Annotated in this window: 52 protein-coding genes and 2 pseudogenes (1 of these 54 running past the window's edge); 23 read left to right on the top strand and 31 right to left on the bottom strand. The window is 64.2% G+C overall.

All coding sequences use genetic code 11. From position 1 onward, the window contains the following. On the top strand, window positions 1–28 hold the 3' portion of the coding sequence (locus NBY65_RS33225; RefSeq protein ID WP_150043387.1) for a hypothetical protein. Its footprint begins 443 nt before the window's first position; the window shows 28 of its 471 coding nt (coding positions 444–471); its start codon lies off the left edge, out of view; it ends in the stop codon at window positions 26–28. A 190-nt stretch (window positions 29–218) separates the two neighbouring features. On the opposite strand, the gene NBY65_RS33220 is transcribed toward NBY65_RS33225, so the two are convergent. After that, a complete protein-coding gene (locus NBY65_RS33220) occupies window positions 219–482 on the bottom strand; it encodes a hypothetical protein (RefSeq protein WP_150043385.1) in 264 nt (87 codons plus the stop codon). Here NBY65_RS33220 and NBY65_RS33215 point away from each other — a divergent pair. After that, complete coding sequence (locus NBY65_RS33215; protein ID WP_150043383.1) at window positions 481–771, top strand: type II toxin-antitoxin system TacA family antitoxin; 291 nt, start codon at window positions 481–483, stop codon at window positions 769–771. The genes NBY65_RS33220 and NBY65_RS33215 overlap by 2 nt on opposite strands. Then, window positions 768–1,271: a GNAT family N-acetyltransferase gene (locus NBY65_RS33210; protein WP_150043381.1), complete on the top strand. Its 504-nt coding sequence runs from the start codon at window positions 768–770 to the stop codon at window positions 1,269–1,271. Before NBY65_RS33215 ends, NBY65_RS33210 begins: the two co-directional genes overlap by 4 nt. Window positions 1,272–1,559: 288 nt before the next feature. On the opposite strand, the gene NBY65_RS33205 is transcribed toward NBY65_RS33210, so the two are convergent. After that, window positions 1,560–2,879, bottom strand: a complete 1,320-nt coding sequence (locus NBY65_RS33205; RefSeq protein ID WP_150043379.1) for a hypothetical protein — start codon at window positions 2,877–2,879, stop codon at window positions 1,560–1,562. A gap of 224 nt (window positions 2,880–3,103) precedes the next feature. Between NBY65_RS33205 and NBY65_RS33200 the strand changes: the two genes are divergently transcribed. The 4 genes from NBY65_RS33200 to NBY65_RS33185 all read left to right on the top strand — a co-directional run bounded on the left by NBY65_RS33200 (window position 3,104) and on the right by NBY65_RS33185 (window position 6,922). After that, complete coding sequence (locus NBY65_RS33200; protein ID WP_150043377.1) at window positions 3,104–3,319, top strand: hypothetical protein; 216 nt, start codon at window positions 3,104–3,106, stop codon at window positions 3,317–3,319. A gap of 470 nt (window positions 3,320–3,789) precedes the next feature. Next, a complete protein-coding gene (locus NBY65_RS33195; RefSeq protein WP_162530766.1) occupies window positions 3,790–4,164 on the top strand; it encodes a DUF6876 family protein in 375 nt (124 codons plus the stop codon). Window positions 4,165–4,232: 68 nt separating this feature from the next. Then, on the top strand, window positions 4,233–5,591 hold the full coding sequence (locus NBY65_RS33190; RefSeq protein WP_162530765.1) for a ParB/RepB/Spo0J family partition protein: 1,359 nt from the start codon (window positions 4,233–4,235) through the stop codon (window positions 5,589–5,591). A gap of 62 nt (window positions 5,592–5,653) precedes the next feature. Continuing rightward, a complete protein-coding gene (locus NBY65_RS33185; protein WP_250266064.1) occupies window positions 5,654–6,922 on the top strand; it encodes an IS256 family transposase in 1,269 nt (422 codons plus the stop codon). A 127-nt stretch (window positions 6,923–7,049) separates the two neighbouring features. Here the strand turns inward: NBY65_RS33185 and NBY65_RS33180 are convergent, their stop codons facing one another. Together NBY65_RS33180 and NBY65_RS33175 are read right to left on the bottom strand one after the other, a co-directional pair. Beyond that, window positions 7,050–7,328 (bottom strand): hypothetical protein, encoded by a 279-nt coding sequence (locus NBY65_RS33180; RefSeq protein WP_150043371.1) that lies wholly within the window; start codon window positions 7,326–7,328, stop codon window positions 7,050–7,052. After that, the gene (locus tag NBY65_RS33175; protein WP_150043369.1) at window positions 7,329–7,970 is read right to left on the bottom strand and encodes a ParA family protein; all 642 of its coding nucleotides are present in this window, start codon (window positions 7,968–7,970) and stop codon (window positions 7,329–7,331) included. A 1,338-nt stretch (window positions 7,971–9,308) separates the two neighbouring features. On the opposite strand from NBY65_RS33175, the gene NBY65_RS33170 reads away from it, so the two are divergent. The 4 genes and pseudogenes from NBY65_RS33170 to NBY65_RS34245 form a co-directional block, all read left to right on the top strand. Then, window positions 9,309–9,656 carry a plasmid mobilization protein gene (locus NBY65_RS33170; RefSeq protein ID WP_150043368.1) on the top strand — a complete coding sequence of 116 codons (348 nt, stop codon included), beginning with the start codon at window positions 9,309–9,311 and terminating at the stop codon, window positions 9,654–9,656. A gap of 120 nt (window positions 9,657–9,776) precedes the next feature. Further along, window positions 9,777–12,491, top strand: a complete 2,715-nt coding sequence (locus tag NBY65_RS33165) for an AAA family ATPase (RefSeq protein ID WP_162530764.1) — start codon at window positions 9,777–9,779, stop codon at window positions 12,489–12,491. A gap of 18 nt (window positions 12,492–12,509) precedes the next feature. Next, window positions 12,510–12,764 (top strand): hypothetical protein, encoded by a 255-nt coding sequence (locus NBY65_RS33160; protein WP_150043364.1) that lies wholly within the window; start codon window positions 12,510–12,512, stop codon window positions 12,762–12,764. A gap of 585 nt (window positions 12,765–13,349) precedes the next feature. Next, window positions 13,350–13,499 (top strand): annotated as a pseudogene (locus tag NBY65_RS34245) (IS256 family transposase); the annotation flags it as partial. Between the two features lie 14 nt (window positions 13,500–13,513). Here NBY65_RS34245 and NBY65_RS33155 read toward each other — a convergent pair. From NBY65_RS33155 to NBY65_RS33145, 4 genes and pseudogenes are all read right to left on the bottom strand, one after another. Continuing rightward, a complete protein-coding gene (locus NBY65_RS33155; RefSeq protein ID WP_162530763.1) occupies window positions 13,514–15,637 on the bottom strand; it encodes a DEAD/DEAH box helicase in 2,124 nt (707 codons plus the stop codon). A 10-nt stretch (window positions 15,638–15,647) separates the two neighbouring features. Beyond that, window positions 15,648–16,499, bottom strand: coding sequence for a HamA C-terminal domain-containing protein (locus tag NBY65_RS33150; protein ID WP_162530762.1), 852 nt, complete (start codon window positions 16,497–16,499; stop codon window positions 15,648–15,650). A gap of 47 nt (window positions 16,500–16,546) precedes the next feature. Then, window positions 16,547–16,678, bottom strand: a complete 132-nt coding sequence (locus NBY65_RS33990) for a hypothetical protein (protein WP_275266330.1) — start codon at window positions 16,676–16,678, stop codon at window positions 16,547–16,549. A gap of 46 nt (window positions 16,679–16,724) precedes the next feature. Beyond that, window positions 16,725–17,126 (bottom strand): annotated as a pseudogene (locus NBY65_RS33145) (IS66 family transposase); the annotation flags it as partial. A gap of 227 nt (window positions 17,127–17,353) precedes the next feature. Between NBY65_RS33145 and NBY65_RS33140 the strand changes: the two are divergent. Then, window positions 17,354–18,622, top strand: a complete 1,269-nt coding sequence (locus tag NBY65_RS33140; RefSeq protein ID WP_250266062.1) for an IS256 family transposase — start codon at window positions 17,354–17,356, stop codon at window positions 18,620–18,622. 221 nt (window positions 18,623–18,843) lie between these two features. On the opposite strand, the gene NBY65_RS33135 is transcribed toward NBY65_RS33140, so the two are convergent. Both NBY65_RS33135 and NBY65_RS33130 read right to left on the bottom strand, forming a co-directional pair. Next, complete coding sequence (locus tag NBY65_RS33135; protein ID WP_162530936.1) at window positions 18,844–19,854, bottom strand: DUF3883 domain-containing protein; 1,011 nt, start codon at window positions 19,852–19,854, stop codon at window positions 18,844–18,846. A 165-nt stretch (window positions 19,855–20,019) separates the two neighbouring features. Beyond that, a complete protein-coding gene (locus NBY65_RS33130) occupies window positions 20,020–21,036 on the bottom strand; it encodes a hypothetical protein (protein ID WP_150045816.1) in 1,017 nt (338 codons plus the stop codon). A 105-nt stretch (window positions 21,037–21,141) separates the two neighbouring features. On the opposite strand from NBY65_RS33130, the gene NBY65_RS33125 reads away from it, so the two are divergent. The 3 genes from NBY65_RS33125 to NBY65_RS33115 all read left to right on the top strand — a co-directional run bounded on the left by NBY65_RS33125 (window position 21,142) and on the right by NBY65_RS33115 (window position 23,377). Then, a complete protein-coding gene (locus NBY65_RS33125; RefSeq protein ID WP_150045815.1) occupies window positions 21,142–21,603 on the top strand; it encodes a mobile mystery protein A in 462 nt (153 codons plus the stop codon). After that, window positions 21,600–22,226, top strand: a complete 627-nt coding sequence (locus tag NBY65_RS33120) for a mobile mystery protein B (protein ID WP_150045814.1) — start codon at window positions 21,600–21,602, stop codon at window positions 22,224–22,226. Before NBY65_RS33125 ends, NBY65_RS33120 begins: the two co-directional genes overlap by 4 nt. 87 nt (window positions 22,227–22,313) lie before the next feature. Next, a protein-coding gene (locus NBY65_RS33115; protein WP_250266060.1) for an IS630 family transposase occupies window positions 22,314–23,377 on the top strand; the annotation gives its coding sequence in 2 pieces (ribosomal slippage) (window positions 22,314–22,806 and window positions 22,806–23,377; 1,065 coding nt in all). 224 nt (window positions 23,378–23,601) lie between these two features. Here the strand turns inward: NBY65_RS33115 and NBY65_RS33110 are convergent. From NBY65_RS33110 to NBY65_RS33100, 3 genes are all read right to left on the bottom strand, one after another. Beyond that, a complete protein-coding gene (locus NBY65_RS33110) occupies window positions 23,602–27,141 on the bottom strand; it encodes a DEAD/DEAH box helicase (protein ID WP_150043448.1) in 3,540 nt (1,179 codons plus the stop codon). Then, window positions 27,125–27,901, bottom strand: a complete 777-nt coding sequence (locus tag NBY65_RS33105) for a Hachiman antiphage defense system protein HamA (protein ID WP_150043446.1) — start codon at window positions 27,899–27,901, stop codon at window positions 27,125–27,127. The genes NBY65_RS33110 and NBY65_RS33105 overlap by 17 nt, the downstream gene beginning before the upstream one ends. 602 nt (window positions 27,902–28,503) lie before the next feature. Further along, window positions 28,504–29,376 (bottom strand): hypothetical protein, encoded by an 873-nt coding sequence (locus tag NBY65_RS33100; protein ID WP_150043444.1) that lies wholly within the window; start codon window positions 29,374–29,376, stop codon window positions 28,504–28,506. 415 nt (window positions 29,377–29,791) lie between these two features. Here NBY65_RS33100 and NBY65_RS33095 point away from each other — a divergent pair, with 415 nt between their 5' ends. Together NBY65_RS33095 and NBY65_RS33090 are read left to right on the top strand one after the other, a co-directional pair. Next, window positions 29,792–30,706 (top strand): replication protein RepA, encoded by a 915-nt coding sequence (locus NBY65_RS33095; protein ID WP_150043442.1) that lies wholly within the window; start codon window positions 29,792–29,794, stop codon window positions 30,704–30,706. Between the two features lie 138 nt (window positions 30,707–30,844). Next, a complete protein-coding gene (locus NBY65_RS33090; protein ID WP_162530772.1) occupies window positions 30,845–31,003 on the top strand; it encodes a hypothetical protein in 159 nt (52 codons plus the stop codon). Between the two features lie 246 nt (window positions 31,004–31,249). Here NBY65_RS33090 and NBY65_RS33085 read toward each other — a convergent pair whose 3' ends face one another. From NBY65_RS33085 to NBY65_RS33070, 4 genes are all read right to left on the bottom strand, one after another. After that, on the bottom strand, window positions 31,250–31,954 hold the full coding sequence (locus NBY65_RS33085; RefSeq protein ID WP_150043440.1) for a hypothetical protein: 705 nt from the start codon (window positions 31,952–31,954) through the stop codon (window positions 31,250–31,252). A 403-nt stretch (window positions 31,955–32,357) separates the two neighbouring features. Next, window positions 32,358–32,906: a hypothetical protein gene (locus NBY65_RS33080; protein WP_150043438.1), complete on the bottom strand. Its 549-nt coding sequence runs from the start codon at window positions 32,904–32,906 to the stop codon at window positions 32,358–32,360. Beyond that, window positions 32,903–33,745 (bottom strand): hypothetical protein, encoded by an 843-nt coding sequence (locus NBY65_RS33075; RefSeq protein ID WP_150043436.1) that lies wholly within the window; start codon window positions 33,743–33,745, stop codon window positions 32,903–32,905. The genes NBY65_RS33080 and NBY65_RS33075 overlap by 4 nt, the downstream gene beginning before the upstream one ends. An 11-nt stretch (window positions 33,746–33,756) precedes the next feature. Continuing rightward, entirely contained in the window at window positions 33,757–34,143 is a 387-nt protein-coding gene (locus NBY65_RS33070; protein WP_150043435.1) for a hypothetical protein, read from the bottom strand. A gap of 259 nt (window positions 34,144–34,402) precedes the next feature. Between NBY65_RS33070 and NBY65_RS33065 the strand changes: the two genes are divergently transcribed. Continuing rightward, a complete protein-coding gene (locus NBY65_RS33065) occupies window positions 34,403–34,804 on the top strand; it encodes a hypothetical protein (protein ID WP_250266059.1) in 402 nt (133 codons plus the stop codon). Further along, entirely contained in the window at window positions 34,801–38,940 is a 4,140-nt protein-coding gene (gene mobF, locus NBY65_RS33060) for a MobF family relaxase (RefSeq protein ID WP_150043431.1), read from the top strand. Before NBY65_RS33065 ends, mobF begins: the two co-directional genes overlap by 4 nt. Before the next feature lie 59 nt (window positions 38,941–38,999). Here the strand turns inward: mobF and NBY65_RS33055 are convergent, their stop codons facing one another. The 13 genes from NBY65_RS33055 to NBY65_RS32995 form a co-directional block, all read right to left on the bottom strand. After that, window positions 39,000–41,198 (bottom strand): type IV secretory system conjugative DNA transfer family protein, encoded by a 2,199-nt coding sequence (locus NBY65_RS33055; protein WP_250266058.1) that lies wholly within the window; start codon window positions 41,196–41,198, stop codon window positions 39,000–39,002. 3 nt (window positions 41,199–41,201) lie between these two features. Then, window positions 41,202–42,239 carry an ATPase, T2SS/T4P/T4SS family gene (locus NBY65_RS33050; protein ID WP_150043427.1) on the bottom strand — a complete coding sequence of 346 codons (1,038 nt, stop codon included), beginning with the start codon at window positions 42,237–42,239 and terminating at the stop codon, window positions 41,202–41,204. Further along, on the bottom strand, window positions 42,236–43,330 hold the full coding sequence (locus tag NBY65_RS33045) for a TrbI/VirB10 family protein (protein ID WP_150043425.1): 1,095 nt from the start codon (window positions 43,328–43,330) through the stop codon (window positions 42,236–42,238). The genes NBY65_RS33050 and NBY65_RS33045 overlap by 4 nt, the downstream gene beginning before the upstream one ends. Beyond that, on the bottom strand, window positions 43,320–44,282 hold the full coding sequence (locus tag NBY65_RS33040) for a TrbG/VirB9 family P-type conjugative transfer protein (RefSeq protein ID WP_239002988.1): 963 nt from the start codon (window positions 44,280–44,282) through the stop codon (window positions 43,320–43,322). The genes NBY65_RS33045 and NBY65_RS33040 overlap by 11 nt, the downstream gene beginning before the upstream one ends. Window positions 44,283–44,329: 47 nt before the next feature. Next, window positions 44,330–45,091: a VirB8/TrbF family protein gene (locus NBY65_RS33035; RefSeq protein WP_162530770.1), complete on the bottom strand. Its 762-nt coding sequence runs from the start codon at window positions 45,089–45,091 to the stop codon at window positions 44,330–44,332. Window positions 45,092–45,232: 141 nt separating this feature from the next. Then, window positions 45,233–46,129 carry a type IV secretion system protein gene (locus NBY65_RS33030; RefSeq protein ID WP_150043419.1) on the bottom strand — a complete coding sequence of 299 codons (897 nt, stop codon included), beginning with the start codon at window positions 46,127–46,129 and terminating at the stop codon, window positions 45,233–45,235. 43 nt (window positions 46,130–46,172) lie between these two features. Then, complete coding sequence (locus tag NBY65_RS33025; protein ID WP_150043417.1) at window positions 46,173–46,889, bottom strand: type IV secretion system protein; 717 nt, start codon at window positions 46,887–46,889, stop codon at window positions 46,173–46,175. Continuing rightward, window positions 46,886–49,273, bottom strand: a complete 2,388-nt coding sequence (locus NBY65_RS33020; protein WP_162530769.1) for a VirB4 family type IV secretion/conjugal transfer ATPase — start codon at window positions 49,271–49,273, stop codon at window positions 46,886–46,888. Before NBY65_RS33020 ends, NBY65_RS33025 begins: the two co-directional genes overlap by 4 nt. Continuing rightward, window positions 49,263–49,583, bottom strand: coding sequence for a VirB3 family type IV secretion system protein (locus tag NBY65_RS33015; protein WP_162530768.1), 321 nt, complete (start codon window positions 49,581–49,583; stop codon window positions 49,263–49,265). Before NBY65_RS33015 ends, NBY65_RS33020 begins: the two co-directional genes overlap by 11 nt. A gap of 44 nt (window positions 49,584–49,627) precedes the next feature. Beyond that, entirely contained in the window at window positions 49,628–49,813 is a 186-nt protein-coding gene (locus tag NBY65_RS33010) for a hypothetical protein (RefSeq protein ID WP_150043412.1), read from the bottom strand. A 2-nt stretch (window positions 49,814–49,815) separates the two neighbouring features. Further along, window positions 49,816–50,385, bottom strand: a complete 570-nt coding sequence (locus tag NBY65_RS33005) for a lytic transglycosylase domain-containing protein (protein WP_250266057.1) — start codon at window positions 50,383–50,385, stop codon at window positions 49,816–49,818. Window positions 50,386–50,728: 343 nt separating this feature from the next. Continuing rightward, the gene (locus NBY65_RS33000) at window positions 50,729–52,330 is read right to left on the bottom strand and encodes a hypothetical protein (protein WP_150043408.1); all 1,602 of its coding nucleotides are present in this window, start codon (window positions 52,328–52,330) and stop codon (window positions 50,729–50,731) included. Window positions 52,331–52,518: 188 nt separating this feature from the next. Then, window positions 52,519–53,097, bottom strand: a complete 579-nt coding sequence (locus NBY65_RS32995; protein WP_150043406.1) for a DUF551 domain-containing protein — start codon at window positions 53,095–53,097, stop codon at window positions 52,519–52,521. A gap of 63 nt (window positions 53,098–53,160) precedes the next feature. Here NBY65_RS32995 and NBY65_RS32990 point away from each other — a divergent pair, with 63 nt between their 5' ends. After that, complete coding sequence (locus NBY65_RS32990; RefSeq protein WP_150043404.1) at window positions 53,161–53,442, top strand: hypothetical protein; 282 nt, start codon at window positions 53,161–53,163, stop codon at window positions 53,440–53,442. Window positions 53,443–53,779: 337 nt separating this feature from the next. Here the strand turns inward: NBY65_RS32990 and NBY65_RS32985 are convergent, their stop codons facing one another. Continuing rightward, window positions 53,780–54,343 carry a 3'-5' exonuclease gene (locus NBY65_RS32985; protein WP_150043402.1) on the bottom strand — a complete coding sequence of 188 codons (564 nt, stop codon included), beginning with the start codon at window positions 54,341–54,343 and terminating at the stop codon, window positions 53,780–53,782. A 660-nt stretch (window positions 54,344–55,003) separates the two neighbouring features. Here NBY65_RS32985 and NBY65_RS32980 point away from each other — a divergent pair. The 3 genes from NBY65_RS32980 to NBY65_RS32970 all read left to right on the top strand — a co-directional run. Next, window positions 55,004–55,672: a DUF4062 domain-containing protein gene (locus tag NBY65_RS32980; protein ID WP_150043400.1), complete on the top strand. Its 669-nt coding sequence runs from the start codon at window positions 55,004–55,006 to the stop codon at window positions 55,670–55,672. Then, a complete protein-coding gene (locus NBY65_RS32975) occupies window positions 55,673–56,317 on the top strand; it encodes a uracil phosphoribosyltransferase (protein ID WP_150043399.1) in 645 nt (214 codons plus the stop codon). A gap of 23 nt (window positions 56,318–56,340) precedes the next feature. After that, window positions 56,341–56,510 (top strand): DUF1653 domain-containing protein (locus NBY65_RS32970; RefSeq protein WP_250266066.1); only part of this gene is annotated, 170 nt, incomplete at its 3' end.

Below are 56,510 nucleotides of genomic sequence, written 5' to 3'. Positions count from 1 at the left end.
TTTCAGGGACGGCGAAGACGGAGAATAACCGTCACGCGTCAGGAACCTGAGGAACGGTCCTGTCGATGCGTCAGGCGCTGCGTAGAGAGGTTTGCGGGAAAGAAAGCGGCAAAAGCCACTCAGCGGGCTGCCCAAAGGCCGCAGCGAAGGATCGCCCTCCCCTGCCCCATCATCCCTACGCGTGCTCAGGCCGCAAGGGCTTCAAAACACAAGCTCCGCTAGGCGGCTCCGCCGCCAAGCTCCGCGTAGCGTTTCGGTCCCTTGCGGCCTTCCGCGCGCTTCGGGCAGTCAAAAGCAGGAACGGGACGAGGAACAGGGCCCTTTTCGGTCCGAACAAGGAACATGGTTAAGAAGAGGCCCACAACGTCCGCGCTTCCGCCGTTGGGGCGGAAAATCGCCGGCCACGTGAACACCGACACGCGATTTTTGTCATGACATTGTCTGGCAAATGGTGTATCATTTTCGAGATTGGAGGGTTTCATGGCGTCGAATCCGCCCCGCACCAGCAAGCTCGATCTCCGGCTTTCGCCCGAAGCGAAGGCGCGGCTGAACGCCGCCGCGCACGCGCGGCACCAGACCGTCAGCCAGTTCGTGCTGGAAAGCGCCCTTGTCCGCGCCGACGAGACGCTTGCCGAGCGGCAGCGCTTCACGCTCGACGCGGCCCGGTGGACCGCGTTCATGACGGCGCTCGACGCGCCGCCGCGCGCGCTGCCGCGCCTTGAGCGCCTGTTCCGCGAAGCCGGGCCTTTCGATCCGCCCGAACCCGGATGACACGAGGTTTCCGGATCGAGAAGCTGCGTCGCGACCATGCTGTCGATGGCTTCAGCTGCGGACGCGAGGAACTGGATCGGTTTCTGACCCGCTACGCCTTCGCCAACCAGCAGGCGAACGCTTCGCAAACCTATCTCGGCCTTCACGAAGACGCGATCGTCGGCTTTTACAGCCTGGTCGTGGGCGAGGTTGCCTATGACGACGCGCCCGAACGCCTGACCAAGGGCCTGGCCAGGCATCCGGTGCCGCTCATGCTGCTCGCGCGCCTGGCGGTCGGCCTCGCCTGGCAAGGCCGGGGGATCGGCGCGGGGCTGCTGAAGGACGCGATCCGTCGCACCCTGCAAGCGGGCGACATCGCCGGAATCCGCGCTTTCGCGGTGCATGCGAAGGACGCCCCCGCCCGCCGCTTCTACGAGCATTTCGGGTTCGTGCCGTCACCGACAGACCCGCTCCATCTATTTCTGTTGACCAAGGATCTTCGGCGCCTGGTCTCCGGCTGAAACCGGCCGGCCCCCAGCAAAAGCAGGAGCGAAGCAGCGCTTTGAATTTGTGGCGTTGTGAATAGAGGTTGCGATGAAAGTCACATTCACGGCGTTTCAGCAGAATGTCGGGCGCTCTCCTCGCGGGTGGATCAGTCTCTAGCTAGAATAGCCTCAGTCAAATGAGTTACACCTATAAATAATACCAATGCCCGTTGACCAGAACCGATCGATGACTTGGGGTGCGCTGCTCTCGACATCTGCACTCCGGAGCGCCGGTTCCGATCTCTGAGCATTGGTATTAATTGGTCAAAAATTTGTCTTTTTATGGACAGTAATATAATCTTTTTCCTTCGTTTTATAATTATTAATGGCGTTGTTCAGCGCATCCCAATCTCCTTTGATATCGGCAGGCGCCGACCCATTGGTGGACGACACACCGCATTGCTTGCGGAAATTGATCACTCCGTTATCCGGTAAGCTAACTTTCTGTATCAGGCCAGGATCGGGAAGGGTGCCGAGCTTGTAGCTGCGCGTTGCCACCTGATAGTTGAATTTAAAATCTCTTAGATTTTTCCACCAGATGATTTGTAAGATAGCGCCCGGACGGCATAGCGACGCCGGAAACATATTGCCTTCAATTTGCTTATCTGGCGACTTACCCGAGAGTGCATCCTCAGCCGTGGGCGCATTGCCAGTTTCGTCTGGAGTATCATCAGAATGTACAAAGACAATTCTATAAAACCAACCGTCGCCTTTTTCCGGCTTGCGAGGCTCAACAGGGACAGCACCTCCTAATTGGGCTAGGCTTAAGGATGCCGTTGAGGACGAGGTGGAGAGCATATTCGGCACAAGATGCCAGCACACTGACGTAGGACTATTCGGGTATACTGCATGTAATGCGGGGTCTGGATCCGCTGCATAGAGATTTTTGCTTGTAATTGTATTTCTAATATCAGGTAAATTTTTTGGGAGAATAATAATTGGTAAACCAATGTGAGGCTGATTGCCGATTTCTTCTAATTTTTCTAAGTCGATAATTTCCCTGTCCTCCTGGCATATTTTTTCTTTGAATGGAACTGGTGGTCTGAATGTCATTTTATTTTCTGCCGCACCGATAATAGCACCAACTCCCGCTCCGGCCAATCCGCCTGCGAGGCCCCCTATCGAGACGCCTGTTGCGGCACCGGCTCCCGCCGTGGCGATGATATTTTTCGTGTTATCTATGTAATTTATTGTCACTTGCTTGTACAGGAATTCGCTACCTTCAACAGGCGTGCCACCGATTTTAGTTGTTCCAAAAATCCAACGTGGAAAAGAATTGTTTGGAATCGCTAGCCATCTTCCACCATCGTCCTCCGCAACAGAGGATACTACTGGAACAACATTCTCAAGGCATTTATAGACGTCTTTCTCTGTCACGCCTCGGCAGGAGTCCTGAGGCTTCACTATATCACCGTTACTCTTCTTTATTTCTAAGGAGGCGTCGGCAAGTAGGATTGCAGGCGCTTGCAACGAGAACCTGAGTGAGTTTGCCTGATCAGGCCCGGATTTTACAGGAGTGTAAGACAAACTGGGTGAGCAGGCTGCCAAGGCGGCTAAGGCCAGCACAGGCTTCAAAGCTTTCAAGAAAACCTCCCGGAAGAAAACAGACATTATATTACCATATAAGAATATCATGCGCTTGTGCAGTGGCAATGGTGGTTCGGCAGCAAGGGTAATACCAATGCCTGTGGATGACGACGCATGCGGGGGTTGCCCGACGCGGGTGAGATCGGATTGCCGAGCAAATCGGAGAGGCTTGCCGTGCTGCTCTCTGAACCAACCACCCCAGGGGGCGCATGTGGCGGCTGATGATGACGAACGCGGCCTGCGAATGGGTGGAGGCGGGCACCTTCGAGAGCGTGACGGCGGCCGCGCGACGCATCCGCGAGATTGAAGGCATTTCCGGCAATCTGTTCCTGCAAATGCTGATCGAACCGGACTTCGGCACCGACGCCGAGGCCTTCGCGCATCTCGAATACACCGGCAAGCAAGCCCTGTATGTGATCAAGCGGCGGGTGAACTGACGACCGCGCAGCCCTCGTCCTTTCCCGCTCTGCGCGTCGATGATCCCGGCGCTGATCGCCGCCGCCAACAGGACGACGCGGCGCTTTCCGAAATTCTCCAGCGCCACCCTCCGCAACCTTGATCTGGACGCCATAACCGTGGCGAACGGGGCGTGTCCCCCCGCAAGGGGGGGCCGGGCTCTAGGCTTCGCCCCGAGCCCCTGCGGGTCTCGGCCCTGCGGGTCACGATCCCTCACGTGCCTCATGCGGGCCGCAGACGCGGCCCCTGCTTAGGGGCCAGCCCCTCGGCGCACTCCAAGGGCCTTCCGCCGGAAAAAGACAGACGGCGTTTCGCGCAAGGGCGCGCAGACGCCGTTGCTTTTGCCGGTCTCCCGAGAAGGCCCTTTCCGTTTGCACACCCCGATCTCGCCGATGGGCAAGGGTTGCAGCAGCAGCTGCAACCCCAAAACCAACCAAGAAAGGAAACGGCCATGAACGACGCACACGGCAAGACGTTCCGCAGAGCGGACCTTATGCAGTTTACCGGCACCACATGCTGGTACCGCCATCCGCTTGTCCCCGCCATCCTCATCACCGACGGGGCCAAGTATGTCGCAGACACCGCCGAAGCCTATTGGCTCTTGGACGAGATCGCCCTCGCCAACCGGTTTGTGGCGGCGGTGAAGAAAGAGGATTTCCAGTTCTGGAAACTCGTGGTGCGGCCCGACCAGACCGCCACCCTCACCTGCGAGGACGGCAACGGGGGGGTCGTGCTTTCCAAAGAAATCCCGTTCACCGACTTCCCCGCCGAAGGCGTGAACCTCTACTGCACCAACAACACGATCCTTGTGCCCAGCGAATACTGAACGCGAACGGGCGGCCGTTACTGGCCGCCCGTTTTTCTTTCCCTCTTCAACACACAGGAGTTTCAGCCATGACGATCAAGACCATTCCTCTTTCACAGCTTGTGCCTTCCCCGGCCAATGTGCGGAAAACCGGGGCCGCTTCCGGCCTTGGCGAACTCGCCGCCAGCATCGAGGCGCACGGCCTCTTGCAGAACTTGCAGGTCCGCCCAACAGAGAGCGGCAGGTTCGAGGTGGTCGCCGGCGGCCGCCGCCTTGCCGCCCTGAAGCTGCTGGCGAAGCGCAAAGCCCTCGCCAAGGACGCGCCGATTCCCTGCCACGTTCTGACCGGCGAGACGGCCAGCGAGATCAGCCTCGCCGAGAACGAAATGCGGCAGGCGATGCATCCCGCCGACCAGTTCGTCGCCTTTAAGGCGCTGGTCGACGGCGGCCACGGGCCGGACGAAATCGCAGCCCGTTTCGGCGTGACGGCCCACGCGGTGCGGCAACGGCTCAAGCTCGCCGCCGTCAGCCCCACGCTGTTCGCGCTCTACCGCGAAGGGGCCATGACCCTCGACCAGTTGATGGCTTTCACCGTCAGCGACGATCACGCGGCGCAGGAAGCCGCGTGGTTCGAAGCGCCGGACTGGCAGCGCAGCGCCCCTGCCCTCCGCAAGCGCCTGACAGCGGCGCATGTGCCTGCCAGCGACCGGCGGGCGCAGTTCGTGACCGTCGAAGCCTATGTCGCGGCGGGCGGCGCGGTCGTGAACGACCTTTTCCAGACCCAGAGCTACCTGACCGATCCGGCCCTGCTCGACCGGCTGGTCAGCGAAAAGCTGGCGCGCGAAGCGGCGGCCGTCCGCGCGGAAGGCTGGCAATGGGTCACCGTCGCGCCCGAGATCGATTTCGATCTCTTGCGCGGCTTCGAGGAACTGCGCGGCAAGCGCCAGCCTTTGCCCCCCGCGCAGGCCAAGGCCCTCGCCAAGGCGCAGCGGGAGCGGGAGCGGCTTGCCGAACAGGAGTCGCTCACCGACGCGGAATGGGCGCGGTGCGACGCGCTCGACGCCGCGATCGCCGCGCTGTCCGCCGCCGCTTTCGTGTTCAGCGACCGGCAGAAGGCCCGCGGCGGCGCGTTCGTCGGCATCCGGCCCGACGGCGCCCTCGCCGTTGTGCGCGGCCTTGTGCGCCCCGCCAAGAGGCCGGAACCGTCCGCCGCCGATGCCGCCACCGGCGCGGAAGACGGGCCATCCGGGCCAGCGCCGCGCCTCTCCGGCGCGGTCGCGGCGGACCTTGTCGCGCAGCGGACGGCGGCGCTGCGGGCCTTGCTGGCCGACCGGCCGGACGTGGCGCTGGCCGCGCTTGTGCACGCGCTGGCGCAAGCGGTGTTCTACGAAGGCGGCGACAGCCCCCTCGCCTTGAGCTATGGGGGAAACTGGGTGACGACGGCCTGAGTGAGGCGGCGTATCGAGGCGGGTGACGAGCCTGCCAGAACCTCCCGAAGGAGCGATACGCCATGACGAGCGATACCAGAGTTGTTGCCCTGCGTCAGCCCGATGAGATGGATGACCCGCTGACAGCGGTGCTGAGGAACGGCGCCCGGCGGCTGCTGGCGCAGGCGGTGGAAGCGGAAGCCGAGGCGTTCCTGGCGGAAATGCGCGGCTTGCGCCTGCCGGACGGACGCGAGCGGCTGGTGCGACACGGGCACGGCCCGGAGCGCCTGGTGCAGACCGGCATCGGGCCGGTTCCGGTGCGGCGGGTGAAGCTGCGCGATCGCGGCGCCCCGTCCGAAGCGGAGCGGATCCGCTTCACCTCGGCGCTGCTGCCGCGCTGGGCGCGGCGGACGCGCAGCCTGGATGCGCTGTTGCCGATCCTCTACCTGCGTGGGGTCTCGATGGGCGATTTCCAGGAGGCGCTGAAGGCGCTGCTCGGCCCGGAGGCGCCGAACCTGTCGCCTTCCGTCATTGGCCGTCTGCGGGACGAATGGCAGGCGGACTATACCCGCTGGCAGCGCCGTGATCTGTCGGCCCGGCATTACGTCTATCTCTGGGCCGATGGCGTCTACCTGCAGGCGCGCATGGAGCCGCAGGCCGAGTGCATGTTGGTCCTGATCGGCGCCACCCCGGAGGGCAAGAAGGAACTCGTGGGCTTTCAGGTCGGGATGCGCGAGAGCGCGCAGAGCTGGCGCGAACTGCTGGTCGACCTCAAGGCCCGCGGCCTGGCGGTTGCGCCGCGGGTGGCCACCGGGGATGGAAGTCTCGGCTTCTGGAAGGCACTGGGGGAGGTGTTCCCGACCACCCGGCATCAGCGCTGCTGGGTGCATAAAACCGCGAATATCCTCGACAAGCTGCCCAAGTCGGTTCAGCCCGCGGTGAAGCATGACCTACGTGAAATCTGGCAGGCCCCCGACCGTGCCACCGCCGAGGATGCCGTGGATACGTTCGCCGAGAAATATGCGGCGAAATACGCCAAGGCCGTTGCCTGCCTGCTCAAGGACCGTGACGCGCTGCTGACCTTCTACGACTTCCCGGCTGAGCACTGGGATCATCTGCGCACGTCCAACCCGATCGAAAGCGTGTTCTCCACCGTTCGCCTGCGCACGGTACGGACCAAGGGTGCGCTCTCGCAGGACACTGCCCGCCTCATGGTTTTCAAACTGGTGATGATGGCCGCCAAGACATGGCGCCGCCTGAAGGGCGAGAACCAGTTGCCCAAGGTCGTCCGGGGTGTCAGATTCCGCAACGGCCTCGAGGTCATCGAGACCTCAGTGCAGACCGCCGCCTGATCGGGCCGTCACCCAGTTTCCAGCATAGCTCTCGTCGAAACGCGGCATCCGTTGGTTTGAAAGCGCCGCGCATCGGCAGCAAGCCGCCTGACTCCCAAAAATCCTAGGATGCTAGGAACATAGGAAACTAGACCTTGCCGTAGCGTTCTTCCAGCAGTTCCAGGGCTTCCGCCAGCAGCTCCGGCACCCGCTTGCGCGAACGGATGGCGAGCATCTCGAAGCCGTCGGCGACGCGGCGCGTCACCCGCTTGTTGAACTGCACCCGCTCGTCCTCCTTGACCTGGGCGAATTTCGGCGGCGGTGCCGCCGGGGCCACGGGCGCGGGCGGCGCCGCCACATCGGCCGCCGGCTCGCTCACGGGCGTGCGGCGGGGCGGCGGCGGGGCGATCTTCAAGGGATTCTGCATTTAGGCGGCCTCCTTCACACTTCGCGCTTGGGTGGCGATCGCAAGGGCAAGGGCGATGGCCCGTTCGCGGATCACTGGAAAGCTGATTTCCGAGGCAGCTTTGCCCCCGTTATGCCCCTGGCGGATGGAGGGCAGCTCCGGGAGCACCGGCTCGAAGACATTGATCTTCGCGCGCTCTAGATATTCCCGCGCCGCCTCGTCCTCGGCCGGGGAACCGGTCACCCGCGAGAACACGAACCAGATCCGGTCGCGGTTGATGCCGCCCTCCTCCAGCTCGTAGGCGGCCTCGACCTGCGCCTCCAGGTCGTCCAGCCCGTAGCAGCTCGGGATCAGGATCAGGTCGGAGGCCTTGGCCATGCTGCGCCCGCCCTGCTCCGCGTGCGCGGGCCCGTCCAGCAGGAGGAGGTCGAACCGCTCGGCCTCGCGAATGGCGCGCTCGACCGTCGCGAACTTCTCGACCGGGACTTCGGGGGTGATCCCGGCGCGGTCGCGGCGCGCTTTCCACTTGGTGGAGGTGCCCTGCATCGTGTCGAGGTCGGCAATCTTCACCGTCCAGCCGGCGCGGATGTATTCGACCGCAAGGAGCCGGGCCAACGCCGATTTGCCGACCCCCCCTTTCTGGGAAATCAGGGAGATAATCATTGCTAGATTCCTAGGATGCTCGGAGTATGCGCTAGGACGCTAGAAGCCTAACATCCTAAATTCCTAGGATATGCGATTCCTAGGAAGGAAGCAACCTCATACATGGGGGCTTGGCGCGCGCCACGCGGCCCCTGTTGCGCTTCGGCGGCCCAAAGGGCGGGGTTGGAAGCCGTCGCCGATCCTAGGAAGCTATGATTTGACATTCCTAGGATTCTTTCATCCTAGCTTGCTAGAGCCGGTCGGGGTGGTAACTGCCCCTTTACGAGGACACTGCTACCGGAACCCCTTCCAGATCGCCGTGGCGCCAAAGGTCACGCTAGGATTCGACGATTCTGCAATCCTAGATTTCTAGCTTTCTAGGGAAGCGGTTGACTTGCCTTGCCCCGGCCGCGCTATGAGGCCGCAAAGCCAAAACGTCACCCCTAGCATCCTAGATTTCTTTGATCCTAGCTTTCTAGCATTTCCCGCCGACCATTTAGCCCCGACGGGACGACCTCTCTGCCCAAGCCACGGCACGGAGAGGGCGATTTCGGCTTCTAGGATTCAACAATCCTAGCTTCATAGCTTCCTAGGAATGTCGGCTCCTGGCGTTTCCCCATTTGGGCGGGGCGCCAAGATGGGGGAGGGGAGGGGAGGAATCCTAGGATTTCCCATTCCTAGGACTCTAGCCTTTATGCACGGCCTGCCCTTCCCCCGCGAGGCAGAGCACCTTTCCCGTGGTCCCTTTGCCGGGACGGGGCAGGGAAGGGCGACATCAAATTTCTAGCTTGCTAGATTTCTAGGTTCCTAGCAAAGCCGCTGCCCCGAGCGGCTTCCGGCGGCGCGGCCATTTTCTGAAGCGGCTGGTGATTTCCTTGTTCAAATATCCCGGGGAGCGCGAGGGGCTGGCCCCTCGCAGCAGGCTAAAGCCGCGCGCCGGGGCCGGTGCGGGCGCGGCGCGCCGGGAAGTCTGGTGCAACGGCGCTTCGGGAACGGGCGGCACCGAGGGGCGGTCCGACCCTCCCCCTTCCGCGCCGCTTCGCGGCCCTCCCTTTAAAGGGAGGGGGCTTCGCCCGCGGTTCTTCTCTGCCGCTTTCCCCGCCCTTGGGATCGGGCCAAGCCGGGGGCCGACGCCTGGCTTGGCCCTTTGCTCCAAGGGAGATCGTTCCACATGTGACGCTCTTCGCCGCCCCTTGGCGGCGGCTCGTTTCCTACCGCGCGGCCAGGGGATCAGGATCGGAATTTTAGCCGCTGCCGCCCACCCTTAGCCCATGGCAACGAAAGACGGAGAGAAGGGGAGCGAGCTATGCAATTCCGCTGGAATTGCGCTCGCCGCCCCCGGCGGAAAGGCAGGAGGGCATGGGGCGCTACCGGCGGACCTATAGCGGCGCGCGCCGCACCGCCGGCTACACCGTGCAACTGACCCCCCACGAGCGGATGGCCCTCGAACAGCGCGCGGAATCCCACTGCCTGACCATGGCCGCCTACGTGCGCGCGCGCTGCCTGAACGGCCACCTGCCGCCCGCCGACCGGACCTGCACGCGCGCCGAGCAGCGCGAACTGGTGGCCGCGCTCGCCCGCATCGGCAACAACTTGAACCAGTTAGCCCACCATGCCAACGCGACCGGGGAGATCGCCAGTGCGCGCGCCCTGCGGGCGGCGCTGGCCGAACTCGGGGAGGCGACGCGCCGGATCATGGGCGTCTGAATGATCCCAAACGTCGAAAAAGGGTGCGGTATCAGCGGTTTGATGCGCTATGTGCTGGGAGAAGGGAAGCGCGTGCCGGCGGCTCCGCCTCCGGTTTTGGCGCCAGGGCAGGGCAGCCGCGTGGCGTGGCTCGCCGGCCAGAACTTCGGTTTCGAAATCGATGGCCCGGACCGCGCCGAGGTGGCGCGCCGGATGATGGAATGGGAAGCCCTGCACCAGGCAAGCCGGACCCGCCCCTGCACGCGGGACGCGCTGCACTTGTCCCTGTCCTGGCATCCCGACGAACGCCCGTCCCGGCCGGACATGGAGGCGGCAGCCCGGAGCGCGCTCCAGGCGCTCGGTCTGGGCACGGCGCGCGCCGTGTTCGTCGCCCACAACGACACGACCCATGCGCATCTGCACATCGTGGCGTCGCGCATCAATCCCGAGACCGGCAAAGCGTTTCCGGACAGGGACGACTATCTGGCGCTAAGCCGGTGGGCCAAGGCATGGGAGATCGCGCACGGCCCGGTGCGGTGCCACGGCCGGCTGACCGCGCCGGAACTGGCGGCGCAATGGCACGCTGCGCCGGCGCTTGTCCTTGAATTGCTTACGAAAAATCAGGCAACCTTCAGCCGGGCCGCGCTCTTGCGGACGCTCGCCCGGGCGATCCCGGGCGCCGCCGCCCGCGCGGCGTTCGCCGACCGCCTGCTGACGCGGGCCGATGTCATCGGCCTGCGCGAGAGCGGGGATGCGCCCGTGAGCTGTTACACGACCCGGCAGGTGCTGGCCGCCGAGCAGGCCTTGGCGGCGGACGCGGCGGCGCTGGCCGCCGCGCAAGGGCATACCGCCGATCCGGCGGCGGCCGCCGCGGCGCTGGACGCGCATCCCTTCCTTTCGGCCGAGCAGCGCGTCGCCTTTGCCGCCCTGACCGGCCGTGCGGGCTTCGCGCTGCTGGCGGGCGAGGCGGGAACAGGCAAAAGCGCCACCCTCGCCGCCGTGCGGGCCGCCTACGAGGGCAGCGGCCGCCGGGTGGTGGGCCTCGCCTGGACGAACGCGGTCGCCCAGGACATGCGCCGCGACGGGTTCGGCACGGCGCGCACGGTCGCCGCCGAGCTTCTGCGGCTGCAAAAGGGGACGACGGCCTGGGACGCGAACACCGTTCTCGTCGTCGACGAGGCCGCCATGCTGGCGACCGCGCCTCTGGCGCAGCTTGCCGCCGCGGCGCGGGCGGCGGGTGCGAAATTGATCCTGGCGGGCGACGACCGCCAGCTCGGCAGCATCGAGCGCGGCGGCATGTTCGGGCCGCTGCGCGCCGCGCATGGCGCGGCCGAGCTGCACGAGGTGCGCCGGGTCGCGGACCCGCGCCAGAAGCAAGCCTTCAACCTTATGCACAAGGGCGACTTCGCCGGCGCCTTGCGCCTGTTCGCCGCGCGCGGCGCGCTCCACTGGAGCGACCGGCAGGACGAGGCGCAGGCCGCGCTCGTGGCGCGCTACATGGCCGACGTCGCGGCCGCTCCGGCCAAGGCCCGCTTCGTTTTCGCCTACACGAACAAGGATGTCGATGCCCTCAACCAGGCCATTCGCGCCGCCCGCAAGGCGCGGGGCGAGCTCGGGGCCGATCACTGGCTGGCCACGGCGAACGGCGAGCTGGCTTTCGCGGTCGGCGACCGCATCCAGTTCACCGGCAGCGCGTCCCGCAAAGGGGCGCGGGACGCCGGTCTCGTCACCGGCAATGTCGGCACCATCCTGGCGCTCGACGGTTCCCGCGTCACCGTGGCGCTCGACGGCAAGGCCGGCGCGGCTGTCCGGGAAGTCACGTTCACCGTCGGCGCCGACGCCAAGACCGGCGCATTCCGGAGTTTCCGGCACGGCTATGCCGGAACGATCTACCGCGGGCAGGGCCGCACGCTCGACCAATCGTATCTTTATCATTCGCCGCATTGGCGCGCGGCTTCCGCTTATGTCGCCCTGTCCCGGCACAGGGAGGCGGTCGCGGTGTTCGTGGCCAAGGACGCGCTGCGGGGGCTCCAGCCCTGGATGGCAAAGGCGGGCGGGTACGACGCCTTGACCGCCGCCCTCCAGGCCCAGGCCGCGCGGAGCTATGCCGCCTGGGCGGAGGCAAAGCCGGCGCTGGCCGCCAAATACGACCTTGCCGCTTATGTCGCCTACGTCCAGGAGCAATGGGCCAAGGAGGACCATGGGGCGGACGACCTCGCCGCGCTGGCGCGGCACATGGGACGCGCGGACACGAAGCGGGCGGCTTCCTCCTACCAGGCGGCCGCGCCTGACCGGGGGCAGGGGGCGGACACAGCCGGGCCGGTTCAGAACAATCCAGGGCGGCCCAGGCTTGCGGCGCCCCCGGATCCGCCCCTGCCGTCCGGCCTTCGCGGCGTGCCGGTTCCGGGGCCCTCAGCCCCTGGGATCGTGCCGGGAAACGCGGCGCCGCCCTTGCCGCCCGGGCCGGACAGGGGCGAGCCGGAAAAGAGCCGCGGCCCCTTGGCCGGGTTGCTGGCCGCTTGCCGGGCGGCAGCCCGCACCCTCGCAGGCCGGTCACCCCGCGACGGGAAGCCCTTTCCGCGGCGGCGGCGCGGCGGAACCGCCGGCGGCGGGTTCGCGAGCCTGGCGCGCGGCCTGGCCCGGCGCTTCAATGTCCGGAAGTCTTTCAGGCAAGCGGCACAAAAGATCGGCCGATGGCGCGCGGCACCGGTGCCGCCGGATGCCTCTGATGAAGAAAAGGCCTTTCTCTCCGACACGCTCGATTGGCTCATTCTCTGGGACGCCAATGCGGCAAGCGACGGCCAGATCGAGGAAAACTTCGATGTAGTGTCAGATCGTATTTCGTTGTCGCCCTAGACTTGCTAGGGTTCGCGCATGGCCGACACAACAAAAACACCGACCCACACCGCGTTTGCGGTGAAGCGGGCCATGAACCTGAAACGGCAGGGCCGCTGGCTTGAAATCGGCAAGGCGCGGATCGACGAAGAGGGCGGCGTGCATGTCTTTCTCGACCGCCTGCCGGTCGGCGGGTTCAACGGCTATGTTTACCTTGCCCCGTTAGGCACCCAGCCTCCCCGCCTCGAACCGCAGCGCCCCCGTGCCTTCGACGAGGATGAGCTTGACGGATGAGCCGCGGAAACGGGCCTGGATGCACGAGAAAAGCAAAAATGGCTTTGGGGCCATTTCAGGTCAGGTGGGCAAGGAGAGATATGCGGCGTCTCCGTATATGGTGAAGAACTGCGAGATCCTCCACCCGGGACGCGGTGCCGTTGCTACCACTCAAAATCTTCGTCGCCCGACGGATCCGCAATCTCGACCGGCACACCTGCGGATCCTCACCAGAGCGCTAGAGGTCGCCGAGAAGGATCAGCACCCCACTGATGTCCCAGCTTTTATCGCTAATTAGGGCAGAGCTAGGCAAACGCGATAACAACTGGTTATCGAGTCTGACCGGGGGCAGTCGATGTCGTTGTTCCCTGTCCGTTCCGCCAACCGTGCTATTCTGCCCGTCTCGACTTTGACCATTCCCGATGGGGCAGAGCTGGGGATCGCCCGCCGTTACGGAGCGTAGCAGGCGGTTTCGAGAATCCCTTGTACGGTGGGCGAGAGGGGGTTTCGGAGCTATGGGGGAAACTGGGTGACGACGGCCTGAGTGAGGCGGCGTATCGAGGCGGGTGACGAGCCTGCCAGAACCTCCCGAAGGAGCGATACGCCATGACAAGCGATACCAGAGTTGTTGCCCTCCGTCAGCCCGATGAGGTGGATGACCCGCTGACAGCGGTGCTGAGGAACGGCGCCCGGCGGCTGCTGGCGCAGGCGGTGGAAGCGGAAGCCGAGGCGTTCCTGGCGGAAATGCGCGGCTTGACTTCAGGAGCTCGTCACAGATCCGCACGGCAACGATCGACCATCTCCCGCTCGAAAGGAGATAGAGGGATGCCGCTCAGGTCAGCACGCTTCAGCGACAGCAACGCTACGTCGAGGCCCTGGCCGATTACCAACCGAGATTGGATTTTGCGGCCGATCTCGGTGGGAAGGCCGTATTCCTCTAGCTCTGGGATCTCGCGTGGCATAAAGAGAGACTCAACCGCGGCAGCATAGGCGGCGTAGTTGCCCGGCCTTAGACCACGGCGCCTGAATACCTCGGCCTGGATGCGGTCGAGTGCGATGAGATACCTGGGGAACGTGAATCCTGCCCAATTGCGGGTAAATTCCATACCGGTTTCCACCGCCTCGTCGGGCGTTTCGACATTTCGATCGGAAGACAAGATCACTCGGATAAAGGCGGCAGTCGATCCGGCCTCTCGCAACTTGTTTAGGCGAAAGGCAAGTTGTGATCCAGAAAATACCCCCTGACGCGGCCTTTTGATAAAGAAATTAAAGATAAGCATGCACGCCGTCTGCAGCTGAGGCCAAGTTGGGTAAAGTCCCGTCCAGAACATGGGAGGATGAAGTGTGTGAAAGCGCTGCATCAGCTCCTTAGCCAAGGCAATTTGGTCTTCGGGGTTGATGTGGGCATTTAGCCTGATCGTCGCCAATGACAGGACATCCTGCTGACGTATCCCAGTGAGGCGCTCATTAGCTTCGGGGCGCAGGTCCTTGTCTTCGACCTGAACCAGCAATCCAAGGGGCGTATCGTCGCCTTGGGTGAACACCGGGATATCGACGAAATCCAATTCCTCTGCCGGGGGCGGATCGAAGGTGTAGACATTGCCTATGAAATGGCGCCGCATGCGGCCTGCCCGTCCCAGGATATTCTTGAAAGTGAAGTGGTCGAGCGGAGGAGATCCGATCTTGCTCTCGTAGATGACGACGTTCTTCGCGGAGGTATTTACACCTTCAATCAATGAGGAAGTACAGACCAGGAACCGTAGGAGCCGGTCATTGAACAGGGCCACCATTAGCTGAGCGAGGGAGCGCGGCAGGCGTCCGTGGTGAATGCCGATACCGAGCCTTAGGGCATCCCGCAGCGACCATTCCGGGTGATAGGTGAGGCCAACCCATTCCGCCGCACGCTCCAACTTAGGGATCTCATCCGTGACATGTCGCTTGATCAGCAGGCGCATGACATCGTTCGCCTGCTTGGGCGACTTGCAATAGACCAGGGTCGGCTCGTCAAGAGTGCGGCATAGTTCGACGAAAGCTTCCTCGCGGTTCGGCGTGGGAGCCAGGCGCCGGACCTCGGAAACTACCGTGTTGAAGTCTGTGCGCTTAAACTGGCATTTGAACCGAGCACCGAAACCGTGGGGAATTTCGCTGATGTTTGGCCCGAGCAGGTATATCTGCTTGGCGATCCGGCTCAGTTTGTACAAGGCATGATTCAATGCCGACGCGCGGTCCCGTTCCTCCTCCGAAGCTGGATCTAGCTTGTAGAACTCGTCGATCACCAGCAAATCGATAGATTTGATGTCTTCACGGTCAATTGCCCGTTCTTGGGTTACAATCAGGATGTTACACTCGGCAAGTGCCTGGTCGGGGTGAGTTACCAGCTTGTATCTGTCCCGAAAGCGGCCGAGCCTTCGGCGGGTTTCGTCGATTAGGGCAATGGTCGGAACAATAATAATGATATTTTGATACCGGCCCGACGCGATCAGCGCGTCGATGACCAGGGATTTCCCAAATGACGTCGGTGCGCTGAGGACGTAGCTATGTCCATCCATCAAGCCACGATAAACGTCGGCCTGTTCGCGGTGAAAAACGATGTCGCTACCGTCAAGTTGCAGGTTGAGCGGCCGATGCGCTTCCCATGCAAGCTGGTCGCGCAGGCCGAGCTTTTCAGGCACCGCATAGGGAAAGAGACCAACTTGGCGGGCAAGCGCATCCAGCAAGCCATTCAGCGATTCGAAAAGGTCCGAGTGGTCGAGAGCACGAATCACCATCTCCCTGGCGATTATGGCGTCTGGATCCGCGTTGCAGATATCTGCAACCATGCGCGCCACCCTAAACGGATCCCGTCGGATCTGGGCTCGGTCGCTGAGGATCCGGCGAAGTTCGTCGGGGTTCATCATCCGGTTCCTAGAGATCCTGAGCGGCCCGGAGCCTACTGTCGAAGTCTTCCTGCAAGGCTCGTTTGCTGCCTAGAGGGACAAGGATCAGGTGGACGGCGGCACGTTGGATGGCACAACGGCCCTTAAACGATTCGAAGTGGTGTCGCAGTTCCGCCTCGATTGCAGCCCTGTAGACATCGTTGACAATGTCGTGGGTGCCGATAGCCTTGCTTTCGTAGGTAATCAGCACCGGGATGTGCAGCACTGGGAACACTTGATCGAGCGAAGTCTTGTCGTCAAACAGGCGCCGGATCTCGTGGTAATGGGGCCCATCGCCTCGCATCTTATTACCGATCCATGTGAACTCCCCGCGCAGATAATCTGCCTCTAGGTGTTTATGGAGCTCCTCGATTACGTCGCGGATTGCAGCAGCAGCGTCGGTATAGAACTTCACCTCTCCGAGCCAAAGCTCTAGGCCGTCTTTTCCTTTGATAAAGTGCACAGCGTCGAAACCCTTCACTGTGTCGTTGACGGCTGATTTGAAATAGAACTTGGACACGACCGGAAGCGAGCCATAGTACGATCGCAAGATGGAAAACAGGATTAGTTCACCGATTTCGCCACGATTCTCGTATTTCGTCGTCTTATAGACTGCCTCCGCCGCCCGAGCAGTCATTTCGACACCCGTGGCAGAATTTGCAGCGTCCCATTCCTCGATGGGGTAGATAAATTCAATCAGATTCCGGATCAGGTACTTGGCAAATTGCCTCGAGCGCCACTGCCCAAGCTCGTAACCTGCGCATAGCCCTAGCAGGGTCGGCAATCCGACAGTGTCTTCTACCCGGACCTCGAGGAAAGGCTGCGGCCGAAGAGCATTCATGCGCAGGTGTCGCCAACAGGTTGATGCGTCAGAACATAATCGCGCTATCATTGATTGATCAATGGCTCCCACGAGGCCGGACGGCTCAGCAGGATTGCTTGGTTTGTGGCATGGCTGGCGCCATGATGACCGATGACACGATCGCGGACTTGCTGGCGCTGGTGCAGGTAATCGTCCACGAATCTGGCATCCCGGCCGCTGAGTTTGACGCCGCTTGGCGGCACGCTAGCTTAACGAACAGTGCCAGTGTGCCGCCCGCTGTGTATCCATCCGCTGAGTGCCGCGGATTGCGATCAGGCGGCGGTAGGCTCCATGCTGGTTCAACCTGCGCCAGTTCCAGGGCAGCAGTTCGTGCAGGCGCGAAGCTGGATGATCAGCGATGCGCGCCAGCACGTCGGCGAGCCAGGCTTGCGGATAGATATCGTTGAGCTTTACCGTGATGAGGAGGGAGTACATCGCCGCGGCCCGCTCGTCGCCGCGATCTGATCCTGCGAACAACCACGCTTTCCGACCGAGAGCGATCCCGCGCAGGGCGCGCGCGACGGCGTTGTTTGACAGGCAGATCCGGCCGTCGTCGAGGAACCGACTGAACGTGTCCCAGCGCTTCAGCATATAGTTCATCGCCTTGTCCGGCATCGGCACGACCTGCTGCTTGTCGTTGGTCGCCTGCACTACATTGTTGGCCACCACCAGCAGGGACCGGCCGCTACAGCGGCCTGCGCGTTGTAGCATTGCTTGAAGCCGCCGCCCGGCACCGGGAGCTATGGGGGAAACTGGGTGACGACGGCCTGAGTGAGGCGGCGTATCGAGGCGGGTGACGAGCCTGCCAGAACCTCCTGAAGGAGCGATACGCCATGACGAGCCATACCAGGGTTGTTGCCCTCCGTCAGCCCGATGAGGTGGATGACCCGCTGACAGCGGTGCTGAGGAGCGGCGCCCGGCGTCTGCTGGCCCAGGCGGTGGAAGCGGAAGCCGAGGCATTCCTGGCCGAAATGAGTGGTCTGCGGCTGCCGGACGGGCGTGAGCGGCTGGTGCGACACGGGTATGGGCCCGAACGCCTGGTGCAGACTGGCATTGGGCCGGTTCCGGTGCGGCGGGTGAAGCTGCGCGATCGCGGCGCCGCGTCGGAAGCGGAGCGGATCCGTTTTACCTCGGCGCTGCTGCCGCGCTGGGCGCGGCGGACGCGCAGCCTGGACGCGCTATTGCCGATCCTCTACCTGCGTGGGGTCTCGATGGGCGATTTCCAGGAGGCGCTGACGGCGCTGCTCGGCCCGGAGGCGCCGAACCTGTCGCCTGCGGTCATTGGCCGTCTGCGGGACGAATGGCAGTCCGACTATACCCGCTGGCAGCGCCGTGATCTGTCGGCCCGGCATTACGTCTATTGCTGGGCCGATGGCGTCTATCTACAGGCGCGCATGGAGCCGCAGGCCGAGTGCATGTTGGTCCTGATCGGCGCCACCCCGGAGGGCAAGAAGGAACTCGTGGGCTTTCAGGTCGGGATGCGCGAGAGCGCACAGAGCTGGCACGAGCTGCTGGTCGACCTCAAGGCCCGCGGGCTGGCGGTCGCGCCGCGGCTGGCCACCGGAGATGGAAGTCTCGGCTTCTGGAAAGCACTGGGGGAGGTGTTCCCGACCACCCGGCATCAGCGCTGCTGGGTGCATAAAACCGCGAATATCCTCGACAAGCTGCCCAAGTCGGTTCAGCCCGCGGTGAAGCATGACCTGCGCGAGATCTGGCAGGCGCCTGACCGTGCCACGGCCGAGGACGCCGTGGATACGTTCGCCGAGAAATATGCGGCGAAATACGCCAAGGCCGTTGCCTGCCTGCTCAAGGACCGTGACGCGCTGCTGACCTTCTACGACTTCCCAGCCGAGCACTGGGATCATCTGCGCACATCGAACCCGATTGAAAGCGTGTTCGCCACCGTTCGCCTACGCACGGTGCGGACCAAGGGCGCGCTCTCGCAGGACACTGCCCGCCTCATGGTTTTCAAACTGGTGATGACGGCTGCCAAGACATGGCGCCGCCTGAAGGGTGAGAACCAGTTGCCGAAGGTCGTCCGAGGTGTCAGATTCCGCAACGGCCTCGAGGTCATCGAGGCCCCAGTGCAGACCGCCGCCTGATCGGGCCGTCACCCAATTTCCAGCATAGCTCCGGCACCGGCATGAGGCGGCTTTCCTCTTCGGTCAAGTTCAGGCGCTCCGGTTCTAAACGAGGTCGATTCGCAGCGTTAAGCCGGACAGGCTGCTAGTGGTGAAAACCTAACGCTTGGTGCCGGCCGAATTCCTTTGAAAGGCGCAGATTTCTGCCATTCCCTTGGGTCTCTTCCGTCAGGTTTTATCCACTAGAATTTAACCCGCGCGCCGATGAGGTCCTTGAAGTGGAGCTTTCTGCCGTCATCGGAGCGCCATGCTTCCGTTCCCGGCTCGTAGGAAAATATGGTAAGAGTCGGCGCCCGCGATAGCGCGTTCCAGACGATCGCGAGCCTATAGCTCATGCGCTTGTCTTTCGACCTCATGGCCTCGTACTCATTAGGGGTCAGCTCGACGGCGCCTTCGCCGGAAAGTCCCTTGACCTCGACGCGGAGCAGCATCCCGGCCCGGGTCACTTCTAGGTCCCAGCCCTTGTTGTCCGACTCCACGGACTCAACGTCCCAGTCATCATGCTCGTATTGTGTCGTCACTAGATCGACCGCGGCTCTTTCCACGCGCGCCCGTGTCTCTGGATCCTGGCTGCGGCCTCCGCCGTGTCTCTTCTTCTTGTCGGCCTGCGCGGGCTCCTCACGAAAGAACCCGTTAGACGACTGACCATCTATGTAAGCGATCACCTTTTTCAGGTCTGAATCCGAGAGGTGCTTGTTGGCGTAGAACGCACTCTTCTGTCCAGGCCATCCATCTTGCAAGCTAGGGACGAAGAAGCGTCGTTCGTCGACTGGGACGAGATAACAGTCGTCCGCTGCGGCGTCGGCGATCGCCAGCGTCATGGCCCCGCTAGGGCGCCTGTCATCGAGTTGCCTATGAACGGTTGCGTTTCGGTACCATCCCACGATGTAGCGGCCGCCACCCGCCGGATCCGTTGCTGTCCAGATCACCAGAACCCCATCCGCATAGTCCGCTCCGCGGGCCGCCCCTAGTTCGCCTACCCTGACGCTGGAGTGCGGCGCATAGCCGTAGCAGCGCCCACGGTATGGGCGGAAGTTCAGGGCCTCGTGCCACTCGCCGATGAAGCCAAATTTTCCGAGCGGGGGATCGTCCTTGGCTCCGCGATATTCCCGGGTCCAGCCGATGTGGAAGAAGATCACCTTGGGAAGTGTCGTGGTCGTCTTGCGGGACGTTTTGGTGGGCGCTTTCTGCATGTCACCTACATTCGTTCCGATCTCGATCGGAGCCCTATACATTTGCCTGCGCAAGATGGAGGATGAGCGGATGGCTCGGCCGATCGACGGTCGGAACGCCTTGTGAAGTCGCTCGCTTCGGCGACGGTGCAGATGCGGGCCGTGAACCGTACTGTTCTGCCCGTTCTATGGCGTCCCTCCCACTGGCGCGAGACCGGCAATGGCCATCCAGTGGCTCACGGCGCGCGGCAGCAGATGGGGCTGGCTCAGCATGAAGTCCTCCAGCTCTGGCCGGGTGATGATGACCACGTTCGGCGGCGGGTTCGTGCCGTAGTGGTCGCAGGCGGCAAAGAGAAAAGCCTTTTCCGCGCCGGCATAGCGGGCAGCGTCGATCCACGTATGCCCGGACTTGACCTGCACGACGGCCCGTTCGCCGCTTTCGCGGTTGACCAGCACGAACTCATAATGGGCCGTGGTGGCCGTGCGGGTGCCGGGCAGCACGTACCAGCCGAGAAACTGCAGATAAACAAAGACCAAGTTTTCGAGGTCGGCATCGGACATGAACTCGAAAACGTCACGCCCCGCATCGCCACTCACCGGCAGACCGGCCAGCTGCTCCGAGAAGGCAAGCATGCCCGGTGAGCGAATGGGCATAAAGGTTATCGGCGGGCGGAAGCAGGCGATGATCTTGCCGGGCACGGCATCGGCCAGCCCGACTGGGATGATACGCGCCGGCCGGAAGTTAACGATGTCGGCGCCGATCGCCTCGTCGTCCTCGTAGGCGTATTGCCAGGGGCCGGTGATCTCGGCGAGGAAGAAGTGGCCTTCAAGGTCTCGGAACCATACCAGGTCGCCTAATTGCGGATCCGCCGCGAACGTCCAGACCGAATGCCAAGCGGTGCTGTCCGGGTACTGCCGGGCAGCGGCCGCCTTGTACCACTCAAGATCGGCCGACCGCGTCACGGCCTCATTCGGCGCCGCCCATCCCATGCCGATGATCGAGCGCTCCAGGCAGAGCCCGACGGAAGCGGCAATGTTGCCATGTCCGCCGTTCGGGCGGATGTGCAGTCGCCATAGGGAACGCATCGTCTCGGTGCCGTCTTTCGTTTTTCTTTTGGAATTATCCGCGAAAGCGAGGGCCTTCACAATAGGGGCTTCAGCGCCTGGATCGGGCGCCTGTGCCCGTGCGGCAAAGTCTTGCACGCGTCTTTTTCATTCCAGAGAACGTATAAATCGCAATTTGTTTGACATTCGATAAAATACAGCCTATGGTTTATATATCTGCTATAAAATTATAGGCTGCGGATTATGAAATCCTTCATTCACAAGCACGAGGCACGCCGGGCCTTGGACCGCAGATTTACTGAATTCGGCCCCGCCGTCCGTTTCACGCCCCCGGTCAAGGGCTGGATTCGGGCCATCCGGGAGGCGCTCGGCATGTCCTCGTTGCAACTCGCCCGCCGCCTCAAGGTCAGCCAGCCGGCGCTGGCCGCCATGGAACAATCCGAGATCAAGGGCACAGTGCAGCTGCGCTCGCTGCAAAGGGTCGCGGCGGCCTTCGACTGCAAGCTTGTCTACGCGCTCGTGCCCAACAAGCCGCTGGAAACCATGGTGCAGGATCGCGCGCGGGCGGTGGCGCGGCGTCGCCTGCCGGCGGTCGCCCATACGATGCTGCTGGAGCGGCAGGAATTGGCCGCGCGGGATGCCGAGGCGCAAAACGAGGCCTTCGCGCGCGCGATCGATCCGCGCACGCTGTGGGACGACCGGTGAGCGGGCTTTTCGAGGAGCCGGATGATGCGGCCACGCCGCTCGCCGACACGGAACGGGACGGCCTCATTCCCTCGCACATCGCCCTACGCCGCGAGCTGAACGCGGCGGAACAGGCGAACATCCTCGCCGGGCAGGAATGGGGGCTGCGCCAGTTGCGGCGTGACCTCCTCTGCGAGGATTTCGCGCGCAGTTTACACCGGCACATGTTCGGCGACGTCTGGCGTTGGGCGGGAAAGTTCCGCACCACGACGCGCAACATCGGCATAGACCCCTGGAAGATTCCCGTGGAGCTGCGCCAGTTGCTCGACGACGCCAGGCTCTGGGTGGCGGCGCAGGTCTTCCCGCCGGACGAAATCGCGGTGCGTCTGCATCACCGGCTGGTCGCGATCCACCCATTCCCTAACGGCAACGGCCGCCATGCGCGCCTGATGGCCGACCTTCTCGCGATGCAACTCGGCCAGCCGCGCTTCCCGTGGGGGCGGGGCACGCTGGCGAGCGCCGGTGACCTGCGGCGGCGCTACATCGACGCCCTGCGGCAAGCGGATGCCCACGACATTGGCCCGCTGCTGGCGTTCGCGCGCGCGCCGGGAGACGACCAGACCGGGACGAAAGGCCATGGCTAATACCAATGCCCGTGGATGACAACTCGTTTGGGGGTTGCCCGACGCGGGTGAGATCGGATTCAAGATGGCGAACGAAGGAGGTTCGCCATGACACGCCCCCTGCTCTTGCGAGGTGATTTTGACGCGATGTTGGTCCGTGCGGCGGCCCGGGCCGCGAAGGACGGGGGACAAGCCCGACGTCTGTTGGCACTGGCGGCGATCTACGAGGGGTCGAGCCGAACGGAGGCGGCGAAGATCGGCGGGGTGACGCCGCAGATCGTTCGGGACTGGGTGGTGAAGTTCAACGCGGCTGGTCCGGCGGGGCTGATCGATCCCAAGCGGCCGGGGCCAGCGCCTCTGCTGACTGCCGAGCAGCGTGCGGCATTGGCGGCGGTCATCGATAGCGGGCCGATCCCGGCGGTGCACGGTGTGGTGCGCTGGCGGCAAATCGATCTGTGTCAGTGGGTGTGGGAAGAATTCCAGATATCGGTGTCGCGGCAAACGATAAGCCGGGAATTGCGGGCGATGGGCTTTCGCAAGCTGTCGGTTCGGCCGCGCCATCATGCCCAGGCCGAAGGAGCAATCGAACATTTTAAAAAAGTTTCCCGGCCCGTCTGGAGGAAATCGCCGCCGAGACGGGTATCGCCCCTGAGCGAATAGAGGTCTGGTTTGCTGACGAAGCCCGGGTTGGCCAGAAAAACAAGCTCACCCGCCGCTGGGCCCGACGGGGTACTCGACCCTCTGCACCCCAGGACCAGCGCACGGCGTCCACCTACATCTTCGGCGCCATCTGCCCTCGGGAGGGCAAGGGGGCAGCGCTGGTTCTGCCCCGATGCAATCTCGATGCGATGAATCTGCATCTGGTCGAGATCGCCGCCGCCGTGGCGCCTGGTGCACATGCCGTGCTGCTGCTCGATCAGGCGGGATGGCATACCTCAGCGCGCCTCGTGGTGCCGTCCAACATCACCTTGGTGCCGCTGCCGCCGAAATGCCCTGAGCTCAACCCCACCGAGAATATATGGCAATTCCTACGTGACAACTGGCTCTCGAACCTAGTGTTCCGCTCCTACGAGGCTATCGTCGAACACTGCTGCGACGCGTGGAACAGGCTCATGGATCAGCCTTGGCGGATCATGTCCATCGGACTACGCGACTGGGCACATCGGTTCTGACCCGTGGGCATTGGTATAAGCGCTACCGCAGCCGCTTGATGGCTGCGATCCACGAGACGGCGGAAAATCTGCATATTGTTGTGAGTTTCAGCAAGGAACACCACAAGCGTCGATGCTGCACTGACGGTCAGTCGCAGCAGCAAATCGGCGAAGGGTGCTGAAACTATACCGACACAGCCTAACATCTGCCTCGCAGTCCGGCTTTGGGTCGCGACCCCAAGTAGCTAAGCTATATTCTTTAGCCAGAGATCTTCAGGACCGAGGTACGTCAGCAGGATTTTTCCGGCTTCATCTCCGACCACTCCCCGCAGGAGGCCACGCCGATTGGGGTTCAACGGCGCTTTCAGCGTGCCGATAGGCAGACCGTCGACAGACAGCACCGCAGGCCGGCCATCCAGGTGAAATAGACGGACAGGTGTGCCTGAGCGCGGCGCGGTGCTAGAATTCCACGCCACCGAAGCCCAATAGCGTCGACTAGTCCAGGTGTTGCCTTCATGAGGCACAAAATCCCGGCTGAAGGTCGCCCACATCACCTGCGTTTCAGGCGTCGGCCAATCAGGCAACGCACTCCAAGCCGCCACAACTTCCGAACCTAACCACTGGTTAAGCTCGGCCGCGGTAGAAAAGGTGGCGCCGGTATCATTAACAACTTTGATTGCCGCGATGCGGGAATTGAATCCTGCTTGAATCAATATTGAAGCTGAACGATTGAGAGTGCCGGTCTCCACGGCGCAAACGGCAAAACGCAGATCGTAATCCTCAAGGCGCAGGCCGAATGTATCGTCGATAATATCGCCGTTTGCGATTCCACGCACCCGGATCGCTTCCATCGCCCATGGCAGCCGATATACCAATCCGCCCTCGACGAATTGGAGCGTGTCAGATTCCTGGTCAGCGGCGACGGCTGCGAGCGGCTCACCAAGCAACCAGCAGCGCAAGATCGCCCGCCAATTGGGTGGCATAGGATCAGGCGCAAAGGGATAGAAGCTGAACACGCGCTCGGCTATACTGGTAATTGCGGCAATCGCATCCTCAGCTTCAAAGGCGAAGATGGCATTATTGGCGGTCACGAGAAGCTCGTTGCATTCTGCAGCAATGGCGTCGAGAGCGAGACCGCTCTCAAGGCCAATGCCAGCAAGAAAATAGCCGCGTCGGCGAACGGATGTCGACTGCGCCCATATGACCTTGCTGCGGGCAACGAATGCGGTCTTCAGCACCAGCTGGTGGTCTTGGGGCCGGCGCTTGAGGCTACGTTCCCAAAGAGATGACTGGAGGATGCGGTCCAAGGTCTCCTCAACGCTGTGATCAGGGATATCATTTTCCCCGATCAGGCTCAGAATCGCTGTGTCTAGGGTGGCTAGGTTCCGTTGCCACGATAAAAATGCGTGTTCGCGAATCTGCGGCTTCTCGTTTGGTATCTCGGGAAATGTCCAAGCAGCGGGGTTGTTCACGACGTAGTCGGCAAGCTGCTGCAAAGTGCCACCAGTCCTGTTGTGCATGCGGACCAACAGCTCCAGCACCAGACGTACTAAACCACTTTCCATCTCACGCGAGCCAAGGTTGGTGATGAGCCGATCCCATTGGGAGAGGTGGTATGGATCGCCATCAAAAACTGGGTAGAGAACCAGTCCCTCGACATCGATGTAGGCTCGGCCAGCGCGGCCAATGACGTTCTTAAACTCCGATATCTCGATGAGCTCACCGCGGCGGAACAGAGAATGCATTATGACGACGGTCGCCGACAGATTGAGGCCTTGAGCTAAGGTCGGCGATGAAATCGTGACCTTGAGCACGCCTTCGCGCAGAAGACGCTCGACCTCCTTGCGATAGGCGGTCGGCAAAGCCCCGTGATGCAATGCAACCCCGAGTTCAAGGCACCTGAGGATCGCATGACCCTGGCCGAGCCACTCTTGCCCGAGGGCCAATGCGGTAGCGAGTTTGGACGGCTCGATAGTGAGCAACGACTTGAGCGCACCGCGCTCATGGAGGTCGATGATTACCTCGGCGAAGGGTTCAACGCTGCGTCGCTCCGGACAAAAAATCAGGATAGTCTGGCCGTCCTCAACAAGGCGCCACGCTGTGGCCAAGCAAAGCTCACGCTGATCGTCAGGAAAGACTCGCGTTCGCTGCCGCTTGGGGCGAATAAACAAAGGTGGCGTAAACGCTGTCAGGAAGCGTGGTACGAAAGGACGTTCTTCGCCGACCCGCAAGCTGAGCAACGCGGTCTGGCCGTTCCAAGTGACCTCTCCATACCGGAGCCGCGTTGGCCGCCAATCGTTCTTAACGAGGCCCCCTGGCTGGTCTCGGCGCAGCCAGTTGGCGAAATCCTCTAGCTGATCACCGTCTGGAAGAATCGCCGAAAGGCAGACGATGCGCCGCTGAGACGCGTCCGATCGCTTCAACAGCCGCTGAATCTGGACCTCGTAGCGAACCTCGCGCTCGCCGGGCCCGATCATATGGCCTTCGTCGAACACTAGCAATCCTACGTCGTCGAGCAGGCTGGGGTCGTTGCGCAATGCGAAATCGATCTTCTCGGGTGTTGCAACCACGATATGCCGCTCGCGAATGGCATCTTCGTCGAGGCCGCTGACACCGACGCTACCGTAAAGGGCCGAGATCGTTCTGCCTAAAGGAAAGAATGTCCGCTGCAAGGCTGTCTCGGTCTGAGCCGAGAGCGCCCGCAAAGGGGTGATGAAGACCACCCGCTTGCCTGAAGCGAGGCATCGCAGAATACAGAGTTCAGCGATACGCGTCTTGCCGGCGCTGGTAGGAAGCGACACCACGAGGTCATCAGTCTGATTGACCGCCCGCACAGCAGCATCGATCTGTGAAGGCCACAGATCGACTTCGGCCCTTGGACGGCGCATGAGAGATGCAATGAAGAGTTCTCGCAAAGATGGCCACAACGGTGCAGATCCCCCCGACGGGTTGGCGGGAAGCCGAACGTGAAATGTCGAATCCCACAGGTCGGAAAGAAGGTGAATGGCAACCCGGTGCGCCCACCATTGGGGTAAAAGATTCAGTTCTCCACAAATATTTTGACCCTCCCGCAGACGCGTCAGCGCCTCGTTGACAAGAGCTTGCTCGCCATGCTCCAGAGCAGCCCGAAAGATCGACATGGCCGCCAAGAAATTGTCTGTCAACGCAAGGTCGATACCATCCAAAATGAATGACGAGTGCTCTGAATCAGCACCATCAGCAGCCTGAGGCTCGTCCTGATTGAGATAGGCTTCGAAAGCTGCTGTGATCCGCTCGTCACTGCCGGTGCCATAGGCTCGAAAGCTCATGACCAGGTCATCAAGCGCATTGAAGTCTCGAAGCATGAGCTGGGCGATGGCACGTTCGATGGGCGAGAAATTGCTTTCTCCCAACACGATAACGAGTAGCGAATAGGCGCGCGCCGAAAGCCTCGCGAGATGGTATGCGGCGGCGGCCATGACGAAATGAAAGTCGCGGTCGCTGTCGCCACGATTGCCTTTGGCCATGACCGCTTCAAGCGCAGTAGCAGCTTGCTCAAAGGCAATGCGCGCGCGCGCGGGATCACCCCCGAGGTCACGCAGGCGGAGACCGAGTCCAAGGAGTGAATAACCATACGAGTGGAGGTCGTAGCTAAGCTGGGGGGAGAAAGCGGGAGCATCCGCTGGAAGCGCCCCGTCGCGCCAAATCATAGCCCTCGCTTGGCCGCGTGCGATGAGGCGACCGCGAAATCCCGGCGTAGCCGCGGCTTCGATCTCGGCCTGAATGGCTTCAATCGTTGTTGGCATTGGCGATCACCTGGTCGTAGACGTTCCCGACAAAGGCCGCATGGTCCGTCACGTGGAGTCCCACGGCCCACTGCACGACCGGGCCCGTGTAACCCTGAAGCGACGCCGCGAGATGGGTAGTGGGCCCGTTGCCGGAAAACGTAAACAGCAAGTGCTTTACGCTATATACGGGTATGCCGTGTTTTAATTGCGCGTCGTCGATCGCATCGGCAAGCGCGAGATGGCCAAGCTCCAGAAGACGCGCCGAGATGAACGATAGCGCATGGGCTGATGGCAAACCGCCGTCCTTATCAAGGCCGGCGCGAGCCTCGGCGACAACGCCAGCGCTTAGGGTGGCCCGGCTCTTAGCCTCCGTCTTCAGAAAATGAAGGCGGCCTGTTGTCTGGTCTTGCGCGATACCGATAACATCGTCGCCGCGCATGGCCATATTCCGATGATCCTTCCACCGCAGCCGCTTGATCGGAATCAAGTAAGTCGTGTTGCTGGCGATGTATTCTGTTGCCAAAATTTCACCCAGGTCACCGGATCGGATTGATTTCGTGGTTGGCAGTTTATTTTCAATGAGTTTGGCTGCTCTTATTTTGCCAAGACGCGCTAGGATACGGGAGACTTGCTCTTCAGCAGCATAATGGCTGGGAATGATTGCTGCCGTAGTAGTGACGCCGACATCCAATCGCGCTGGGTCGCCAGAGAGAACGCGAAGTGCGTGATGGCCAATAACCGTCTCGGCGGTAATACACCAATCTTGGAATTGAACCATGTATTTGTCTCCTTCCAAAAGGGTTGTAGGAAGGAGATCGCTAACACCTATGCAGGACGGAGAATTCATAGTCTGCTCTTTTCGTCTTTATCCTGGCTTAATCGCTCCTTCGGCCGGTCATGGAGCTTGGTCGTTCGTGGGCCCTCATGCGCCGTTACAGCCTGAGCATGCTCTAACAATTCCTTATTGAAAAGATACGATTTAGTACCGATTGCCTGGAAACTGTGCTTGCCAATCAGCCCAGGAAACGGACGGCTAGCGTGCGCGTGCCATGTCAGTCGTGCGTCATGGGTTGATGTTGGAATGGCGTCCTTTTTGACTTCGCTGATGCCGGTTGCCTCGGTTGGAGGCGTGCAGAATTTTGGTGGAGGCGTGCGTGATAGCAGGGTATGAGATGTTCCTTGCCGCCTTTTTCATGCAGACGAATGAGCCGATCCGAGCCTTTCGGTTCTAATTCTCCCCCCTTATCTTGAGCACTGCTCCGATGTATGCGAAGCCATAGATGACAGTCGCGATCAGTGCCCGGTCGCGCAGATCGCACACTCTGCAGTGCCGCATCATCTGGTTCGCGATGCTGTTGTATTATATAATCATCACAACATTTATGGTCTGAATGTTACTCTCACTATACCAACGCTGCCGATTAGACCTTTCGGTATAGGCAAGGTCGCGCACCGCGGGTTAAGAGCAGCGCGTACAGCACGTTCGGCAAAAACGCGAAAGCGCGGGTCGTTAAGGCGTCCGCGGTCCTCAGGGGCTATCATCGCCTCGCGGGCCACACCGTCGGCGCCCACCGTCACCAGTAGCTTTGCCTGCATTTTCTCCAAATCGAGTGCGCCAGCATCCTTGCTCCAGCACTCCCGTATGCGTTCGCCGATAGCGCTGAGCTGGCTACTCGAAAGCCGATCAGACAAACCCTTTGGGTTGTCTCCGTTGCCCATAGGGGCAGGCGCGGCACGTTCGGTCTGCTGCTGGCGCTGCAAGGCGCGAAGTCGCTCAAGCGTGTTGTTGAGCGCCGCAGTGTTCGGGATGCCTTTTTCTTCAATCTTCGACGCTGGTGCTGGCGGCGCCGCCGGGGGTTGAGGATTGCCAAAGCAGGCAAGCTGAATTGCACCTGCCGAAACGTCCGCGGAAACCCCACCACCAATGCTTTCAGAAGCAAGTAAAGCGGGACTTCTTAGCGCTTGATCTCCTGATTTTTTAAAGATCACCAAAAATGGTGTAAAACCAACACGTCCACCAAAACCGTTTTTTGCGTTTATAAGTCCACAGACAGCTCGTGTATTCTCGTCAAGACTTCGAACAAATACATTTTTGAACTCTGCTGAATCCGGATCGCGCAATCTATCTTTGACCCCGTCTTCGGCCGAATATTTGACATAGGCATCCCAAGCTGGGGGCGGGCCTTTTGGCAGAAGGCTGCCAAGGATGATCAAAGAGAGCATCAAGCCGCCGATCCATTTCAGAGCCTTCATTTCTGCTTTCCAACCACCTCGTGAGAGACGCCTTTATGCCTTACTTAAGAGATGGTTTCTATATTCATATTCAGCTCAGGGTTGAAATTGATTGCCGGAGCTGGGAACGCGGATAGCGTTGTCCATTCCTTATCAGCACCGTTCTTGGCATTCCCGAGTCGCTGAGTCGCCGTCCTGAGACCATTTCCGCTGCCCGAGCTATCCACAGGCCGGGTGCGAACTCTTGGCGGAGCCGGTGCGAACTCTTGGCGGAACGCCCCCTGCCGGCAATCTGGGAGATTCAATCCCTTAGCGGAGTTATCCCGAGAACTCTTGGCGGACAAACTAGTACATAGAATCCAAATAGCCTTCCTAGTAGCTGCTCCGCCAAGAGTTCGCACTTCCGGCCCAGCCCGGTCCGAGGCAGGGTAGCGGCATGGGCGAGGTGCATGACATCCTGATGGCGCACGGGAAGCAGGCCGCGCTCGCGGGCGGCCTGAGCCGGGACGTCATCGAGGCGGCCGCCTCCTACCTGGCGAATGAGGACGGCGGCATTGGCCTCCTCTATTCCGGCTGGTGCCAAGCCGCCTTGCCGCACAAGCGGCTGCCCGACGGCGAGGGCTGGCAAATCAAAGGCGAGCATGTCGGCCTCATCGTCGAGCCGGGGATGCGAATGGGCGAGGGCGATACGCCCATTCCCGTCGGCGTTCCCTACGGCAGCCGCGCGCGCCTGATCCTGATCTATCTCCAGACCGAAGCTTTGCGCACCAGCAGCCGGAACGTGGAACTCGGCCGCAGCCTGCGGCAATGGTTCGGGAAGATGGGCATTCCTTGCGCCGGCAAGAACATCGCCGCCGTGCGCGACCAGGCCGAGCGGATCACCTTCTGCACCTTCTCGTTTCACATGCGTGCCAAAGAACGCGCGGGCGTCATGCGCCATAACGTCGTCGAGACGGCCATGTTCGTCGGCGCCGGACCGCAGGAAGGCCTGTTCGCCGAAAGCGTGACGCTGTCGGACGGCTTCTTCCGCCAGCTCCAGCAGCATCCCGTGCCGCTTGAGGACGCCGCCATCAAAGCGGTGTCGAACAACTCGCAGGCGATCGACATCTACTGCTGGCTGGCCTATCGCCTTCATGTCCTGCCGGCCCCGCGCCCCGTGTCCTGGGCCGCCCTGAAGGTCCAGTTTGGCGCCTCGGTGGGGCGCATGGACATCTTCCGCCGCCGGTTTCTTCCCAACCTCGCCTTGGCCCTGGCCGTCTATCCAGACGCCAAGGTCGAAGTCGAGGATGGCGGCCTGGTGTTGCACCCGTCGAAACCGCCCGTCGCGCCGAAACTGGTCAGCGCGCGATAAGCTCCGCCAAGAGTTCGCACGCGGCCTTGCCGGACGGTTTAGTTTTTCATCGTAAATTATACCTCTGGGCGATAACGGCCCAGAGCGCATTTTCCAAATTCACAGTCCGCTTTTTGCCGATGCCAAAGTCTGTCGGCCATGGTTTCCTTGCGGCGCACACGGCTCACCGGCCTGGCCGCCGATCCGCTGGCGCTCGATTTTCCCACCGTCGCCGATGGCGTGGCGCGACTGGCGTTCGTGGAGGCGGCATTGGCCTCATGGGTGGCCGGAGGCGGCTGGGTGGACGTTCCGGCATAGCCCGCCTTTTGCCGTGCGCGGCGCGGGATCCAGGAAAAGACCTGGCAGCAACAATCCTTCTTCCCCCGCATTTCCTTGTTCAAATATCCCGAGGAGGGGAAGGGGGAGGGGCAGCGCCCCTCCCCACGGCGCCCGAGAGGGCGCGATGATCCGCACGCCCGTTAGGGCGTGTCCGCTTCCTTGTTCACTGCTGTGCAAAAAGAGCTACGGCATAGTTATATTTCTAGGGAGGTTAAGGGTTCTCTCTCACTGTGAGAGTCCGGAGGATTTCCCGGACTCCGCCTTCTGGACCGCCCGCCCAAGGCGCGCGAGTATGGCGGCCACGCCGTTGTCCGGTTCGCTTTCGAGCGCCCGCACCACGCTTTCCAGGGTGCCGCCGTGACGCTGCTCGGCCATCGCCGCCGTAAGGGCGTCGGGCAGGGGCGGGTGATCGCCCCAGGTGCCAGGCGCGGGCGGTGGCGGCGCCGGTGGCGCCACATAGCCAAGCCACTGGCTTTCCGGCAGCACGGCATAGGCGTTCGTGTCCTGCTTCAGCAGGAAGCGCCCGTCCGCGTCGTGGGTCTCGGTGCAGCGGCGCAGCCAGAACAGCATGCCGAGCGCCTTGAGGCGCTTCAGGGCACGGCCAACGCTAGAATAGGCCACGCCGGCTTTGAAGGCGAGCGCTTGCCAGGACGGGTCCAGCCGTCCGGTCCGGTAGTTCAGAAAATCGAAGAGCAGGGCGTGCAGGACGGCAAGGGCGGTACGGCCCACCACGCCGCCGTGCTTGCCGGGCTCGTGCGTGCGGCGGTCGAAATCGCGGGCGCGGTGATAAAGCCGCACGGCGGCCTTCTTGGACAGCGCGACGAACTTCACAGTCTTGGTCGTGCTGTCGGCCCACACCGGGTAGGCGGCGTAGGTCTTCGGCGCAGTAAAGCCGGGGAAAAGCGGCGCAAGTGATGAAATTGCAAGCATGATTCTTCCTTTCTGGGTTGGGGAACAACCCGCCGGGAAGGGCCGAATCCGGGCACAAACGTCCCCGTTAGCGAAACCGCAGGTTTCGCTTGACTGCCAGAAGGATTTTTGGGAATCTCAGGACTGCCACGTCACTGAGTTTCCGGTTCAGAAATCCGGTTTGCCGGTTTCAAAAATCCATCTTATGCAGCCCCGCCCTTGGCGGGGTTTGCTGTTTCTGGGCCTTGGGCATCCTCCAAAGTTGTTGCGTGGAACTGCGGAATTTCGAATCAGCTCCGCAACTTCCCACCTTGCCGGAAATCCGCTGCGCCGTCGAGATGACAGCCGTAAAGCTGCGATGAGAGTCTCGGCGGCCCGCGAATCTCTTCGCTGTAAGTTGGAACGTCATAAAAACGATACAGGGTCATGGCCCCGCTTGCGGCGGCGCCGGCGAAGGCGGCGCGGTGCGCATCAGCAACCAGGCGGCGGTTGAGCCGTCGTCCACGCGTTCCGGTCTGGCGGCGAGTTTCTTCGGCGACGGATTGAGCGCCGCCAGATGCGCCCATTCCGCGGCCACGGCGGCCGGCAGCGCGCCGAGCGCGCTTTGCGTCGCGATCACTTGCGCCTTGTCCCAGGCGTGGACGGCCACGCCGGCGCCAAGAGCTGCAAGTGCCACGAGCCCGCCGCCAAACACCGCGCGCCACCCCGCGATCCGCGAAGCGGCTTGGCGCACGCCGCACGCGGCGGCGTTCTCGACCGCGGCGGTGAGCGGGTCGAGCTGCGCGGCCGTGAGCGTGAGAGCCTGCGGCGGCCGCGCGGTCATGGCCTCCAGGTGAGCAATGGCCTGGCCGTAGGTCCGGACGGAAACCAGCAGGGCCTGCGCCACCGCATAGAGCGGATCGTCGGCCGGAATGCCGCCGACCCGCGCGGCGAGCGCCGCTTCGACGTCGGCCAGCGGCGGCGCGCCGGTCACGGCAACCACGCGCCGACCGGGGCGAAGCTGTCTTCGAGCCGCCGCCAGGCCGCGCGGGCCGCGGCGCGCTGGAACGTGTCCAGCGGATTGACGGCGCCGTCCCGCAGCGTCGGTGCCCCGGCCTCGCCCAGCAGCAGGGCGGCCGAATCAAGCCGGATGGCCAGATCCTGGTCGAACAGGCGCGGCAGCGCCACCAGCACCGCGCCGCGCGCCAGCGCCGCCGTGACGTCCGCATGTCCCAGGATCGGCGCGAAGAGGCTGCGGTCGGTCACAAGCGCCTCGTTGACCACCAGAACGGTGTTGCGCGGCCGGAAGCCGAACTCCTCCAAAGTGCCGAGCACATCGAGATCCTCGGGCCGCGGCGTCAGGAAATAGCAGGCGACCGCCGCCTGCCGCTGCTCGGCCAGAACCTCGAGGAGATCGGGCGTGCTGGTGACGAGGCCGACCAGGCTCTGGTCGCCGCCGCCCATGTCGAGGAGCGCCGGCACCTGTAGCTGCGCCACATAGCCGAGATAGCCCTGCATCCAGGCCACCACGGCGGCCGCGTCGGCGGCCTCGGGTTGGTCGACGCCGTCGGGAAAGAAACTGGCAAGCGTGCGGCTGTTGACGTCGAGCGCCGCCGCCTTGATGGCGCGGCCGGCCATAATGGCGCGCTCAAGCATCCAGCGCGCCACAAGGGTTTTGCCGCTGCCGTTGGGGCCGATCAGCCACCAGATCGGCAGGCCGGTCAGAGCCGGCACCTTGCGCGAAGCCGGCTTGCCCGCGGGAGCCGCGGCAAGGGCGCCGGGCAGCCGATGCACCTTGGTCGCCGGCGGCAGTTCTCTCCGGAACGAAACCACGCCTTTTCTCCCTATTTGAGTTTGACGGGACCGCTGAACCTGAAGCGGGCCGGAGACGGACCTGGCGCCGGCCGCGGCGCGACCGGGTCCGCGCCCGCCGGCACCGGCGGTGACGCCGCCGGCGTTTTCGGCCGCCGCTTCTTCCGCCGCCCGCCGCGGGCGGCTTTTTCGGCGGCGTAAAGCGAGTTGAGCTTGCCGGCGGTCAGCGGCGTGCCGTCGGCGGCGGCCAGGCCGTCGGCGGTGAACAGGTCTGCAATCTGTTGCCAAGTGACGCCGCGCGCCCGCGCCGCGGCGATGTCGTCGAAGGTTTCGCTGATCCGCACGCGCGCGGCGGAGGGTTCGGGCCGGCCGCCGGCGGGGACCATGGCGCGGAGCCTGGCCCGGAAGGCATCGCTCATCGGAAGTTCCGGCCTCCCGGTTTCACGCGGCCGCCAATAACGGCGGGCGTAGTCGTGTTCATGCACAATAAGCTTGCCAATATAGGCCAATACAATGAGTGTAGATACTGTGGATGGCCAAGCCGACGCCAAATAAGCCGCGGCGCCACCAAGCAGATGCCAAGCTTTTCCGAAGCCATGCGTGAGGTTCACACGGCGCGGCTCCTGGCGGAGCACAGATTTGCACAGGGCTGCGCCAAGCGCCGAAAGGGCGACGAGGATGGCGAAATCCCCCTCCCACCGGATTTGGGCGACCGTGACGGCCGACGAATGGGCCGTCTTCCGGCAGACGGCGGCGGCGCGGGGCGTGCGCCCGTCCGATCCGGCCCGAACCATGGTCCTGGCGGCGATCCGGGCTCCCCTGGCGGGGCCAGGCGCGGCGGCCAGCCCGGACGCCCTGGCGCCGCTCCTCGCCCGCCTTGAGGCGCTCGCCGGAACGCTCGGCCAGCATGTCGCGGCTCTCGGCCAGCTGGTGCCGGAAGCCGCGGCCGCCGGCGCCGAACGCGAAGACACGCGGGCCCTGCTCGTTGACATCGGCCACGCGGTCGGCGTGCTGGCCGGCAGCCTCGAACCGCTCGACGCGGCGGACGACCCCGCGGCGGCGTTCGGGCCCGACGCATGACGGCGAGTCTCAAGCGCATCGGCGGCGGCGGCGACGCGGTCGCGCTCGGGGCGGCGGTCGCCTATTACGAGCAGCGGAACGCGCAGCCCCGCGAGCCCGAAGCGGACGCCGCGCAGGCGATGGACGAATATCTGCTGGCCGGCAGCGCCGCGGCGGCCCAGCCGCGCTGGTGGTCGGTGAAGGGCGCGCTCGCGCCCGATGGCGCGGCCCTGACCCCCGGCGCGCTGCGCGCCCTGCTGGAAGGGCGGGGGCTCGACGGCCGGCCGCTGGTGCAGGCGGCCGCCCGCAACCAGCGCGTGGGCGGATGGGACATCACCTTTTCGGCGCCGAAGAGCGTCAGTGCGCTGTGGGCGATGGCCACGCCCGAGGTCCGGGCGGCGCTTCTGTCCGACCTGGTGGCGGCGGCGCGCGCCGGCTTGCAGGCGCTGGAGGCGCGCGGCGTGTTCGAGACCCGCCGCGGCAAGGGCAGCGCGGTCCGCGAGGCGGCGGCGGATGTCGCGGCGGCGCTGTTCCCGCATGTCACGAGCCGGGCGGGCGATCCGCAGCTGCATGTCCATGCCGTGTTGATCAACGCCAGCCTGCGCGCCGATGGCACGACGGGCAGCCTCGATCCCGCCCAGCTGTTTCCGTGGAAGACTTATGCGGGCGCGATGTTTCGCGCCGAACTGGCCGGCCGGCTGATGGACCGCGGCCTCGCGAGCGGCGAGGACGGGCAAGCGTTTCGTGTGCTGGGCGTGCCCGGGGCGCTGACCGCCTTGTGGTCGAAGCGCCGGGCCGCCCTCAACGGCAGGCTCGACGCGCTGCGCGCCGCCTTGGAGGCGAGCGCGCAGGACGCCGCCGACGCGGCACGGGCGCCGGGCGTCAGGCAAGGGCCGCTGCGCGACGCCGCGGCCGCCGCGCCGGAAGCCCCGCGCGGGGAAACGCTGCGCAAGTTGCGCGCGGCGATCGTCGCCGCGACCCGGCACCGCAAGGACGCGCTGCCCAGCGACGGCGATCTGGAACGCCGCTGGCGAGAGGACTTGCGCGGGCTCGGCCTGACGCCGGAATCCGTCTGGCGGTCCGTCCGCGCGGCCGCCGCCCGTCACCAGCGGCCGGTGCTGGACGCCGGTGACGCGGCTCTTGCCGAGGCGATGGCCCGCAACGCGGTCGTCAGCGCGCGCACCTTGCGGCGCCTGATCGCCGAGCAGGCGCAAACCCGCGGCGGGGGCGCCGCCGGCGCCGATGCGGCCTATGCCCGCCTGATCCGCAGCGGCCAGCTCATCGCCTTGCGCCCCAACCGGCGCGGCGAAGAGATGTTCAGCACAAGCGCGACGCTGGCGCGCGAGCGCCAGATGCTGCGCGATGTGCTGGAACGGCGCGGCGAGGGCAGCCTGATCGGGGCCGGCGCGGTGGCCGCGGCGCTCGCCGCCCGGCCGACCCTGTCGGCCGAGCAGAGGGCCGCGGTTCGGCATATCGCGCGCGGCGACGGCGTGACGGTGGTCGAGGGCCTTGCCGGGGCGGGCAAGTCGTTCGCGCTGGGCGCCATCGTTGCGGCGGCGTGGGCCAGCGGCGCCCGGGTGATCGGCCTGGCGCCCTCCTGGGTTGCGGCCGACGTCGTGCGCGCGGACGCCAATCTGCCGGACGCGCGGGCCCTGCAGGGATTCGTTCAAGGGCTCGCAGCCGGCACGATCCGGTTCGGCGCGCCGCCCGCCGGCCAAACGGAACCGGGCGTGCAGCGTCTCGGCGCCAAGGTCGTGCTGATCGTGGATGAGGCCAGCATGGCCGGCTCGCAGGACCTGGCGGCGCTGTTGGCGCAGGCCCGCGCGCATCGCGCCCAGGTCGTGCTGATCGGCGACCGGCGGCAGTTGCCCAGCATCGAGCCCGGCGCCGCGTTCCAGGCCGTGGCCGATGCCCTGGGTGTCTCCCGCCTGGCGGATGTGCGGCGGCAACGGCATGCGCCGCCCTGGCAGCAAGAAGCGACGCGGCGCTTCGCCGCCGGCGACAGCGTCGAAGGCCTGACCCGCTACGACGCCAAACGCCAGGTGCGCTGGGCGCGCGACGGCGCGCACGCCGTCCGCAAGGTTGCCGAGGCCTGGGCGCATAACCGGCAGCTTCATCCGGCGGCAAGCCGGATGGTGCTCGCCGCCAGGAACGCGGATGTGCACGCGCTCAACCGGGAAATCCGCGCCCGGCTTCTGGCGGCGGGCGAACTCGGCCCGGACACGCTCACGGTCCGCACGCTGCATGCCGGGGGCCGGCACGGCCAGGGCGAGGCGCGCGCCATGGAGCTGCGCGTCGGCGACCGGGTGACGGTCGGCGTCAAGCTGGCGCGGGACGGCCGGAACGTGCTGCCGAACGATCTTGCCACGCTGACGGCTTTCGCGGCCGGTCCCGATCCCGTTTTGAGCCTGCGGATCGACCGCACCGGCCGTACCGAGACGCTGCGGCTGTCGGAACTGGTCCCGTCCCGCCGCGCCGGCCAGGCGAAGCGGCCGGCGCTGCCGGCGCTTCAGCACGCCTACGCGCGGACGATCTACAAGGCGCAGGGCCAGACGGCGGATTTCACGATCGTCCATGCCGGCGACGGCCTGGACGCGTCGAGCGCTTATGTCGCGCTCACCCGCCATCGCCGCGACGCGCTCGTGGTGGCCGACGCCGGCCTGATCGCGCGCCGCCTGGCCGAGAGCGGCCTCAAGCCCACGCGTGAGGCCGTGCGGCAGGCGTTTTTGCGCACCGCCAGGACCAACGAAGCCGGCCGGAATGCGAGCGACTACGTGGCGGACCGCGCAACCTGGCTGCGCACCGGCGATCCGCACGCGCTGCCGGAAACCGCCCGCGAAACGCGCGGCCAGGCCCTCGTGCGGACCGCGGCCGAGATGGCCGCGGCGTTCGGCCAGAGATTCAAGACGCTGCGCCGGATCGACGTGCCCGCCTATCTCCGCGCCCTGCGGCATCGGCTGCGGCGGCCCATGCCGCGCCGGACGGCGGCGCCGCATCCCGCCGCGGCGCACCAGCCCGAGCCGGCGCAAAAGCCCTCTCCAGCGCCGCCACCGCGCGCGCCGCGCCCCGCCGCGCAATGGATCAAGGTGTCGGAACATGACGCGCGGCACCAGCTTCGCGCGGCCCTCGATCGCGCCGGCTTCGATGTGGCGCGCCTCAAGGAACTGCCGGTGCTCGACGGGCAGCGCCATTACGCGCCGCTCAAGGAAGATCGCGGGCGCCAGCAGCGCGGGGCGTACCGCGCCTACTATGACGGGGTCCGCCCGGCGGGCGCGATCTGGAATTTCCATACCGGCACGGTCACGACCTGGAAGGCCGACGGCGAACGCGCCCCGCTTGCGCCCGCCGATGCCGCAGCGCTCGCGCGCCGCCAGGCCGAAGCGGCGGCCGCACGCGCGCGCGACGACGCGCGCCGCGCGGCCCACGGCGCCCGGGCGGCCCAGAGGCTGTGGGACACGGCCGCCCCGGCCGATCCGGCGCATCCTTATCTTGCCGCCAAAGGCCTGTCGGGCGCCGGCCTGCGGCAGGATCGGCACGGGCGGCTGGTGATCCCGCTTTACGTGCTCGACGGCGGCGCGCTGCGGCTCGTCAACGCGCAGACGATCACGGCCGACGGCACCAAGCGGCCGCAATACGGCGCGCGCAAAGTTGGCGCCTTCCACCTGTTCGGGACAATCGATCCGGAGGGACCGATCGGCCTTTGCGAAGGCTACGCCACGGCGGCGGATTTTCATGCCGCCGCGGGCCTGCCGGCCACCGTGATGGCGCTGGACAGCGGCACTTTGGCGCCCGTGGCGCGGGCCCTGCGGGCGGCTTATCCCCGGGCCCAGCTGATCTTCGGCGCCGACAACGACGCCCACCTGCCGCAGCGGGACGGTGTGCGCCGCATGCCGAACATCGGCCTCGAAAAGGCGACCGCCGCCGCCGCGGAAAACCGTCCCGCGCTCGTCGTCGCCCCGCCCGCCTTGCCGGCGCGCACCGCTGCGGATGCCGGCACGGACTGGAACGACTATCGGCTGGCCGAGGGCCGCCCGGCGGCGCAGGCCGCCGCTTGTCGGCAAATCGCGGCGCAAGGGCGGATTGAGCCGCGCCAGCAGGCGCCCCAGATCACGCCGGAGCCAAACGCCCGTCGGCCGGGGCCGACGCTGACGATCTGAACGCCGGACCGCCGGGTGCGGCCCCGGCGCGGCAGGACGGGATCTTTTCTTCATTTGCTTCATGCGTCGTCTTCGAGCGGCCGATCACCGGCTTCCGCCGCGGCCCGGGCGCAATGGGCCGCGCGCTTCGCCGCCGCCCGGGCCGCCTGCGCGGCCGCCGTGGCCGTCCGCTTGGCCCGCCGGGCGCTCTCGGCGATGCGGGCCGCTTCCGCGGACAGCTGTTCGGCCGCCGCCCCCGCGGCGGCCGCGTGCCCGCGCCAGGCCTCATCGGCCGCGGCCGCCCGCAGCGCCCGCGCGGCTTCGGCGCGCGCCGCCCGCGCCCGCTCGGCGGCGATGGCGGCCCGTGCGACTTCGCCCTCGGCTGCCGCGGCGGCGCCGCGTTCGGCGACCGCCGCGTCATAGGCCAGTTGCGACGTTGCGGCTGCCGCTTGCCGCAAGGCCGCGTGCGCGGCTTCGGCTTGTTGGCGGGCCGCCGCGGCTTCGCTGTCCGCCTGCGCCCGCGCCGCCGCTTCACATTCCGCCGGCGAGGGCCGCGGCGGTTCCGGGTCGCGCTCGACCCGCAGCTGGAGACGCGGCACGACGGGCGGCGGCGCCAGCAGATCGCGAAAGGCGGGATCGGTGTAATAGATGATGCGATCGAGTTTCAGGGGCGGCAGGGACGGGCGCAGAACGATCATCTCATGGGGGGGAAGCCGCTGCAGCTCTTGCGGCAGGAGCAGCGGGCGCGGCCGGGGCGCCAGCTGCTCCTGCTGCCTGGCCGGCAACAGCCAGCCGAAGAAGCGCGGCCTGTGCGTGCTGACGGTTTCCACGGTGTCCGTGCCGGCGCGCTTGCTGACCTCTTCGGCCAAGCGCTGGTCGGCGCCGCCGAACAGCAATTCGGCGCCGGTGTTGAGAAACAGGTTCTCGGCCCCTTCCTGTAAATAGATAGATGCCAACTGTTGTTTGCTCTGGACGACATAGAGCATGCGGAAGCCGAAGCTGGCCGTGAACGCCGCGGCGTCGGCCAGCACATCCATCCGGCCCGGCGCCCAGAATTCGTCCAGCACCACGGCCAGGCGATGGCGGTCGCGCGGATCCTCGCCGAACTCCCGGCGCGTGTTGACGGCGATCAGCTGCTGGAAGAAGAGGCTGAACAGCGGCCGCAAGCGGCGGATATCGGCCACTTCCGCGCAGACAAACACGCTGACGGGCCGGTGCCGCAGCGCCGCCAGATCGAAATCGCTGGTTTCGGTCGCGGCAGCAATGACCTCGCTGTCCCACAGCCGCAGCGCCGTGACGATGGTGTCGCGCACGCCCAACGCGCCCGGATCCGCCTCCCGGTCGAGCCAGCCGAGAATGGCGTCGACGGCCGCCGCCGGGTAGGGCTGCGCCCGGGCGCGGGCGGCGTCGATCATGGTCCGGAAGTTCTGGGCGTAGTCCGCCCGCTCGATCAGGCGGCGCACGGCGGCCACGGTCAGCGGCGCGCCCGGCGTTTCGGCGAGTAGCACCGCGGCGGCGCCGGCCACACGGCGGCCGGCATTGTCCCAATACGGATTGTTCGCCTTTGTCTCGGGGACAAGCGTCTGCATCACCCGCTGGATGGCGTCAGCGCACCCGACCTGGCCGCGCGGCACATGGCCGAGCGGATTCCAGCGATGCGACCGGCCATCCGGATTCGTCGGATCAAAGACGAAAACCTCCTGGCCCTTGGCGCGCCGCGCCCCTGCCGCGTCTCTCACCAGGTCGCGCTTGATGCTGAAGGCCACGAGCGAGCCGTCCCACGCCAGGCAATTCGGCACCACGACGGAGACCCCTTTGCCGCTGCGGGTCCGGGCATAGAGGGAGACGTGCTCCTCGCCGGGCAACACCACATAGCGGCGCCAGAGACCCCAGATCCCGCGGGTGCGACCGAGGATCAGCGCATCCCCGGGCGGCCGCCGGGTGAAGCGCAGGCCGCTTCGGCGGGCTTCGGCTTTGCCGGCCCAATGCGCCTCGCCATGCAGCCGCTGGCGCCGGCCGGCCTGCGCGGCCCGGACGGCGGCGGCGGCGGCGAACAGGCCCGCGGTCATGCCGGAGAAGGCGAGGGCTGGCGCGAACGTCGCGCGCAGCGCCGGATCGGGGGCGTAGAGCCACCAGGCCCAGGCCCAGCGCCAGCCGGTGGCAAAGGCGGGATGGGTCCAGAAGCCGGTCAGGGCGAGAAAGCCGACGCTGGCCGTGACGGTCCAGACGCACGGCAGGCCAACGGCGGCGCCAGCCAGCAGCAGGGCTTTGCGGGTCACGGGTCAGGCCATCCGCAGCAGGTCGGCGATTGTCTCGCCGCGCCGCGCCGCCTCATCGGCAAACCACACTTCGCCGATCTGGCGGGTCGCGCCTTCGGTGCCGATCGGCACGATCAGGTCGATCGCCGCGCCCATCATCCCGAACAGCACCGCGTCGCCGATGCCCGCCCCTTCGGGGCTGCCTTTGAGCAGGGCAAACAGACGGCGCGCCGCCTGCGGCGCGGTCTCGCCGTGGATGGTCGTGGGAGATCCCGGATGGCCGGTCGCCACCTCGTTCAGATAGACCCAGGCCGCGGCCGGCTCGCGCAGCTCCTGGAGCGGGATCAGGTCCGGGCGCATGCGCAGGGCGGCGTGAAGACAGGCGGCCGGCGTGACGCCGCCGCCGGCAAACAGCAGCCGCACCGCGTTGGGCTGGCGCACCACCATTTCAAGCGCGTCCTCGATCGTCAGGACGCGCCGTTCCCGCGGCGCCGCGGCAAGCATCGTTTTGCTCATGAAGGTCTTGCCCGCTCCGGTTGGGCCCGCCAGCAGCGGCGTCCGGCGCGTGCGCACAATGGCGCGGAGAAATCCCACCACATCGCCGCTGTCATAGAGCTGGAGCAGGGCGGCGCTGTCCCGCCGCCGGCTGGCGCCCCGGGCCTGCCACTTGTTCCACCGCGCGGTGCCGTAGCGCCGCGGCACGTCAGAAAGCGGCGCGACGGCGTCGCTTGGCCGGCGAAAAGTCAGGCTGACGGTGCCCGGGGGAACGGCGGGGGGAACGACCACCTGAAAGCGGTGGCCCGTGTGCAGCTCGCCGCCGCAGAAGGGCTTGTCGGCTCCGACATCCTGCCGGCGCAGCGCGCCCATCAGGATGGCGATGGCTTCGAGCGTCTCGCCGTCGAAGGCCGGCACATCGCGGCGCGTCCAGCCGTCCGGGCCCCGCGCCCAGGCTTCCTGCGGGGCGTTGATCGCCACATCCTCGACGGCCGGGTCCGCGAGGTCGGCGGCGATCGGCGCCAAAATCTCATCCAGCAACAGGGCGGCTTCACGGACGCCACTCATCGCCCCGCCTCTCGCGCGCGCAGCCGGAAGCAGGCGCGCATGTCGATGTCCTGGGTCAGCCGCACGACGATGGGCATGGCCTGGCCGCGGCTGAGCGTGCTCGGTATGGCCGCCTGGTCGGCGAACAGCGCCTGGCCCCCTTCGCGGCCCGCCTGCTGGAACTGGTAGAACTGAAAGCCGTTGTTGCGCCCGCCGGCATTGCTGGCGGCGAGCACGGCGGCCTGCAGGGCCGTGTCGAGGAAGGCCATGCCGAGATAAGCCGAAAAGCGCTCGAAGAAATGGGTGTCGATGTCGCCGTCGAGCCCGGCCTGGCCAAGCGCGTCGGCCACCGGCGCGCGCAGACGCACCACGCAGCCTTGCGGCGTCTCGATCCGGGTCATGACCGCGAACAGCCGCCGCTGGCCGCGCCGCAGGCCGGCGCCGACGCGGCCGACAATCCAGGTGCCGGGATCGAGCAGCGCCACGGCGCCGCTGGTGGCATAGACGGCCGCGGGCACCTTGCAGCGAAAGGCGCCCTCGATGTCGCTCGTGATCGGCGCGTCCGGCAAACAGGGGATCGGCGTGCCTTCGGTGAGGACCAGATTCCGGTCGGGCAGGCGGGTGGCCACCGCGACCGGCTGGTCGTCGGCGCGCAAGCGGGCGGCGAGCGGGTCGGCCTGCAGGACAGCCGCGGCGGCCGGCTCGACGGCCGGCGGGAACGGGCCGGCGCCGTCTTCCCTGCGCCCGGGCCCCGCCATCGCGGGGCCCGGCTGCATGGTCTCCGCCGGGCCGCCAAACGCCATCAACGGTGCCGGCCGGTAGGGCGGGGCGATCGGAAGCGCGGTCGCGGGAATGGCGGGCTTTGCGGGCAGCGCCGGCCGCGCGGGCTCCGGGGGCGGCGGGACCGGCTCGAAGGGGCGGCCAATCTGCCCGGGCTCCTCGGTGCCACTGTTCGGCTTGGGGGCGGGCGGGCGGCGGGGCGGCTCCGTCGTGAGCCACATGAAGCCGAGGAAGAGGACAAGAGCCAGAAGCAGCAGCGCGCGGCGGCGCCAGCGCGCAGGCGGGCCGCCGCCCACCGGCGAGGCGGCCGGCGGCAATTCGTTATCGGCCATTCCGCCGCTCCTCGGGGATCAGCTCGCGCACGACGTCGGGCGTCGTGGTGCCGGTGCCGGGATTCCAGCCGGTCGCGTCGAAGCCGGCGTTGACGATGCACAGCACGCTCTCGCCGTCGCGCAGCCGCAGCATGGGCACGACGGCGTGCAGCGTCACCAGCGTGCCGTGCGTGGAAGGATCCGGGGCAACCGACTGGCCGACGACGCCTTCCTGGCCGTCTTGCAACACCTGGTAGATCATCGGCACGCGCCGGTTGCCCGGGTAGCGCAAGTAGGTCTGCTGGCCGTCGTCCCAGATCGCCGGGCCGCGGGCGCTGCCGGCCGGCGCAAGCGCGGCGCGGGCGGCGGCCGTGCCCTGGCCCCGATAACGGGCGTTGCGTACGGCCGGGCCGGCGTTCCGGTTTTGCTTGAGCCGCGCCGCGACCCGGGCGGCGTCCCGCGCCGCCCGTTCCGCCTGCGCCGCGGCCCGCCGCGCGGCCGCCGCCTCCTCAGGATAGGTGAACCGCACGGTGTAAAACGTGTCCGGCACGGCGGCGGTGAGCCCGCCCGGGCGGGTCTCCAGCTGGAAGGTGTAGCGGCGCGCGGTGCCGTCCGCGCGCTTGGTGAGCACGGTGAGCGGCTGCGGCAGCAAGGCGAGCAGCGGCTTCAGGAAAAGGTAATTGCGCCGCTTCGCCATCATCAGGTTGCGATCGGCCGTGGCCGGGCCTTGGTCGTTTGCGACGAGCGGCTGCCGCTCGGATCTTGCCGCGCCCTCCAAAAGGCCGTTATCGGACGCCGAGACGTCGGCGACGGTCTCGGCGTCGGAAAACTCGATCGTCAGCGCCGCGCCAACCGCGGCGTAGAGCTGCACCACCTGGCTCGGGCTATACGCCACGCAGCGCACCCGCTGGTCCGCCTTCGTGCAAGGCTGCGGGATGCTGGTTGCCAGGGCCGGCGCGGCGCCCAGGACCATGGCCGCCACGCAAAGCGCCAGCGCGGGGGCCCGCGCCCCTGCGCGCCTCATCGGGCCGACTCCCCGGCCGGGCCGACCGGCACGGCGCCGGGATATTCGACGACCACGATGGCGGGGCCGTTGAACTGGACCCGCTGGTACCACGGGATCAGCCTGGGATTGGCGGCGTCGCGGAGGCGCAGCGCCGCCACCATGGGCACGGGCCGGGCGGCCGCGCCGCCCGCCTGCACGGCGCGCGTGAAGTAAACGCGCCAAGCGCCAGGCACCGTCGGATCGCGGCGCGCGTCGGTGACCACGACGCGGACGGTCGCCGTCTCGCCGTAAAGGCGCTGCGGCGATTCCCGGTTGTCCTGGCGATACCAGGCCTGGAATTCGTCGCGCACGGCCTTCGCCGACAAGGCGGACACGACGTCCCAGGCGTGGCCGGCCTCGCCCGCCGACCAGCCCTCGCGCAAGCGCACGTATTCGGCAATGACGTTGAGGATGTTCGCCTCGCGCAGATCGGCGGGCATGTCCTTCCAGGCCAGCGAAGACGTCGCGGTGCCGTCCTCGCGCAGGTAAACGAACACCGGCTCGACGCGCACCGTCGGCAAAAGGGCGGCAAGCGCCGCCGCTTGCGCGATGCAGGCGCCCGCGAGCGCCACGAGGAGCGAAACGCGCCCGCAATTGGCCAGGGCCCGGCGCCGGGCCTCGCGGGCGCGCGCCGCGCCGGCGCCGCGATACAGGCTGGCGAGCTCGGCCGGCGTGAGGATGTCGTCCGGCGCTTGCGGGCGCTCTTCGTCCGGCGCCGGATGCGGCGGCATGGTCATGGGCGTCCTCCCCCAACGGGTGGCGCATTCAGCTCGAAGACGTCGCCCCGGCAGCCCGGCGCTGCGTAGGACGCCCCGCATCCGGTCAGGACGAGGAGGCCAAGGATCAGCAGCGCGCGACGCAGCATCGGCAAATTTCTCCTAGCGGCGGGCGAGGCGGGCCGCGGCTGCCGTGGTCCGCACCGGCATCCGTGCGGCCGCCGCGGTGTAGGCGAAAATGGCGGTGCTCGCGGCGCCGATGCCGGAGCCGACGGTGATGGCGAGCGGCAAAACCGCCATCATGAGGGCGCCGAACCACATCAGCCCGGTCATGCCGGCGAACGTCCAGAGCCCTTCGTCCCCGGCCGCGGCGGATGCCTGCAGGACCAGCATCCGGTGCGTGATCGCGACGAGCAGCAAGCGCACCAGGACGGCGGCGGCGAGCTGCAGGACCGTCAGCGCCACCACCTTGCCGACCCAGGACTCCGCGTAGGCACGCGTGGCGTGAAAGAGGAAAAACGGGATCAGGCAGGGCCCAAGAACGATAACAATTCCTAACAAAATCCTTGGCAGATACCACAGCAGGCACATGACATAGATCCCGCCGCTACCTACGATGCCAAAGCCGTGGACCAGACCGCGGTTGACGCTGTTCAGGACGCCCGGCAACTGGACAAGCAGCAAGGCGGCCGCATGCTTGAGGGCTTCGGCCAGCACGTCGAACTGCCGGGCCGCGTTCGCCTGCACGCCGGGGCCGTTGAGCCAGCGCGCGAGCTCGGCCGGCACGGTCGTCAGCGCGGCTTCCTGGATGTAGGGGACATAATTCTCGGCGCGCAGGAGCGTGACGATGAAGGCGGCCTTGAGCGCCGTCATGGCGAAGCGGCGCGCCGACGCGTTGCCAACCATGGCTTCAAGACCGAGGAACATCACAAGCAGGCTCAGGGCGGCGGCCAGCGGCGCGCGCACGCCGGCGAGCAGGCCTTGCACGGCCTCGCCGACGCCGTCGATCAGCACGGTGTCGAGATGGGTGGTCAGGTCGAGAAAGCCGCTTTCGGCCATCGTCCGGATCCTTTCCCTTTCGCCGGCGCGCCCGGCGCGGGCGTCAGCGAAACTCCTCAGTCACCGGGCGAGAATTTTCGAGCATCTGCCTGGCGCTCTGCCATTGCGCCTGCTCGGCGCGCTGCTGCTCGACGCGCCCGGCGGCCGCCAGCATGGTCTGCATCTGGTCGAGCTGCAGCTTGTGGGCCGCAAGGTTCAATTGCGCGAGGGCCACCACGTTGCCGAGCGCGCCGTTGCTGGTGACGTCGCCGCTCGCCGCGATCGCGGCCTCGGCTGCCGTCAGCGCCGCGATGCGGGCTTGCGCATCCTCCAGGGCGGCTTGCGCCAGCGCCTGCACATTGGCGGTCGTCAGCTCCCGCTGCTGCATCGCCTGCGCCCAGGGGCTGGCGGCGCCGACATCGGCCAGGCGGTTCTCCTGCAGGAAGGCGGGCGCGGCGCCGAAGAGGGGACCGGCGCCGCCAAGCAGGCTCGGCAGCGCGCCGGCCGGCGGCAGGAAGCTGTGTGCGACGCCGCCCATCGCGTAGGCGATGTCGCCGATATTGGTGACGTGGGCGAGGGAATTCCACACCTGGGTCAGCAGGCGGTATTCCGCCACCAGCTGGTTGATCTGGTTGGCCATGTTGAGGCCCTGCATCTGCCAACCGAGCGCCTGCGTCGGCTGATCCGCGCAATTGATACAGAAAACACTTTGGGCCTGCGCCGGCGACCCTAGCCCCAAGGACGCGGTCAGCGCCGCAGCCAGGAGCGCGGACTTTTTCACGACTCGGCCTCCCGATAGCGTTGCCGGTAAAGCGGCACCCACCTGGCCGGGTCTTCGCCCACCTCGGTCATGATCCGGTGCGCCAGCGCGCGGCGCCGCGGCGTTCCCGCCAGAACGGCGAGATGATCGGGCAGGCCGCTCAGGTCGGCGCGGGCGATGAAGCTGGCGCTCTCCCGCTTGACGAGAAACGTGCCGCGGCCCATCGCCAGCATGCCCTCGCGCACGGCGGCCAGCTCGCCTTCGGTGCACCGCAGGCCCTCGCGATAGGCGGCCGCCTCCGCCGCCGGGTCCGGGAACAGGAGCTTGGTCGGGCTGTTGCTGACCAGCGTCAGGCCGAAGGCGTGGCGCAGCACGGCCTGCAGCTGCTGCATCGCCATCCACAGGATGCCGTTGCCCTTGCGCAGGCGGGTCACGAACATCTCGAACGCGGCGGCAAAGCGGGGCGAGGGCAGGTAGGCCTGCGCTTCGTCCACCAGCACGGCGGCGGGCGCGCCGGTGCCAACCTTCTCGCCGATCCGCCAAAGCTGGTAGGCGGCCATCAGCTCGCGCACCGCTGCCGTATCGTCGCCAAGCAGTTCCGTATTGTCGATGCCGACGAGGCCCGCCTCCAGGCGGATATGGTCCTCCGCGCCGTCGAAGGCCCAGCCGCGCGACCCGCCCTCGCACCAAGGCTCAAGGCGCGCGCCGCAACCGTCGGGCTCATGGTCGAGGAACTGGCGCAGCGCCAGCAGGCTGCGCCGCCCGGGGGGCAAGCGCATCACGAACCGGATGCCGCGGCCCAGGCGCTCGACTTGGGCTGCAGAGGGCTGCGGCTTGCCGTCGCTGACGATCAGGCCGATCACGAACTCCTGGAGCCAGGCCAAGTTCTCGGGCGTTGGCGCCAGCGCCTTGAGGGGGGCCATGCCGGAGGGCCGGCCGCGCCGGATGCTGATGTAGAAGCCGCCGCACGCCCGCACGGCCAATTCGTTTGCCTTGTCCGCATCGAACAGCACCACGATCCCGCCCCGGGCGGCCATGACCGGCTCCAGCATGATGGCGGTCATCGCCAAGAAGACGGTCTTGCCGCTGCCGGTCGGGCCGAACAGCAGCGCGTGCCCGACGTCATCCGCCGCATGCGGATGAAAATCGTGCGCCGTGCCATCGGCGCAGCGCAGACGCAGGATCGGCTCGCCCCACGGGCCGCGGCCGCCGCCGCGCGGGTCGTTGCCGCAGGGCGAGAACGAAAGGAAATTATGGCCGGAAATCATCCCGTACCGTGCCCGGAGCCAAGCCGGACTGTCCGGCAATTGCGCCCATACGGCCGCCTCGCATCCCAGGGTCTCCGGGGTCGTCGCCAACCCGCACGCCAGCAACAGCGCCTGCGTGCGGCTCGCGGCGGCCGGAAGCGCCTCCGGCGTGTCGACGTGAACCACGGCCGAAAAATGATGGTCGCCGAAGATCCCGCGCCCCGAGGCGGCCTCGTCCCGCGCTTCGTCGAGGCCTTCGGCCAGGCTGATGGCCGGATCCTGGGCGTTCGCCATCTGCCGCCCGCGCAGGCCCAGCCGCTCGGTGACGCTGCCGCGCGCCTGGAACCGGAAGCTGTTGGTGACGACGAGGCGGTCGCGCCCGGCGCGCAGGCCATCCATCAGCCATGGCGGGGTTTTCTCCGGATAATCCAGCAGACCGAAGGCCATGCCATACGTGCTGCGCCCGGCGCCGCGGATTTCGAATCCGCGCAAGCCGCAGATGATCCGGTCGCTATAGATTGCGGCCGCCAGCGGTCCAGCTGGCATCGGCACCGGAGCCCAGCGCCCATACAGGATGAGACGAAGGGCTTCCGCGATTTCGGAGTAAACGATGCCGCGCTGGCAGCGCGTGCCGAGGCGGCGCGGCGCGTAGTCGCGCAGCGCGTCGACGATGAGGGCGCAGCGCTCCTCGATCTGGCGTCTCAGCGCCGCGTCGCTTTCCGCCTGTCTGCGCCGAAAGCCGCCCAACAGCCCATGGACCAGGGCACCGGCTGGCCTTGCCATAATGGTAATGAACCACGCGCGTGTCAGCGCGCCGGTGTCCGTGGCCGCATGGTAGTCCTCTGCAAGCTGACGGCCATAGGCGCTGCGGAAGGTCCCGACCCTGAACTGCGCGACCCTGTCATGCACGACCATATGTTCGTAAATGACAATGTTCGGATCGGACAGCGCCCGCAAAACCGCATGCCGGCGACGGCGCTCGGCATAGCGCTGCGCATCGTCCTGCTGCGCCAGCGGCTTGCCGTCAAGGTGCACCATGGCGAGATGGGTGCCGTCTTGCAGCAGCACGACATCCGGCGCGGCGTGGCGATCGACCCCCTGGTACTCGGTCGCTGCGCGATCGCGCAGCGCCAGTCTTTCGCGCAGTTCAGACCACATACCGCATTCCGCGCGGACGAACCGGAGGGCGGTTCGGCGACGGGCTGCGCGACGACCCGCCCCAGGTGTCACAGTCGCCGCACAGGGCCGATGTTCTGATCCAGAGCGCAACGACGTTGAGCCCATAGGGGCTGCGGGCGACGGCGTGGCGCGCGCCGATCCAGGCCGGCCCGACCAAGCAGATTGCCCAAACAATGCCCCGCCAACCGGTGATCGTGACCTGGATCATGTAGGCCGTCGCCACGAGCACGACGGCCGCCATGATCGGCAGCCCGAACCACATGGCGGGCCGTGTCGCGCCGAGATACAAAGCGTCTTCCCGGCCGGCGTGAGGATCGGATGACGCCGCTGGCATCAGAAGCCAAACATCCCTACGATGGCCGCGTAATTCGCAAACAGCAGGCCGCCGCCGGCCACGATGGCAATGACGCCAAGGCTTATCCGGGCGGTCAGCATCATGAACGCTATCAGGAGCACCCCTGCCGATAGCATTGGCCGGCCGGCGTGGGTTTGCACCCAGGCGATGAGCGCATCAAGCATGGCTAGGGAAACTCCGGCGCTATTGCTTCAAGCTGTTCCAAGGCGTCGATCGCTGGCGGCGTGATCCAGACGTCCCATGGTGCCGGCGGTGGCACGGCGGCCGCCGGAGGATCCGGCGCTACGGCTGGCATGCGGGACAGCGCGCGCTCGATCTTTCCGACATAGCCATTGCGAATCCCGCGCCGGGGATCTCCGGTGTTGTAGGCGCTGTGCGCGGCCCGCCAGAAATCGTCGATCAGATGCTCGGTCCCGGCGCGCAGGCTGGCGCAGGGATCGAACGCTGCCGCGATCGTCAGCCCATGGCGCGCCAGATTGGCCGCGTTGATCTGCGTAAGCCCGAGATCGAGCGACCGGCCTTTGGCGATCAACGCCGTTGCCTGCGTGACCGCCTCGGCCTTGGTCGCCGGGCGCCGCGTGCCGCCGCCGGGGCCATTGATGTTGATGGCAAGCGGATCGCCGCCGCTTTCGACCTCCACAAGCGCCGCCATGCGCCACGGCGGCACGCCCAGTCCGCCGCCGCAGGCCGGTAGCGCGGCCATGGCCAACACTGCCGCTGCCGTAAGGCTGCTCACGACAAGTTCTGCCCAACCCACAGATGTGAGATTAAGACAAATAGACTTGTCGCTGTCATTAGATGCTCCATTTGACAACAAAGCATCTCTGCGCGGTCCATGTTCTGCGTGTGCGTTCTGCCGACGCTGGCGTTTTTGTGTTGACGTCGCGATATTATGCGACGCTTATTTAAGCGGGATGGATGATTACCGAGTTATCAGATGAAGACAACGCCGAATTGGGCCCACTATTTTGTTGTTCTGCCTCTGCCGCTGCTCCAAATGCAGCAAAACTGCCCAAAAAATATTTCTCTCACATTTTTGTCATATTACTTATAATTGATTTACATGTAGTTTAATAAACTCACATTCCCGGTACTTTCTTGCCACGTTTCAATCGGTTTATGACGGTACGGACCAAAGTTGGATCGGCGGTTACCCCAGACTCTTTAATTCTACGATCTGTCACTTCACGACGCACCGGAATATCGAGATGCGATGGTAAATCTCCGCGTTTGTGTGTCACTGGATTTCGATAATTGCTAATTGCCACAGCAGCAGTCGGATCGACTTTCCGTACGATGCTGAGGCTGATCGGCACGCCGGCTTCAATCAACGGCAGCCAACATTTCTCCAAAAAGGTGACGATGCGCCACCCGTGGAGCTTGCGGCATTCGCGGTAGGTCTCCTGCGGCCATTCGAGGCCAGGAGGTAGAGGAGGCAGGCTCTCCGCCTTCTTGGACGCCCCACTATCATAGCCGGTGTCGCTGTGCGGCGTTTGATCGTCTGGCATTGGTAGACCTCTCGCCGCTTCTTGTTTTTCGCCGAGAAATCCGGTGAACGTTACGCCATGTTCTGCACACACAGCGACAATTCCTTTTTCAATGCCGCTCCCGATCACAGAGACGGGAACGCCGGTGCGCTTCGCCATGAGAAAGGCAAGGGTATGGAAAGCTCTTCTGAGCTCGTTTCTCTCGGTTGATGGTACTGGCGGTGTTTTCTGGCCTTTCTTCATACCAGGCACTGAAATAGGCGCATCGTCGATCCATGGCCGAACAAGGCCAAAAAATCCGTTAAATTCAATGACATTTGGCTCGTCTAAATACCGAACAGACTTCATTTCTCGTTGTAAATTCGAAAAGTCATAGCCGATTTCATAGACGGCCTCCATATCAAGAACCGATGGAGAACCGTCAGAAGACAACGAAACTCGAAGTAAAGCCTGCCACGCTGTCATGTGGCGAACGCTTTTCAGCAATTTTTCCAAAATGGCTTCGTTACGTACAAAGTGCTCAACCGCCATAACCCCTTGGGGGCCGCGGCCTGCAAGATTGACGATGCGCGCCAATGGGGCCCGAGGATCAGGTATGCTAGTAATAAGTAGAAACTCTCCAGGTCCAGCATAGACCTGATCCTTAATAATTAAAGGCCACCTTACTTCTGATGAGTTTTTTTCCTCCGAAAAGGAGGTAATATCGAACCTGATCGGAGGGCCGAGCCATTTTTCCCGGCCCAACTGAAAAAGAGGCGATTCCCAACCTGTCCCCAGAATAGCTCTGGAATATCGGTTATTAACGGGTCCGCCGAAGAGAATGAAATTGCCACGGGGGGCGTTGGTATTGAGGTCACGTACGACTTCTATGCCGTCTCCGAGCTTCAAGTAACGGATGGTGCTACGGATAGCGTGGGCCGATGCGGGTGCAATATCGCTTTTGCCTGGCGGCAAAAAAGGATGTCGTTGGGCCGGGATGCCGCAGACGTCGAGCGAATTTGCGAACAACAGTTCGCGGCACAATGACGGCCATTTCTCGGGAGGCTCGTAAAGCTCTTCCAAATGCGGCGGCTTAATAATGTGGCTTAAAAGCAGACGCCGAGCGCCGGAATGTGAAGATCCCGCCGAGAACGCCAAATAAAGCGCGGCATTCTGCACAACCAAAGGGGCGGTGCCTTGGCCCTGTGCCGCCATAATAGGTTTTTCCCGTCTCAATGGCTGCCGTCCATGACAGCACTCACAGGTAGTCTCCCTCGCGAATCAAACGCGTATCCGCATCCACGTGCGCCTGTGCCGCACGCCAAGCGGCATCAGTTGGGTTTTTCGAGTGCAGGCGGCTCATGGGGTGTCGCGTACGGACCATGGCTATTCGGCTGCCGCGCTCATGGGGCGCCGCATTCACGCACAGTGCGATGGAGGCTCTCCCACAGCCTCTTGGCGAGCGCTGCCGGCAGGTCTGGGTAGGTGTCGCGTAGGGCTTGGCGTGCGTTGAAGGCGGGAAGATTTTCGCCTGCCGCGCGCAACATCATGAGTTTCTTCTCGTAATCAACAGGGTCAGCCGCTGTGCGCTTGATTTCAGGCGGGAGCTTCGCCAGCACTGCATCGAGTGCGGCGGCCTCCGCAACTCCTTCTTCTTCTGGAAGGAGTGACGCGACCGTGCCGCCGTCGCCATTGTCCTTCAAGGCAGGTAGCGGCATCCAATGTGTCGGCCAATCCGGGTCAGACGGGATCATGTAAGGCGTTTCATCCCCGTCCCGCCAGCTGTCGAAAGGCAGGAACAACTCGCGTCGGTCGGCTGTCAGAAAGCCAACCGCGCCAAAAATCATTGCGCCGCGTTCGAACCTGGCAACACAAATATTTCTTTCCGTTGCGGCCGTTTCGATCGGCTGCCATTGAAGCGCTGGATGGTTGGCGTGCAAAGCCACGCACTCCTTCTGTTTTTGCGTTCGATCCTCATTCACCGTCTCGAACCCGGGCCATGGGAAAGGTTATTCTGCACGGATCCCCGGCGCGAGGGCTACGCCATGGACGACCTGGAACTTTTCAAGCGCTATGGCTTACGACCGATTGCCGAAGCGACGCCGGCCGCGAAGCCGCAGCTGGTCTGGAGCGCCAAAGGCGGCTGGGCCGTGGCGGTACTGACGCCCCGGTTCGAATTCCCGGAAGCCGCTCCCGTCACCATGATTGAGCTGCAGATCTGGGAAGTCGCGGCCGGACTGGCCGGCTGGGCCGATGACACAGCCCTTGAACATCAACCGACCCACTTCAAGCCCGGTGCTTTGCCGGCCCTCGGCGAAAGCTCGTGAGCAGCGGGCTGGTTCCCGTAGTTGTTGACCGCGCAGGGCCGTGAGGAAGCAGACAGCCCTCAGCAATAGCGCCGATCGTCCCATCCTCTGCGGGGCAACCTACATTACGTCCGCCCGCTCAGAAGCAACGCGGCGATACCACCGCGCAGCATGGCGCGCGCAATTTCCCTGTTGCGATACTGAGAAGGCGTCGCGTCGCATACCGCAATCAGGCCTGTCGGCTTGTGCGTCATTTTGACCCCGTGCGTGGTTCCAACCCATGCGGCACTGGGTCGGGACCATGCTTCCAGCAGGAGGTCTGCGTCCTGAATTTCAACCATTCGCTGAGACTCGTGGCTCATGACGCCCCCGCGAGATGGCGCAGGATTTCCGCGTTGTGCCGAGCGTCGGGTCCGGCCCGGTGGGGCTTCGGAAAGCGCAGGCCCACCTCAAGCTCGGCCTTGTTCCAGGCGATGTCTGGCCGCCGGCCACGCGCTGCGGCGAGTTCCCAGGCGACCATAATGAGACCCAGCAGCGGCGGCGGCTTCTCGCCCTCCATGCCGGTCCCTTGCATCGCGGCGGCGGCCAGCGCCGCGAACCAGCGCCCGTCGTAACTCGGACTGTCCGAGACGACCGCGCGGTCCGCGACGCGGCGGCGCACATTGGCATAGATCTGGCTGGGATCCGCGCCGCTTTCTGCCAGCATGGGCCTGGTAATTCCGGTGACGGATTCGCCGACGGCGTTCCATTCCCCTTCTGTCAGCCAGACGGGATGCGGCTTGATGAGGGTCGCCCAGACCTCGCCGGTCACCGGGTCAGCAAGCCCGACTTCCGTCGGAAAACTCTTCGCTCCCAGGGCGGAGGCTTCGAAGTCGATGCAGATATACCGGTCAAGCCGGGCTTGCTTAACGGCCGGCCGCATGTTCGCCGCTCATCCTGATCTGGGCGATGACCGCCATCGCCGCCTTGTGCTCCTGCACGCTGTCGCATGCCCGGGGAAGGTCGTGCCTTGCGGCTCCTTTGTCACGCGCGCTTATTCGGCCCCTTGATATAGACCGCCTTCTCATCGGCGGCCTCAACTTCCCTGGCGAAAGCGTGGTCGCCGTACTATCACTCGTCGTAGGCGTCAAGCTTGAGCCAGACGGCGTCGATACCGACCACGTCGTTCATGCGATCCTTATAGCCGTGTACGACGACTACATATTTGGTGAAAATATTTGTAGCTTGCCAACATGTTAAACAATAATAATATTGCCAAATATATCTTTAGAATCTGATAATTTATTTTTTAATATTAATATTTTTATCTGAATTGTATTCATGATGCACGTGATGATACCTAATGATTTTTAAGGAAAATTTGGCTGATCAGGGATAGGCTTGGCAGATCATTGTTTTTTCTACGCTACGGCGTAAGAGGAAAAAACCAAGGCCGCAAGGTTCTTGAGCCCTTCCCGATTGTGCCCTGTTCGCTTTCCGTCACGGATGGTCTAAGATGGCGACCCCTGCTTCCAAAAGGTGAAGGCGCCAAAGCGTCTTTGTTTATGAAGGCGGTATAAACTTGAGTCACAAGATAAAGGCGATGATTAGCTCTACTATTAAAGACCTCATCGCAGATCGGGATGCGGCTCTAAAATCTTTCGAGAATTATCCTATTGTCGAAGTGGTGGGAGCGACGCCAATCGATACAGCCTATACGGGAAACCCATTTGATATAACTACAACGCTTGCGCGGGAATGTGATTTTTTTGTTCTTTTGCTGGGCTCTCGCTATGGCTATGATCCAGGTGCGGGCAAGTCAGCAACCGAATTTGAATTCGAATCGGCATGCCTTAGTGATCCCACCAAAATAGTTGTCTTCCAAAAAGAAGACGATTTAAAGTTAGAAAAACGGCAAAAAGATTTTATTAAAAAAGTATCTTCCTATAAAACTGGATTTTGGGTAACTAAGTACAAATTTACACATGACTTGAAATCTTTACTTCAAGGTGTGTTTTTATCTTGGCTTTTGGATAGGGCTGCAATAGGAAGCAGCAATATAGTTAGTAGATTTATTCTAATTGTGACGTCTCGTCCTCCATTTCCACACAGTAAAATAGAATATTCTGTCTTAGATCGACACATCGAAATTAAGATATACAACGACCGAGATATCCATCAAATTCATTTTGAAAAATCAAAAATTTATACCGAATTTTGGGGATGTGTTTACGAGTTTGATCAATTCACAGGACGCATCAGGTGTAGATAAATGGCACATGTTACGAAGGTTACAGATGCTAGGGTTGTTGGCCTAGCCAATTCTATACGAGATAAGAGCTTGAATGCTAAAGAAATTAAACAGATTCTGACCGCAATTGGGTGTGAAATTGGCAGAATATGTGGTGAAGCGATGAAAGTCGCAAAGGATGAGGCATTTATCACGCCGCAAAATGTCAATTTTAACGGGGTAGTTGTTAGAATTCCTAGATTAGTGGTCATTACTACAAAAGCTGATGCTGAAACATTGGGGCATGGAATTTCTGCATCATCCGGAGCAACTGATCAAGGTTACATTAATTTTCAAGGGATACGAGGAAAAAAGGCCTTAAATGCGCCTGTAAGGGAGGCATGCTTCCCAAATCTTGGTGGGCATAATGTTGAAGCAGTAATTGTCGGTAAAGCTGTATTGGCGACTGGATGTACAGCTATTTCTCTCACTAAATCAGCAATTACTCAGTATATGCCGTCTCGTTTGTTCATAGCTTCGATATTTTATAGCAAGGCTGGTTTAGCTGACTTGGTTAATGAATTTCCAAGATCTGAAATCATTATTATCGGAAACTGTGATGGCCTGGATGAAGATGGAATGCTAATTCCTGGCGTCGGAGATCTTGACGCTAGACTTGCGTTATAAACGCTGCAAAAGGAGTAGAAGATATGATACGGCTGGGAAAATACCGCCACTATAAGGGCAAAGAATACGTGGTGATCGGTGAGGCCAAGCACAGCGAGACTCTTGAGGAGGTAATTGTCTATAAAGCACTCTATGGTGCTGAAGATATATGGGTTCGACCAAAAAATATGTTTAAAGATACTGTTATTATTGA

Source organism: Rhodovastum atsumiense, from assembly GCF_937425535.1.
Taxonomy (GTDB): Bacteria; Pseudomonadota; Alphaproteobacteria; order Acetobacterales; family Acetobacteraceae; genus Rhodovastum; species Rhodovastum atsumiense.
Note: the sequence above shows the minus strand (reverse complement) of the source record. Positions and strands in the feature narration are given on the sequence as shown.

Excerpts from the sequence above, each read along its gene's own strand:
- NBY65_RS33215 (WP_150043383.1), top strand. The coding sequence starts at position 481 with ATGGCGTCGAATCCGCCCCGCACCAGCAAGCTCGATCTCCGGCTTTCG.
- NBY65_RS33220 (WP_150043385.1), bottom strand. The coding sequence starts at position 482 with ATGAAACCCTCCAATCTCGAAAATGATACACCATTTGCCAGACAATGT.
- NBY65_RS33210 (WP_150043381.1), top strand. The coding sequence starts at position 768 with ATGACACGAGGTTTCCGGATCGAGAAGCTGCGTCGCGACCATGCTGTC.
- NBY65_RS33200 (WP_150043377.1), top strand. The coding sequence starts at position 3,104 with ATGATGACGAACGCGGCCTGCGAATGGGTGGAGGCGGGCACCTTCGAG.
- NBY65_RS33195 (WP_162530766.1), top strand. The coding sequence starts at position 3,790 with ATGAACGACGCACACGGCAAGACGTTCCGCAGAGCGGACCTTATGCAG.
- NBY65_RS33190 (WP_162530765.1), top strand. The coding sequence starts at position 4,233 with ATGACGATCAAGACCATTCCTCTTTCACAGCTTGTGCCTTCCCCGGCC.
- NBY65_RS33185 (WP_250266064.1), top strand. The coding sequence starts at position 5,654 with ATGACGAGCGATACCAGAGTTGTTGCCCTGCGTCAGCCCGATGAGATG.
- NBY65_RS33180 (WP_150043371.1), bottom strand. The coding sequence starts at position 7,328 with ATGCAGAATCCCTTGAAGATCGCCCCGCCGCCGCCCCGCCGCACGCCC.
- NBY65_RS33175 (WP_150043369.1), bottom strand. The coding sequence starts at position 7,970 with ATGATTATCTCCCTGATTTCCCAGAAAGGGGGGGTCGGCAAATCGGCG.
- NBY65_RS33170 (WP_150043368.1), top strand. The coding sequence starts at position 9,309 with ATGGGGCGCTACCGGCGGACCTATAGCGGCGCGCGCCGCACCGCCGGC.
- NBY65_RS33160 (WP_150043364.1), top strand. The coding sequence starts at position 12,510 with ATGGCCGACACAACAAAAACACCGACCCACACCGCGTTTGCGGTGAAG.
- NBY65_RS33155 (WP_162530763.1), bottom strand. The coding sequence starts at position 15,637 with ATGAACCCCGACGAACTTCGCCGGATCCTCAGCGACCGAGCCCAGATC.
- NBY65_RS33150 (WP_162530762.1), bottom strand. The coding sequence starts at position 16,499 with ATGAATGCTCTTCGGCCGCAGCCTTTCCTCGAGGTCCGGGTAGAAGAC.
- NBY65_RS33140 (WP_250266062.1), top strand. The coding sequence starts at position 17,354 with ATGACGAGCCATACCAGGGTTGTTGCCCTCCGTCAGCCCGATGAGGTG.
- NBY65_RS33135 (WP_162530936.1), bottom strand. The coding sequence starts at position 19,854 with ATGCAGAAAGCGCCCACCAAAACGTCCCGCAAGACGACCACGACACTT.
- NBY65_RS33125 (WP_150045815.1), top strand. The coding sequence starts at position 21,142 with ATGAAATCCTTCATTCACAAGCACGAGGCACGCCGGGCCTTGGACCGC.
- NBY65_RS33110 (WP_150043448.1), bottom strand. The coding sequence starts at position 27,141 with ATGCCAACAACGATTGAAGCCATTCAGGCCGAGATCGAAGCCGCGGCT.
- NBY65_RS33105 (WP_150043446.1), bottom strand. The coding sequence starts at position 27,901 with ATGGTTCAATTCCAAGATTGGTGTATTACCGCCGAGACGGTTATTGGC.
- NBY65_RS33100 (WP_150043444.1), bottom strand. The coding sequence starts at position 29,376 with ATGAAGGCTCTGAAATGGATCGGCGGCTTGATGCTCTCTTTGATCATC.
- NBY65_RS33095 (WP_150043442.1), top strand. The coding sequence starts at position 29,792 with ATGGGCGAGGTGCATGACATCCTGATGGCGCACGGGAAGCAGGCCGCG.
- NBY65_RS33090 (WP_162530772.1), top strand. The coding sequence starts at position 30,845 with ATGGTTTCCTTGCGGCGCACACGGCTCACCGGCCTGGCCGCCGATCCG.
- NBY65_RS33085 (WP_150043440.1), bottom strand. The coding sequence starts at position 31,954 with ATGCTTGCAATTTCATCACTTGCGCCGCTTTTCCCCGGCTTTACTGCG.
- NBY65_RS33070 (WP_150043435.1), bottom strand. The coding sequence starts at position 34,143 with ATGAGCGATGCCTTCCGGGCCAGGCTCCGCGCCATGGTCCCCGCCGGC.
- NBY65_RS33065 (WP_250266059.1), top strand. The coding sequence starts at position 34,403 with ATGGCGAAATCCCCCTCCCACCGGATTTGGGCGACCGTGACGGCCGAC.
- mobF (WP_150043431.1), top strand. The coding sequence starts at position 34,801 with ATGACGGCGAGTCTCAAGCGCATCGGCGGCGGCGGCGACGCGGTCGCG.
- NBY65_RS33050 (WP_150043427.1), bottom strand. The coding sequence starts at position 42,239 with ATGAGTGGCGTCCGTGAAGCCGCCCTGTTGCTGGATGAGATTTTGGCG.
- NBY65_RS33045 (WP_150043425.1), bottom strand. The coding sequence starts at position 43,330 with ATGGCCGATAACGAATTGCCGCCGGCCGCCTCGCCGGTGGGCGGCGGC.
- NBY65_RS33040 (WP_239002988.1), bottom strand. The coding sequence starts at position 44,282 with ATGGTCCTGGGCGCCGCGCCGGCCCTGGCAACCAGCATCCCGCAGCCT.
- NBY65_RS33035 (WP_162530770.1), bottom strand. The coding sequence starts at position 45,091 with ATGACCATGCCGCCGCATCCGGCGCCGGACGAAGAGCGCCCGCAAGCG.
- NBY65_RS33030 (WP_150043419.1), bottom strand. The coding sequence starts at position 46,129 with ATGGCCGAAAGCGGCTTTCTCGACCTGACCACCCATCTCGACACCGTG.
- NBY65_RS33020 (WP_162530769.1), bottom strand. The coding sequence starts at position 49,273 with ATGTGGTCTGAACTGCGCGAAAGACTGGCGCTGCGCGATCGCGCAGCG.
- NBY65_RS33010 (WP_150043412.1), bottom strand. The coding sequence starts at position 49,813 with ATGCTTGATGCGCTCATCGCCTGGGTGCAAACCCACGCCGGCCGGCCA.
- NBY65_RS33000 (WP_150043408.1), bottom strand. The coding sequence starts at position 52,330 with ATGGCGGCACAGGGCCAAGGCACCGCCCCTTTGGTTGTGCAGAATGCC.
- NBY65_RS32990 (WP_150043404.1), top strand. The coding sequence starts at position 53,161 with ATGGACGACCTGGAACTTTTCAAGCGCTATGGCTTACGACCGATTGCC.
- NBY65_RS32985 (WP_150043402.1), bottom strand. The coding sequence starts at position 54,343 with ATGCGGCCGGCCGTTAAGCAAGCCCGGCTTGACCGGTATATCTGCATC.
- NBY65_RS32980 (WP_150043400.1), top strand. The coding sequence starts at position 55,004 with ATGATTAGCTCTACTATTAAAGACCTCATCGCAGATCGGGATGCGGCT.
- NBY65_RS32975 (WP_150043399.1), top strand. The coding sequence starts at position 55,673 with ATGGCACATGTTACGAAGGTTACAGATGCTAGGGTTGTTGGCCTAGCC.